Source organism: Ruegeria sp., assembly GCF_965199275.1.
GTDB lineage: Bacteria > Pseudomonadota > Alphaproteobacteria > Rhodobacterales > Rhodobacteraceae > Ruegeria.
Genome location: NZ_CBDAQX010000011.1, coordinates 1 through 56,855 on the forward strand (window position 1 = coordinate 1; position 56,855 = coordinate 56,855).

Annotated in this window: 53 protein-coding genes and 1 pseudogene (1 of these 54 running past the window's edge); 26 read left to right on the forward strand and 28 right to left on the reverse strand. The window is 62.0% G+C overall.

Features of this window, described 5'->3' with window-relative positions; all coding sequences use genetic code 11:
* Positions 1–386: 386 nt before the first annotated feature.
* From ACOERD_RS07300 to ACOERD_RS07310, 3 genes are all read left to right on the forward strand, one after another.
* Positions 387–809 (forward strand): hypothetical protein, encoded by a 423-nt coding sequence (locus tag ACOERD_RS07300; RefSeq protein ID WP_419738550.1) that lies wholly within the window; start codon positions 387–389, stop codon positions 807–809.
* A gap of 18 nt (positions 810–827) precedes the next feature.
* Positions 828–1,265: a hypothetical protein gene (locus tag ACOERD_RS07305; RefSeq protein WP_419738551.1), complete on the forward strand. Its 438-nt coding sequence runs from the start codon at positions 828–830 to the stop codon at positions 1,263–1,265.
* 329 nt (positions 1,266–1,594) lie between these two features.
* A complete protein-coding gene (locus tag ACOERD_RS07310) occupies positions 1,595–2,596 on the forward strand; it encodes an Rpn family recombination-promoting nuclease/putative transposase (RefSeq protein WP_419738552.1) in 1,002 nt (333 codons plus the stop codon).
* A gap of 80 nt (positions 2,597–2,676) precedes the next feature.
* Here the strand turns inward: ACOERD_RS07310 and ACOERD_RS07315 are convergent, their stop codons facing one another.
* Together ACOERD_RS07315 and ACOERD_RS07320 are read right to left on the reverse strand one after the other, a co-directional pair.
* A complete protein-coding gene (locus tag ACOERD_RS07315; RefSeq protein ID WP_419738553.1) occupies positions 2,677–3,291 on the reverse strand; it encodes a thermonuclease family protein in 615 nt (204 codons plus the stop codon).
* 136 nt (positions 3,292–3,427) lie between these two features.
* Positions 3,428–3,643 carry a hypothetical protein gene (locus ACOERD_RS07320; protein ID WP_419738554.1) on the reverse strand — a complete coding sequence of 72 codons (216 nt, stop codon included), beginning with the start codon at positions 3,641–3,643 and terminating at the stop codon, positions 3,428–3,430.
* A gap of 76 nt (positions 3,644–3,719) precedes the next feature.
* Here ACOERD_RS07320 and ACOERD_RS07325 point away from each other — a divergent pair, with 76 nt between their 5' ends.
* Positions 3,720–4,361, forward strand: a complete 642-nt coding sequence (locus ACOERD_RS07325; protein ID WP_419738555.1) for a hypothetical protein — start codon at positions 3,720–3,722, stop codon at positions 4,359–4,361.
* A 356-nt stretch (positions 4,362–4,717) separates the two neighbouring features.
* Here ACOERD_RS07325 and ACOERD_RS07330 read toward each other — a convergent pair whose 3' ends face one another.
* From ACOERD_RS07330 to ACOERD_RS07425, 20 genes are all read right to left on the reverse strand, one after another.
* Positions 4,718–5,275 (reverse strand): DUF2726 domain-containing protein, encoded by a 558-nt coding sequence (locus ACOERD_RS07330; protein WP_419738556.1) that lies wholly within the window; start codon positions 5,273–5,275, stop codon positions 4,718–4,720.
* Positions 5,272–5,904: a prepilin peptidase gene (locus tag ACOERD_RS07335; RefSeq protein ID WP_419738557.1), complete on the reverse strand. Its 633-nt coding sequence runs from the start codon at positions 5,902–5,904 to the stop codon at positions 5,272–5,274. The genes ACOERD_RS07330 and ACOERD_RS07335 overlap by 4 nt, the downstream gene beginning before the upstream one ends.
* Entirely contained in the window at positions 5,901–6,347 is a 447-nt protein-coding gene (locus tag ACOERD_RS07340; protein WP_419738558.1) for a hypothetical protein, read from the reverse strand. Before ACOERD_RS07340 ends, ACOERD_RS07335 begins: the two co-directional genes overlap by 4 nt.
* Complete coding sequence (locus ACOERD_RS07345) at positions 6,344–6,751, reverse strand: hypothetical protein (RefSeq protein ID WP_419738559.1); 408 nt, start codon at positions 6,749–6,751, stop codon at positions 6,344–6,346. The genes ACOERD_RS07340 and ACOERD_RS07345 overlap by 4 nt, the downstream gene beginning before the upstream one ends.
* Before the next feature lie 142 nt (positions 6,752–6,893).
* Positions 6,894–7,139: a hypothetical protein gene (locus tag ACOERD_RS07350; protein ID WP_419738560.1), complete on the reverse strand. Its 246-nt coding sequence runs from the start codon at positions 7,137–7,139 to the stop codon at positions 6,894–6,896.
* Between the two features lie 189 nt (positions 7,140–7,328).
* Positions 7,329–7,721 (reverse strand): hypothetical protein, encoded by a 393-nt coding sequence (locus ACOERD_RS07355; protein ID WP_419738561.1) that lies wholly within the window; start codon positions 7,719–7,721, stop codon positions 7,329–7,331.
* Entirely contained in the window at positions 7,721–8,824 is a 1,104-nt protein-coding gene (locus ACOERD_RS07360; protein WP_419738562.1) for a hypothetical protein, read from the reverse strand. The genes ACOERD_RS07355 and ACOERD_RS07360 overlap by 1 nt, the downstream gene beginning before the upstream one ends.
* Before the next feature lie 8 nt (positions 8,825–8,832).
* Positions 8,833–10,119, reverse strand: coding sequence for a hypothetical protein (locus tag ACOERD_RS07365; RefSeq protein WP_419738563.1), 1,287 nt, complete (start codon positions 10,117–10,119; stop codon positions 8,833–8,835).
* Positions 10,116–10,745, reverse strand: a complete 630-nt coding sequence (locus ACOERD_RS07370; protein WP_419738564.1) for a type 4 pilus major pilin — start codon at positions 10,743–10,745, stop codon at positions 10,116–10,118. The genes ACOERD_RS07365 and ACOERD_RS07370 overlap by 4 nt, the downstream gene beginning before the upstream one ends.
* Positions 10,746–10,769: 24 nt before the next feature.
* Entirely contained in the window at positions 10,770–11,906 is a 1,137-nt protein-coding gene (locus ACOERD_RS07375) for a hypothetical protein (protein WP_419738565.1), read from the reverse strand.
* Positions 11,893–13,623 (reverse strand): ATPase, T2SS/T4P/T4SS family, encoded by a 1,731-nt coding sequence (locus ACOERD_RS07380; protein ID WP_419738566.1) that lies wholly within the window; start codon positions 13,621–13,623, stop codon positions 11,893–11,895. Before ACOERD_RS07380 ends, ACOERD_RS07375 begins: the two co-directional genes overlap by 14 nt.
* Positions 13,620–14,693, reverse strand: a complete 1,074-nt coding sequence (locus ACOERD_RS07385; protein WP_419738567.1) for a hypothetical protein — start codon at positions 14,691–14,693, stop codon at positions 13,620–13,622. The genes ACOERD_RS07380 and ACOERD_RS07385 overlap by 4 nt, the downstream gene beginning before the upstream one ends.
* The gene (locus ACOERD_RS07390) at positions 14,690–15,337 is read right to left on the reverse strand and encodes a hypothetical protein (protein ID WP_419738568.1); all 648 of its coding nucleotides are present in this window, start codon (positions 15,335–15,337) and stop codon (positions 14,690–14,692) included. Before ACOERD_RS07390 ends, ACOERD_RS07385 begins: the two co-directional genes overlap by 4 nt.
* Positions 15,337–16,149: a class I SAM-dependent methyltransferase gene (locus ACOERD_RS07395; RefSeq protein WP_419738569.1), complete on the reverse strand. Its 813-nt coding sequence runs from the start codon at positions 16,147–16,149 to the stop codon at positions 15,337–15,339. Before ACOERD_RS07395 ends, ACOERD_RS07390 begins: the two co-directional genes overlap by 1 nt.
* Positions 16,146–16,874, reverse strand: a complete 729-nt coding sequence (locus tag ACOERD_RS07400; protein ID WP_419738570.1) for a hypothetical protein — start codon at positions 16,872–16,874, stop codon at positions 16,146–16,148. The genes ACOERD_RS07395 and ACOERD_RS07400 overlap by 4 nt, the downstream gene beginning before the upstream one ends.
* 26 nt (positions 16,875–16,900) lie before the next feature.
* Positions 16,901–17,932, reverse strand: a complete 1,032-nt coding sequence (locus ACOERD_RS07405; RefSeq protein WP_419737929.1) for an IS110 family transposase — start codon at positions 17,930–17,932, stop codon at positions 16,901–16,903.
* A 233-nt stretch (positions 17,933–18,165) separates the two neighbouring features.
* Positions 18,166–20,529 carry a CFI-box-CTERM domain-containing protein gene (locus ACOERD_RS07410; protein WP_419738571.1) on the reverse strand — a complete coding sequence of 788 codons (2,364 nt, stop codon included), beginning with the start codon at positions 20,527–20,529 and terminating at the stop codon, positions 18,166–18,168.
* Entirely contained in the window at positions 20,526–21,665 is a 1,140-nt protein-coding gene (locus ACOERD_RS07415) for a hypothetical protein (RefSeq protein WP_419738572.1), read from the reverse strand. Before ACOERD_RS07415 ends, ACOERD_RS07410 begins: the two co-directional genes overlap by 4 nt.
* 236 nt (positions 21,666–21,901) lie before the next feature.
* A complete protein-coding gene (locus ACOERD_RS07420) occupies positions 21,902–23,428 on the reverse strand; it encodes a secretion protein (RefSeq protein ID WP_419738573.1) in 1,527 nt (508 codons plus the stop codon).
* The gene (locus ACOERD_RS07425) at positions 23,428–24,360 is read right to left on the reverse strand and encodes a TcpQ domain-containing protein (RefSeq protein ID WP_419737622.1); all 933 of its coding nucleotides are present in this window, start codon (positions 24,358–24,360) and stop codon (positions 23,428–23,430) included. The genes ACOERD_RS07420 and ACOERD_RS07425 overlap by 1 nt, the downstream gene beginning before the upstream one ends.
* Before the next feature lie 871 nt (positions 24,361–25,231).
* Between ACOERD_RS07425 and repC the strand changes: the two genes are divergently transcribed.
* From repC to ACOERD_RS07475, 10 genes and pseudogenes are all read left to right on the forward strand, one after another.
* The gene (gene repC / locus ACOERD_RS07430; RefSeq protein ID WP_419738574.1) at positions 25,232–26,950 is read left to right on the forward strand and encodes a replication initiation protein RepC; all 1,719 of its coding nucleotides are present in this window, start codon (positions 25,232–25,234) and stop codon (positions 26,948–26,950) included.
* A 218-nt stretch (positions 26,951–27,168) separates the two neighbouring features.
* Positions 27,169–28,665 carry a S8 family serine peptidase gene (locus ACOERD_RS07435; protein ID WP_419738575.1) on the forward strand — a complete coding sequence of 499 codons (1,497 nt, stop codon included), beginning with the start codon at positions 27,169–27,171 and terminating at the stop codon, positions 28,663–28,665.
* 211 nt (positions 28,666–28,876) lie between these two features.
* Positions 28,877–29,305, forward strand: coding sequence for a hypothetical protein (locus ACOERD_RS07440; RefSeq protein WP_419738576.1), 429 nt, complete (start codon positions 28,877–28,879; stop codon positions 29,303–29,305).
* A gap of 9 nt (positions 29,306–29,314) precedes the next feature.
* The gene (locus tag ACOERD_RS07445; RefSeq protein WP_419738577.1) at positions 29,315–29,824 is read left to right on the forward strand and encodes an ImmA/IrrE family metallo-endopeptidase; all 510 of its coding nucleotides are present in this window, start codon (positions 29,315–29,317) and stop codon (positions 29,822–29,824) included.
* Positions 29,825–29,838: 14 nt separating this feature from the next.
* Positions 29,839–30,921, forward strand: a complete 1,083-nt coding sequence (locus ACOERD_RS07450; protein ID WP_419738578.1) for a beta family protein — start codon at positions 29,839–29,841, stop codon at positions 30,919–30,921.
* Between the two features lie 249 nt (positions 30,922–31,170).
* Positions 31,171–31,780: pseudogene (locus tag ACOERD_RS07455) on the forward strand (IS256 family transposase); the annotation flags it as partial.
* Positions 31,781–31,948: 168 nt separating this feature from the next.
* Complete coding sequence (locus ACOERD_RS07460) at positions 31,949–32,644, forward strand: AAA family ATPase (protein ID WP_419738579.1); 696 nt, start codon at positions 31,949–31,951, stop codon at positions 32,642–32,644.
* 17 nt (positions 32,645–32,661) lie between these two features.
* Complete coding sequence (locus ACOERD_RS07465; RefSeq protein WP_419738580.1) at positions 32,662–32,931, forward strand: hypothetical protein; 270 nt, start codon at positions 32,662–32,664, stop codon at positions 32,929–32,931.
* A gap of 113 nt (positions 32,932–33,044) precedes the next feature.
* A complete protein-coding gene (locus ACOERD_RS07470; protein WP_419738581.1) occupies positions 33,045–33,860 on the forward strand; it encodes a hypothetical protein in 816 nt (271 codons plus the stop codon).
* 11 nt (positions 33,861–33,871) lie between these two features.
* The gene (locus tag ACOERD_RS07475) at positions 33,872–34,498 is read left to right on the forward strand and encodes an RES family NAD+ phosphorylase (RefSeq protein WP_419738582.1); all 627 of its coding nucleotides are present in this window, start codon (positions 33,872–33,874) and stop codon (positions 34,496–34,498) included.
* 288 nt (positions 34,499–34,786) lie between these two features.
* On the opposite strand, the gene ACOERD_RS07480 is transcribed toward ACOERD_RS07475, so the two are convergent.
* A complete protein-coding gene (locus ACOERD_RS07480; protein ID WP_419737880.1) occupies positions 34,787–35,767 on the reverse strand; it encodes an Rpn family recombination-promoting nuclease/putative transposase in 981 nt (326 codons plus the stop codon).
* A 136-nt stretch (positions 35,768–35,903) separates the two neighbouring features.
* Positions 35,904–36,254, reverse strand: coding sequence for a hypothetical protein (locus tag ACOERD_RS07485; RefSeq protein ID WP_419737881.1), 351 nt, complete (start codon positions 36,252–36,254; stop codon positions 35,904–35,906).
* Positions 36,255–36,524: 270 nt separating this feature from the next.
* On the opposite strand from ACOERD_RS07485, the gene ACOERD_RS07490 reads away from it, so the two are divergent.
* Positions 36,525–36,812, forward strand: a complete 288-nt coding sequence (locus ACOERD_RS07490) for a hypothetical protein (RefSeq protein WP_419737882.1) — start codon at positions 36,525–36,527, stop codon at positions 36,810–36,812.
* 367 nt (positions 36,813–37,179) lie between these two features.
* Here ACOERD_RS07490 and ACOERD_RS07495 read toward each other — a convergent pair whose 3' ends face one another.
* Entirely contained in the window at positions 37,180–37,329 is a 150-nt protein-coding gene (locus ACOERD_RS07495) for a hypothetical protein (RefSeq protein ID WP_419737963.1), read from the reverse strand.
* On the opposite strand from ACOERD_RS07495, the gene ACOERD_RS07500 reads away from it, so the two are divergent.
* The 5 genes from ACOERD_RS07500 (at position 37,322) to ACOERD_RS07520 (ending at position 43,420) form a co-directional block, all read left to right on the forward strand.
* A complete protein-coding gene (locus ACOERD_RS07500; RefSeq protein ID WP_419737624.1) occupies positions 37,322–39,064 on the forward strand; it encodes an IS1634 family transposase in 1,743 nt (580 codons plus the stop codon). The two genes, ACOERD_RS07495 and ACOERD_RS07500, sit on opposite strands and share 8 nt — an antisense overlap.
* A gap of 746 nt (positions 39,065–39,810) precedes the next feature.
* Positions 39,811–40,122: a hypothetical protein gene (locus ACOERD_RS07505; protein ID WP_419737883.1), complete on the forward strand. Its 312-nt coding sequence runs from the start codon at positions 39,811–39,813 to the stop codon at positions 40,120–40,122.
* A gap of 459 nt (positions 40,123–40,581) precedes the next feature.
* Positions 40,582–42,090 carry an IS21 family transposase gene (gene istA, locus ACOERD_RS07510; RefSeq protein WP_419737605.1) on the forward strand — a complete coding sequence of 503 codons (1,509 nt, stop codon included), beginning with the start codon at positions 40,582–40,584 and terminating at the stop codon, positions 42,088–42,090.
* A complete protein-coding gene (gene istB / locus ACOERD_RS07515) occupies positions 42,077–42,808 on the forward strand; it encodes an IS21-like element helper ATPase IstB (protein ID WP_419737606.1) in 732 nt (243 codons plus the stop codon). The genes istA and istB overlap by 14 nt, the downstream gene beginning before the upstream one ends.
* A 345-nt stretch (positions 42,809–43,153) precedes the next feature.
* The gene (locus tag ACOERD_RS07520) at positions 43,154–43,420 is read left to right on the forward strand and encodes a hypothetical protein (RefSeq protein WP_419738583.1); all 267 of its coding nucleotides are present in this window, start codon (positions 43,154–43,156) and stop codon (positions 43,418–43,420) included.
* Positions 43,421–44,077: 657 nt separating this feature from the next.
* On the opposite strand, the gene ACOERD_RS07525 is transcribed toward ACOERD_RS07520, so the two are convergent.
* Entirely contained in the window at positions 44,078–45,439 is a 1,362-nt protein-coding gene (locus ACOERD_RS07525; protein WP_419737885.1) for an ISNCY family transposase, read from the reverse strand.
* A gap of 367 nt (positions 45,440–45,806) precedes the next feature.
* Here ACOERD_RS07525 and ACOERD_RS07530 point away from each other — a divergent pair, with 367 nt between their 5' ends.
* Together ACOERD_RS07530 and ACOERD_RS07535 are read left to right on the forward strand one after the other, a co-directional pair.
* On the forward strand, positions 45,807–46,847 hold the full coding sequence (locus ACOERD_RS07530) for an IS110 family transposase (protein WP_419738393.1): 1,041 nt from the start codon (positions 45,807–45,809) through the stop codon (positions 46,845–46,847).
* 8 nt (positions 46,848–46,855) lie between these two features.
* Complete coding sequence (locus ACOERD_RS07535) at positions 46,856–47,290, forward strand: hypothetical protein (protein WP_419738584.1); 435 nt, start codon at positions 46,856–46,858, stop codon at positions 47,288–47,290.
* A 239-nt stretch (positions 47,291–47,529) separates the two neighbouring features.
* Here the strand turns inward: ACOERD_RS07535 and ACOERD_RS07540 are convergent, their stop codons facing one another.
* Complete coding sequence (locus ACOERD_RS07540; RefSeq protein WP_419737631.1) at positions 47,530–48,711, reverse strand: ISNCY family transposase; 1,182 nt, start codon at positions 48,709–48,711, stop codon at positions 47,530–47,532.
* Between the two features lie 152 nt (positions 48,712–48,863).
* On the opposite strand from ACOERD_RS07540, the gene ACOERD_RS07545 reads away from it, so the two are divergent.
* On the forward strand, positions 48,864–49,259 hold the full coding sequence (locus ACOERD_RS07545; protein ID WP_419738585.1) for a hypothetical protein: 396 nt from the start codon (positions 48,864–48,866) through the stop codon (positions 49,257–49,259).
* A 102-nt stretch (positions 49,260–49,361) separates the two neighbouring features.
* On the opposite strand, the gene ACOERD_RS07550 is transcribed toward ACOERD_RS07545, so the two are convergent.
* On the reverse strand, positions 49,362–49,568 hold the full coding sequence (locus tag ACOERD_RS07550; RefSeq protein WP_419738586.1) for a hypothetical protein: 207 nt from the start codon (positions 49,566–49,568) through the stop codon (positions 49,362–49,364).
* On the opposite strand from ACOERD_RS07550, the gene ACOERD_RS07555 reads away from it, so the two are divergent.
* The 3 genes from ACOERD_RS07555 to ACOERD_RS07565 form a co-directional block, all read left to right on the forward strand.
* Complete coding sequence (locus tag ACOERD_RS07555) at positions 49,561–51,303, forward strand: IS1634 family transposase (protein WP_419737624.1); 1,743 nt, start codon at positions 49,561–49,563, stop codon at positions 51,301–51,303. The two genes, ACOERD_RS07550 and ACOERD_RS07555, sit on opposite strands and share 8 nt — an antisense overlap.
* Positions 51,304–51,729: 426 nt before the next feature.
* Complete coding sequence (locus tag ACOERD_RS07560; RefSeq protein WP_419738587.1) at positions 51,730–52,449, forward strand: helix-turn-helix domain-containing protein; 720 nt, start codon at positions 51,730–51,732, stop codon at positions 52,447–52,449.
* 580 nt (positions 52,450–53,029) lie between these two features.
* Positions 53,030–56,855: the start of an AAA family ATPase gene (locus ACOERD_RS07565; RefSeq protein ID WP_419738588.1), read on the forward strand. It continues 7,967 nt past the right edge of the window; the window shows 3,826 of its 11,793 coding nt (coding positions 1–3,826); it begins with the start codon at positions 53,030–53,032; its stop codon lies beyond the right edge, outside the window.

Here is a 56,855-nt window from a genome sequence, read left to right on the forward strand (position 1 = left end):
TTTCCGGTCGCATGGAAATTCGGTTGGCTGAGGGCGCGTTCGCGTCCCACCCGGCAGGGGCTTGTGAAGACAAGCGCCCGAGAGGGCCGAAGGTGAGAGATAGCGAAGGACGCCTCAATTGAACCGGAACGCGCTTCAGGCGACCGGGTCAGTCGCAGGGCCGGGCTGCACAGGGTGCACAGGGTGTCGTGAGGCACGGCCCGGCGGTTCTGTTTGGCCTGGTGATCCGTGCTCTTGTCCATCTGTGACGGGCTGTCATGCGGATGGCCTGTCCTGTCCGCTCCGGGGGCTGCGTCAGGAGGTGCGGCAGGGGTGTCGTCAGGATATGCGTCAGGGGCTGCCCGGCGCGGCGATATGCTGTATACCGGGGCCGGGGAGGTCAGCCCGTGAGCGATGACAGGACAGACCGGCACGATCCGCAAACCGCCGCCGATGCCAGTGAAGCGGGCCCGTTCGAGCAGAGCCGTGAGCCCGCAACGCGCGGCGATGTCGCGGCGGCGACCCGCTGGCTGGATGGGCGCGTGGCGGGCGCACTGGAGCAGAGGCGCGAACAGCTGGACCGGCATATCGGCGCGCAGCGGGTTACCAATGATCATCTCGTCATGATCCGCTCCGAGACGGCAAAGCTGGGCGCGGAGATGTCGAAGGGGTTTGACATGATATGCGACCAGACGCAGATGCTGCAGCGCGACATTCATGACCGGCGCGGGCGTATTCGCTGGCTGCTGGCCGTGTTGCTGGGGTTTGTGCTCGGGCTGGCCACGCCGCTTGAGCGGGTCTGGTCGCTGATCCAGGGCACAGGCGGTTGAGGGGGAGCGTGCAGAGCAATGCAAGAGGATGATGGCCTGCCTGCCCGGCCGAAGGAGGCGGGCCGGACCGCGGAGCTGCTGGATGCGGGCCTCCGGCTCGAAGAGACTATCGAAGCCCTGCGCGCGGGGTTTGACACGCTGCAGGCGGACAGTGGCGAGATCACGGAAAAGATCATGGGGGACCTGGCCGGCATTCGCGCCGAACAGATGTATCTGGCCCGGCGCATCGACAGGCTCGGCGCGGAACTGCGCGTGGAGATCCGCAAGGAACTGGCCCGCACGACCGGGGCCGGGACGCAAAGCGGGCCGGACCCGTCGCGGCGTCCCTTGCGCGGCATATTGGGGCGCGCGCTCCTCGCGCTGCTTCTGGTGTCCGGGCTCGCCTTTGCCTGGCTTGCCGGGGTGCCGGCCAGCCTCGATCTGCCGGAGGGCCTGCTGGAGTGGCTGCCGGAGTGACGGGTGGAGTGGGCACCGCATCTCAGACCCCCGGCGGTGCCCTGAGACGCACAGACGATGCCGCGCGGCCCGGACGGGCAGGCCATCCGCCCCCGCGCCGCGCCTGTGTTCGCCCCAAAGCGCACCCGAGAGAGCGCCCCGCCCCGGCCTCCGTGAGAGGGCTGTGCGCGCCCTCATGTTCAGCTGTGTTGCTTCGTGCATCGGCTCGCTCCGTTCAGGGGTTTGGGTTTGCGGGTAGGGGGGTGAGGGTCTTCCAGGTGGCAATCGGGCCTTGCGCCGCGCGGTCTCTGCGCATAGCAGGGGCAAAAGACGCGCCTGCCGGAGGACAGATGGCCGAGCTTTCCAACGCCCATGACGCGCTCATTCGCGCCGCGTTCGAGGACCCGAAGCTGGTCCGCGCCTTCCTGCGCGATCACCTGCCCAACGCAATTGCCGCGCGTCTCGACGTGTCGCGCCCGCAGAAGGTGGACGGGACGTTTGTGGATGAGGCCCTGGCCGGCAGCCAGAGTGACGCGCTCTTCCGGGTGCGCACCCGGTCCGGCCGCGCGGCCTGGTGCTATCTGCTGGTCGAGCACAAGAGCACTCCCGACACGGACCTGCCGCTGCAACTGGCCGGCTACATGATCCGGATCTGGCGCCGGCTGAGGAAGGAATACGGCCCGGCCCTGAAGGGCAGGCTCCCGGCCATCGTGCCGCTGGTGCTTTATAACGGCGAACGGCGCTGGCGCGTGCCGGACGGGCTGGGCGCGATGATCGACGCGCCGCCGGAACTGGTGTTTTTGCCCGGCGCGGCCTATATTCTGAGAAATATCGGCGAGATACCCACCGCCGCGCTGTCGCAGGACCCGGCGCTCAAAGCTGTGCTGATCGCGATGAAGCGCGAGGCGGTGCGCTATCTTGAGGATGTGGTGAACGACCTGCCAATGGGCAGTGATCTGCGCAGGCAGGTCTTCACCTATATCAGCGAGGTCTACCAGGATGTGGACCGCGACGATATCATGGCGGAACTGCGGCGCCTGGGCGCCCATGACATGGAGGCGCATATGGGAACGATCGCACAGACGATGCATGCCGAGGGCAAGGCGGTGGGCCTGGCCGAGGGCCTGGCGGTTGGCAAGGCGGAGGGGCTGGCGGTTGGTGAGGCGAAAGGCCTGGCGGTTGGCAAGGCCGAAACCCTGCTGCGCCTGCTTGAGCGCCGGTTCGGCCATGTGCCCCAAGCAATGCGTGACCGGGTTGCTGCCGCTGATGTCGATCAGCTTGATACCTGGTTCGATGCGGCGATCGATGCGCCGTCCTTGTCGGCTGTGTTTGACCCGAACACCCCGCATTGAGGTGGGTCCCGCGCGCGAGATCAGGTCAGGCTTGCTGATACATTTGCCATAAACTTCATTATGCCGCTCAAGCGTGACTCTCATCGCTGCGCCCTCCTCTCACAGCCCTCGGGCGCGGGTGAGGGCTGCGGGGCAGCCTCCCTCTCCAGCCGTGCGCCCTTGCGCCAGTCCCAGGGCGCGACAAACCGCCCGGCCCAGATCCCGCGCTGCGCGGCCTGCGCGATCTCTTCGGCCTTGACGTAATCCGGACTGTACCGACGGTAAGCCAGCGCCTGGCCGGTCTCGACCAGCCAGCGGTTCAGGTCGACCCCGTTCTGAGAGCACACCGCCACGACCCGCGTGTAGCGATGGTCGATATCCGTTTGCTCGCAGCGCACCACCCCGTCTCCGATCCGGTCTGCCAGGGCCCGCGCCGCGCAGTGCCCGCAGCGATAGAGCGCACCCTTTGCATCCGCGCAGCTCTGCCCGCTCTCGGGCGCGTCGATGCCGTGCAGCCGGATCCGCTGGCCATGTATCTCCAGCGTGTCGCCATCTGTGACCGTGGCCACGCCCTGAAGACCTGTGCCCCGCAAACCTGTCCCCTGTGCCGGGGTCGGGGCAACAAGGGCCCGCATGATCTGATCGAGCCTCTCATGTGAGGCAAACAGACCCGCGGCCATCAGGATGGCCAGGGCCAGCACAAGCCAGTCCCTCACGGTGCGCCGCCCGGTCATCGGCGGCCCCCGGGCTCTGACAGGCGGGCGTGCAAAGCAAACGCCCCCTGCCGGGTCATTGGACTGTCTGCGCCCCTGCCCCTCATCCTGCCCCCGCCCCGGCGGCGGGGTCGGGTGGTCATGGCCCGTGCCTGTTTGCGGGGACCTCCGGGGTGTGCGTGGGTGTGCGTTGGCAGATGCTTCGGTCGGGAAAGATGAACGGATCGCCGCACTGGATGGTGTTGCGCGTGAACGTGAGCGCCAGCAGCAGGAGGGTGCCGATGATGACGCCCATCCCGAATCTGGAGATGAAAATCCACAACAGCTTCAGGAGCGGTGTTCCAACGGGTTGCATAAAGGTGCCCTTTTGTGTTTGGGGTGTGTGCCTGTTTTGCCCGCACTGGCCGGGCAGCCGGGGCACATGCACATGAATGTGGGAGGGGGTATGTCTGACCCGCCCCGGCAATGTTCTGGACGAGGCACGGGGTTTTGCCCCGCGCCCCGCATTCCTTCATATTGTGATCGTCCAAAATACAAATATGAAAGGAATCACTCTGCTCTCTGGCGTTGGATTCGTCCGTTTCGCATTCAACTGGCCGCAGGACCGGGGAATGCGAAATCACCTGATCGTTTTGTGCGCAATGGAGATTGAGCACTTCGAAACGTCTGGCCGCGCCATCGGGTCCCGCTCTCTTGCCCGTGCTCTTGATTGTGAGGGTGTCACGAACAGCTTGCAGGATGCGCGATTCACACTTCGGGTCGCGCGATATATGCCATTTCTTGGTTTTAGACTGTTGGGTTTGAAGCAACTCTGGCTGGAACTCATGGGATGCAGAATTGCACTCAATGGCCGATTTCCAATGACTGGCCTTGATACGTTGCGCACCGTTGCTGGTGATCGCCTCAACATGGACCCCGTCAGGGCGGGTAAAATGACGGTTGACGACCTGTATAGAGCGTACTCTTCGGCACCGCTTATTGAACATTGGCAACACGAGCATAGACAGTTTCTTGAAGACTGCGCGCGTTCCGGAAGAAACCCGGGCTTCTTGCGTATTTTTGCTCATCGGTGAGGCGGCGTTACAGCATTTCCGGTTATCAATGAGGTCAATGGGCGGTTCTGCGCGCCCAAGGTGCCGCCGACAGCCAGCACAAACCGTCTCAAGGTTAACTGGACGTGCCATAAGGGCGTTCCGGATACCGTCGAACAGGCACGCTGTTTTCTTGTGGAACCCAGGGGCGATCATGACAGCGGTGGGGGGTGTGCAGATCATGAGCCGCCGCCTGTTACCCCCTGTTGCTGCGTGCAGGGACGCGCGGGCTTTCCGGGTCATTGGACTGTCTGCGCCCGTGCCCCTCATCCTGCAGCCGTCCCTGCGGCAGAGGTCATATGCGCCTGTCACGCTGCGGGCGGTTTTGCGCGGGCGGCTCATGGGCGTGCCTCCCGTTTGGGCAGGATCAGGTCCATGGCGCGCTCGATCGTGCGTGTGTCATACTCTGCCGGGATCGCGATCAGCGTGAGGCCCGCCTCCTCCAGCGCCGCCTTCTTCCTGCGATCACCGAGGCCCGCGCGGAGGCCCGCGCGGCTGGAGCGGCTTTTTGTGGGCCCGTTATGGCCGCGCCCCTGGTATTCGATGACGGCCACCACGTTGAAGCCCGCATCCACAACCACAAGATCGGCGCGGCGCGCATTGATGGTCAAAAACCGGGACCGGTCGCGGCAGCAGAGCATTTCGCCGTAGCACACCTGCGCCATCAACCGCAGGCCCTTTGGAAGCCGTGCCTCGATGCGGCGATAAAGCTTCGCCTCCTGCCGGTTCAGGATCGCGCGGGCCACAAAGCCCGTGTGTGCGCGCGTCGCGGCCCGCGCGGCAACCCGGCGCCGGTGCGCGAGAGCGATCCAACCTGCGCCTGAGGCGAGCAAGGCCATAAATCCCGGCAGCAGACCGGCGGGCAGGCTGTCCAGCATGTCGACCAATCCCGTCATTGCCCCCCTCCGCGCGCGGATTTACCGCGCCGCTCAAATGCCAGGCCGACCAGGACGGTAGAGGCGAGTATCGTGACGGGGAGAGCCACATCCACAAGGGCGTCCAGCACCGGTGCAAAGAGCCGTATGTCCTGCTCTGCCGGAGCCGCAAGGCGCAGCCCCAGACCCAGCGCCGCCGCAGGCATTGCGGGCAGGGCGGCGGGAAACATCGAGCGAAACAGCCGCTTGCCGCGCGCGATGCTGTAGAGGGCGGCGGTGAGGGCAGAGAAGAGACAGAGCGCGGCAAGCACCGGGACGGCCCCCTCCCGTCCCGCCACAAAGCCCAGGAAAGCCATCAGGGCAATATCCCCCCGCCCGAGCCGGGCAGGGTGCAGCCGCCGGGCTATCCATGTGGCGCCCCCGAACAGACCGGCACCCAACAGCGCGTCGGGCACTGCGGAGCGCCCGCCCGCCACAAGAAGGACCGGCACAAGGGCCAGCGTGGCAAGGCCCAGCCCTTCGAAGTGGATCTCGAAGCGCCGGCAATCGTGCCAGGCGATGCAGGCCATGGCCAAAAGCGCCACGCCCGTGCAGCAGAGCGCCATCAGCAGAACCGGGCCTTCGGCGGTATCAAGGATCGGGAGCGTCATGTCATGGGGTCCCCTTGATTGTTGCGGCGGAGGGGTTTCGGGCCGGGTGCCATGTCGGGTTTTGGGTCGGGTTTTGGGTCGGGTTTCGGGGCATCGCGCCGCGCGGCCTCAAAGCCCTGCACGCGCAGCGTGAGCGCGGTGCTGATCTGTGTGCTCTTGCAGCCCAGCCGGTCCGCGGCCACCTTGCGGCGCGCGCGCGGGGCCAGGCGCATGAGGTCGGAGAGCGCGCGATGGACCCGGGCCGGATCAAGCCCGGCCATCTGGCAGACCGTGCGGAAATCCCGCCCCGGCCAGGCCCCCACCCATCGCTCGGCCTCTTGCCGCGCGCGGGCGCGGGCGTCAGAGGCGCAAAGATCGCGCACCACCGCAAAGAGCACCGCCACCCACACCATCCGGCAGGAGGTCTCTTCGATATGGGGCAAGGATATGCGCGTGTGGATCATGGCGTCTCTCCCGGTCCATCCGGTGCGGTGTCTTCGGCGGCCCGCAACCGGTTTGCCAGTTCCGCCGACCATGCGGGCGGGCGGATCAGCTCGTCCAGCAGCAGGCCCAGAATCGATGCGGGTTTCTCTGCGCCGGTGCGCAGATCGAACGCGCGGCTCATCGAGCGGGCGAGGCTTGCTGCCGTCACGCCCTCATGCTGGAGCATGACCGACAGCGCGATACACAGATCCGAGACCAGCGCCTCCATATCCGAGCCCGAGCGGTAGCCGCTATCGTAGAAGATCTCGAGTGGCGTCATGTGATCGGCCCCATAACCGATGGTGACGAAAATCGTCTTTCCCGCCCATGTCAGCTTGCGGGTCTCGCCGGGGCGGCGGTCTGGCAGGGGAATGCGGTCCGTCATGGCTGCCTCCCGCGTCGAATTGTGGCGCGGCCAAACCACCGTCGTGGCCTGACCGCGCTGTCCTCCATACTGAAGTTTCCAACAAACAGGAGGAGGAAACTGCTATGGCGTGTGGTCCTGCGCGCCGCGCCGGGGGCGGTCTTCAGCGCCGCGCGAACCCGAGCACCAGCCTCTGGAAGTGGCGCGTGACATCGCGGCGGCTGGCCGTGGTGCGCAGGATGAACCCCTGCACCGGGTCCGTGTCGCGCCGCCAGGTGCAGAGCGCACGATCGCCATCCCGGCCGTCGCCGCCATCCCATGTGATCGAGACGTGCCAGACATGGCCGCCGATCTTGCGGGTCTGCCGCCATGTGGGTGCGTCGGGGGCGTGTTGTGCTGTCCGTGCCATCCTGTCCTGCGGCCCGTGCCGGGGAAATCTCTGCACTGCGACCATAGCACAGAACCGCCGCGCGCGGATCCACCGTCAGGCCGGGCTGTGCCCTGGTCTCCGCCCGTGTCTCTGCCATGCTCCTGCCCATCCTCTTCTGCCCGCGCCTGACGGGGCGTGCAAAGCGGGCCTGGTGCTGCACGGTGCTCATCATTGCACACCCCCGTTGGTGTCGCGGTTGTCGTTGGTCTCTCCTGCGCTCTCGTCGCTTTGCTCCGGCACAAACAGGGCCGTCATCCTGTCGCAGACGGGGGCCATCACGCTGGCGCGGCAGTCGGAGAGGGGCAGGCGCTGGCGCAGGGCTTCGGCAGGGTCGGTGCGGGCGATGCGGATGAGGGTTTCCGCCCGGCGGTTGAAGCGCTCGAGGGTTTCGATGTCCTGCCGGAGGGTCTCGGTTGCGGCACCAATCAGAGTCTGCAGACGCAGGGGCGCAGGGGTGTCATGGCCTTGCCCGTCCGGCGTTTGCGGGCCCTGTGCCGCCAGGCCGGAGGCCAGGACTAGACCGGGCAGTGCGGCGCAGGGATATGCCAGGGACCACCGCATTACTGGCACCCGGTACATGTGCTGACCGTTACGTCATTTGCGGAGAGCGTGCCGAACTGTTCCCATGTGCCGCCCGAAAGCCGTTCGACAGTAAGGGCGCGTGCGGTGATCTCATCCGCGCGCGCAGCCCCGAACCGCGCGGTCCCGGACACAACCAGGTCCCCATCGAAGGTGAGGTCGCCCCCGGCCAGTTCCCCCACGACCCGCAAATCCCCCTCGACGGTCAGATCATCTCCGATCGTCACGGTTTTGCTGAATGTGCTGGCCTCAAGGACAGTGAGGTCTTCGAGTTCGGTGTCCCCGGTCACGTCCATTTTGCCGGAAACCACCAGCTTTTCTGCGCCCTCAACGGTGATGGGCGCGCCCGGAGCGCGCGCCTGGAGCGTTTCAAGCCGTATTGTGCCGGCCCTGATCTCATCGGCTCCGGTGATGTCATTGCCGCCCATATCCAGATCGACCGCCATGGTGTTGGCATCGGGGCACCCGCTCACCGCTTCACGGTAGAGGTAGCTCTGGCAGGGGGCGTTGAGCCAGATCTGATCCAGCGCGAAGAGATCCCCGTTTTGCGCATAGCCCGGGGGCAGGGTGACATGCGCGAAGTCGAAGGCCAGGCCGGGGCCCTTGAGATCGGTTTCGTCATCAAGCAGGACGCCCACACCGGGCACGCCGGTTGCCGCAAAGGGCACGCGGTCGGGGCGATGTGTCTGCGCCCGTGCCCGGACCAGCACGAGGACGCGGTCATTCGCCTGGCGCAAAAGCCGTATGTCGATCTGGCGGCGCGCGGGTGTGGCCGTGTTTGCCGCCCGGGACCACAGATCGGCATCGATCAGGGTGCGGAATGTGACGGGTTGCAACGTATCGACCGGTGCGCTGCGGATCGCATGGCTCACATCCTCTTCCACGAGGCGCCGAGCCGCCTGCGCCACGCCGGCCAGCATGCGGACCTCGCCCGTCATGACCCTGTCATCCACCCAGCGGGTGGTGGCCTGGCTGCCCCAGAGCGCGAGCACGCAGAGAAGGGCCACGGCCAGCATGGTGTCGACAAGACCGAGACCCCGGCGCGCGCGGCGCGCCCTGGCGGGACAGGTGCATTGAGCTGTCATTGGTGCTGTCATTGGTAGAGCCACCTGCATGTTGCGCATCTGAACCGGCCGCGTGGTGTCGGTGTCACCACCAGCCGGCCGCGATCTGCGTCGGTGAGCGTGTCGAAGACGGCGGTGCCGGTGATCCTCCCGGGGCCCGTGAGATCGAGCGCGCCCGCGCGCCCGTCCCCGAAGATGGTCAGCCCGCCTGACCAGTCGGGCACACCCTGCCCGCCTGTGAGATCGAGCGTGCCGGCCGCATCGGTGCCGCTCTCCCCGCAGCCCGCGTCGCGGGGATTTTTGCAGACCAGTATTTTCGGCCGTGTCGGTGCCGTGACACTGGTTGCACCTTTGCGCACATCCATCGTTTTTGCCTCAACCTTCACACCGGATGCAAGGCCCGGGCCTTGCGCGAATATGGCCTCTTCATGGACACGCAGCGCCGAGCGGCTTGTGAACAGCCCATCGACCAGAAGCGCCGCTGCCACCCGGATATCCCCGGCAACGGTCACATCACCCCCGTCCGGGAACGGGCCCAGATGATCGGCCGCAAGCGTGTCCGCCCGGATCGCGGCACCGGGCGCAAGGGTCATGGTGCAACCCGGCATGCCGGGGCACCCGCCCATATCGAGATCATGTGCCATGACAGGGGGCGCAAAGCCCGCGCGGCGCGTCCGCAGCACGCCACCGCGATCGATGCGCGCGAAGTGGAACGCATCCATCTCCATCGCGCAGCTCCCGGGTGATGATGTGCAATCCGCACCCGCCGGGAATGTGCCGGGCAGCCGCCCTTCGAGCGCGTCGCGCAGGGCGGGCCACCAGGGTGCAGCGCGCATCGCCTGATCCGGGACCAGTCGCAGAACCGCCCGGCCCGGTATCCTGTCCTGTGAGGACGGGGCCAGGTGATGGGAGATGGTCCATCCCCGCAAGGGCGTGACCGGGCCTGTGCCCGCATGGCGCCAGCCCTGCACCGCCCCATGCGCTGCGAGCGCGGCCCGCTCGGCCCCGCTCAGGGCGCGGGCGGTATGGATCACAACATCTTCGAAACCCGCGCTCCGAAGCCGGGCGTGCCATGCCCCGTGCCACCAATGATGCAGCGCATAGCCTTCCGCCTCCACGGCAACGGAGAGCGTCCGGGCATAGCCGTCGATCCGGTCCCGGGCCCCGGCGATCTGCCAGGACAGGATCGTCGCGGTCAGGCCGGCCGCAAGCATCATGACCATCGACAGGGCGGCAAAGCCCCGGCGGGACCGCCCCGAACAGACCCGCACAGGACAGGCCCGCACCGGACCCGGATATGCAGCGCCCTGCCTCATCCCCGGAAGACGATCCCGACGCCATCATTGTCACCGCCGTCGCAGTTGGTCTCGATTGCCTCGCGGTTTTCGACCGCCGTGCCCGGTGCCGTGTCCCCCACATGCACCGAGACCACGGATGAGCGGTTGAGAAAGGATTCCGCGAGGGTGATGCAGGTGTCCCGCGGCAGCTCCGCAACATGTATCCAGAACCGGTTGGGGCTGTCTTCGGCGGTCCCGACTGTTGTGCCACCACCCGCTTCGATCTCCCCGCCCCAGGGTGTGATGATCTCTTCATCGCCGTCGTCCCCGCGCTGCAGGTTTTCCGGCATGCGCGGTGCCAGGAAGTCGTGGTAGGCCTCATCGCTGTATTCCGGCGCATTGGCAAAGGAGCGGCGGATTTCCGATTCCAGGCTTGTCAGGCCGGTCTGCACGGTCTGGGTGCGGATGGAGCTGTTTATCGAGGTGTAGATGCCGATCAGGAAGACCAGCGCAATCGCAACGATGGCCACCGTGAGCAGGACGTTCGCCAGCCCGCGCCGGGCCCTGCGCGGCCAGGGACGTCCTGAGCCCTGCCGCGCGCCCTGACGCGGCCCCTGTTTGTCCGCCCCGGACCTGAACGGTGCCTGCATGTCCACTTGTGTCATTGCTGTAATCCTTTTGATGCGGGGCTAGACGCCGCCGATTTGCTGGTTGATCTGATCGACGATGGGCAGGGCGATGGACATGAGGCCCAGAAGCGTGGCGGCCACGGCGATCATCAGGATCACGTTCAGCGCCGCCATGCGGGCCTTGACGGTGGCTTCGATGCGCAGGAGCCGCCGTTCCACGAACGCCCCGGCCATCTCGATGCCGTTCTCGCGGTTCCACAGCGCATTCAGCACCACCGAGACGTCGTCGCCCGGAAACCCCAGCCCCGCCAGAAGCGCTGCCTCGCCCAGGTTGCCATCGCGCGCGCGGGTGAGATGGGCAGAGACCGCGCGGATGCGGGAGGCCTCGTAGGGGCCTGTTGCCTGCGCCATGCGCTCCAGCAACCCGGTGGTCACAGGCTCGCCCATGCGCGCATATTCGATGACGGCGAACAGAAATCCCGTTCCCGCCTGAAGCCGCAGGATCGAAAACGGCGGCACCCGGTCGAGCCAGACCCGGCCCGGGCCCGTCCAGTAGCGCAGCGCCAGCGCGATGGCGACAGCGCCCAGAGCGCCCCAGAGCGCCAGCAGGGCCGGGTTGGACGAAAACGCCAGCGTGGCCCGCATGATCCAGGCCTGCACGCCCCCGATCCTGCCCGGGTCGATCACCTCTTCCAGCGCGGGCAGCAGTTCCAGCCCGAAAAACAGCACGATGCCGATCAGGCCGAAGCCGAGCAGCACCGGCAGGGCAATCGCGTCGGTGAAGGCCTTGCGCAAGGCCATCCGGTTGCGCATCAGGCGCGCGGCCGCGCCGAAGACGGCGCCTGCCTCGAGCCGCCCCAGCCCCTCAAGGATCAACCGCTCCGGGCCGCTGACATAAAAGGCCAGCCGCGCGGCGGTATCGGCGGTGAACTCCCCGGCGCGCATCTCCTCCAGAACACCGGCCAGGGCAGGCTGGCGCGTGCGCCGCATCCCCTCGCGCACGGTGTCCAGCGCCTCGGTGAGCGGCAGGCCGCTGCCCAGGATATCGGACAGCAACTGCCAGAGCTCGGCCCGTGTGCCCATGCCCATCGCCAGCCTGCGCCGGAGCCTCACCAGCGGGCCCGCCAGATGACCCGCCAGATGACCCGGATGACGGCCCGTAAAGGGCGCTGTGGAAAACAGGTTACGCCGCCGCATCCGAGCCGCCTCCGTCCTGATCGAAGGTCAGTTCAAGAGGGCTGTCCGGCAGGCGGTCATTGGTGACCCATTCATAATCCGCAATCCCCTGGGCCACGAGACGCCGGAGCCGGATCTCGAGGGGAATGCCGCCCATGCCGCCCTGCGCTTTCGGACACAGCCAGTGCGCCCGGGCGCCCAACGGGTCCTGCGCGTCGACGAAGCGGCGATATGTATCATCGAGATGGATGAACTCCGCGGTGGCGCGGCGCCCGCGATACCCGGCCCAGGCTTTGCGCGCGGTCTCCCGCGCCGCAGATGTCAGATGGTCCCGGCCCACATCGCACTGCGCACAGCCCTTGAGGTTGCGGCGCAGCAGGGTTGTGCCCTCCCCTGTGCTTTCCCCTGTGTCCGTCCCTGTGCTTTCCCATGCGGTCCCGGGCCGGTCCAGCGCCCCGAGCCAGTCCCTGACCTTCGCAAGCGCGGGCCCTGTCAGGGGTGTGGCGCAGGCGCGGCACAGCGTGGGGACGAGCTTCTGGCGCAGGACGAGATTGACCACGTCCGGGCCGGACAGCTCACCGGGCGTCACCCCGAGGCTGATCAGGCGGAACAGCACCGCATTGGCGGAGGCGGCATGCACCGAGGTATAGATCTTGTGCCCCGATATGACGAATTGCAGCACCTCCTCCACATCGTCCTTGCTGCGGATCTCCGAGACCATGCCGATATCGGGATTGATGCGCACGAAGGTCAGCAGCATTTTGGTGAACTCCGCCCTGCGGCTCTCCGGGGTCTTGCCGCCGCTTGTGGGGAACTGGGCGATGCCTTTCTGGTCCATCGGGTATTCGATGGGGTCTTCGATCGTATAGATGGAAACCTGACCATCGCGTTCGGCGTAAAGCCGTTCGAGATTGCGCATGAGCGTGGTGGATTTGCCATCGCCGGTGGACCCGCCCACGATGACCAGCCCGTTTTCCGAGCGGCGTTCGTCTTCCAGCACGTCGAGCACATCCTGTTCCAGCCCGAGCGCCCCGATATCGCCGAAGGTCTCGGGGCCCTGCCGGTAGATCAGGCGCAGGGTGAGGAAGATCTGTGTGTCCCCGTGCCAGCCGATCTGCCCGCGCAGCGCCACCAGCCCCTCCGGCAGCGCCAGCCTGCCGCTCTGTCCGATCGAGAAGGCCGCCGGTGCGCCCTTGACCAGGGAGGGATCACTGCTGCCGGTGTCGCGGTAATTGTAGATCCATGTGATGGCATCGCCCAGATCCCGCGCGGTCCATTCGGGCCCATGGGTGAACTCCCCCGCGCCGAGTTTCAGGCGCAGATCGCCATGGGTGATCCGGTCGATCAGCTTGATATCGGACGCCCCCAGGGCCACGGCATCCACAATGGTCCGGCGCAACCGGGCGGCCCCGCCCGTATCCTCATAGCGGGCTGTCTCTTGTCCGTCCTGCCCGTAGAGCGCGGCAATCTCCGCGAGCGACGCGGGACGTGTGCCCGTCTCGGGCGGCAGGTCATGGCGGCGGCGCAGATCGGCCAGTTCGGCGCTGATCGCGGCGGTGTTATAGGTCTTTACCAGGCAGACGGTTCCGTCTTCGAGAAGCGCGCAGGCCTTGCGGAACCCCTCCGAGCCGATGTCAAACGCGCCGCCGGGGGTCAGGTCGGGCGTGATCTGCGGCCAGAACCAGCCATCGATCACCGACCGCACCCGGGTTGCAAAATTCCGCGGATATGTCGTCATGGGGTGTTCACCTCAATTCGTGTGATCGTGAACTCCCATGCCAATGTGCCGGGCGCGCTCACATCGCCGCTGCGGGACCAGTCCAGGGCCTTCGGGGCGCCGGGGCGTGCGGGCTCCGTGATCGTCACAGCGTCGCTGCTGATGCTGTGGATGCGCGCGCCATCGGAAAGCGTATCCCCGACCCCGACGGTGAAAGGCCCGTCCCGGCTGGTCTGCCATTTGATGCGCGGCGGATCGTCGGGTCCGTCGCCGGGCAGGGTGACGGCAAACCGGGTCTCGCCGGTGATCTGCGCCCGCCAGGGCCCCTCCGCGGCGCGCGCCACATAGTCCACGGCCCAGGCGGTGGTCGCCTCCGCGCCTGCCGTTATGTCCGGATCCCCCCGGTCTTTGTCCGGCGCGGGTGCGGCGCTGTCGATGTTCTGCCCGGCGGGTGGTGTCGCGGCATCCGGGTCCGCGCCTGCCGTTATGTCCGGGTCGGCTTGTGGTGTCGCGGCAGGGTCTGGCCGGGCGCGGATCGAGGGACCGGGGGGGCCGGCCTCTGCGGCCTCCAGCCGGGCCTGAAGCTGTTCCTCTTCCGCCAGCCGGGTTCTGGCCGCCTCTGCCGCGGCGCTGAGCTGGTCGCGCAGCGCCTCATTGTCCGGGCTTTCGGCCAGCCGGGCCAGCCGCTCTTCCAGCATCTCCACCCGCCGGCGCAGTTCGGCCAGGCGCGGGGTGTCGTTCGGAAGGTCGTTCGGGGCCGGGCCGGAGGCGGGCGGCGCCTCTGCCGGGTCGGGGGGGTCGAGGATCGCAAGATGCGCCCCCACCTGCGCGCGCAATGTCATGAGCCGGTCGATCCGTTCCAGCCGGTCGGTGCACAGATCGAGGACTTCCTGCTCGATCGCCACCGCCGTTCCCGCATCCAGTTCCCCCCAGGCCGCACGCAGGAGCTCCACCGGACATTCGCCCAGCACGGCCTGCGGGCTGGCCGGCTCATGCGCCCCGAGCGGGCCCGATTGCGCCAGCACCGGCGGGCTCAGAAGCAGGGAGGCAAGGGCCAGTATTGGCCGGGTGATATGGCGTCTGTCGATCATGACGGGTCTCCGAGCGCGTCCCGTATCTCCTGCCAGAAGAGGGTACTGGCCTGGCCGTCGGGATGGATGAGCGTGATGTGATCGCCGAGGCTTTCCCACAGGATCTGTTCCCCCTCCGGCGCGTCCGGCACCCTGACGACACCGGCGGGTCTGCCGGGCAGGAACCGCGCCCCTGCCGGCAGGCCACCAACCGGCCGATGCAGGGGCCGGGACAGCAACCGGTCATGAAACCTGGCAAGCGGATGCGGCCGCTCCTGCACCTCAAGGACCGGCAGGGGCGCGGGCGCAACCCATGTCGCGATCCCGCCATCCTCCCAGCGCAGCGCGATGAGCGCCCCGCCGCCGGCCAGCGTGCGGCTGATCAGACCGGTGCGCAGGACCTCCGCATCCGCCTCCGGCCCGTCCAGGTGCCAGACCTGCCCCAGCGGGGTGTAGAAGATGACCCAGGCCGGGTCATCGCCCGTGTGGATTTCCATCACATGACCGCTCTGGCCCACCAGCCTGCGTTCGATCGCCTCGAGCCAGGCCTGCGGCGTTCCCGGACCCGGTGGCGGGTCTGCGCGCGCCGCGCCGGAGAGGCCAGGCACAAGGGTCAGGCCAGGCGCAAGGGTCAGACAGGTCGCGACGGATAGGGCCCGCATCATCAGGCCTCCCCCGCGATGGCGTCTTTACGGCCCGAGACCGCGCAGCCCGAAACCCTGCGCCCCGTGAACAGGAGCGCCTTGCGGTTCCAGTTCGCCCGCCGGTGGCCCGGTGGCGGGTAATGCAGCGTGGTGCAGTCGGTGAAGGCGGCGCTGAGCCGGTCCCTGATCAAGTCTGCATGGGGCGCGATGCAGTTTGCAAACCGCGCCCCGCTCCAGGGTTCCGTGTAGCTCCAGATGAGGGCATCGATATCGAGATCACCGCCCATGAGGACGGGCGTGTGGCGGGCCTGTCTGTCGAAGAGATCGAGCGGGTCGCAGAGGCCCAGCAGCAGCGTTCCGCCCGGCGCGACCTGGTTAACCGCGGCAAAGAGAAACCGGAACACCTCCTCCAGGCTGTCCTGGTGGATGTAGCCATACCAGAAAGACGTCACCAGATCATGGGCGGGTTGCGGCGGCAGGTCGCGCACATCCTGTTCGATCAACCGCACCCGCGCCGGCCCTGCCCGCTGCCGTGCCACATCCAGCATGGCCCCGGCGCGATCCACGCCGACCCGCAGGATCGGTCTGTGCGTCCGCACGGCGCGCAGATGCGGCGCCGTCCCGCAGGCCAGATCACACCACCCGCTCACAGCCCGGTCCCGGATGATCCGCTCCACGGTCCCGCATTCGAAGCGGAAATGCGGCTGACTGATCTGCGACAGATTGTAATGGCGGTCGTGACCCTGCGCATAGGCGCGCTCGTCATAGGGCCAGCGCCCTGTGTTCGCCCGCCCCGGTGCCGCGCCCCCCGCTCTCTGCTCTCCTGCGGTCATTCGATCGGTTCCACCGGGTTCGGGGTGATCAGGTCGGGCCGCAGGATGCGCTGGCCGCGATCCTGGGCAATCAACTCGGGGTACGTGATCGCCGTCTGCTTTTCGTTCACGCCGGTGCCAAGCGCGGCGGCGGAGGGGAAAGCGGGGCAAAGCGTGTAGACCATGCGCGGCAGGTTTTTCTGGACATGCCCGACATTCCAGGCCCACCAATGGCGCTTCCAGTTCGTATACCAGATGATCTCGCCGGTTGCACCGTCATAGAGCGGGCTGAGGCCCCAGCCTTTGGTGCCAAAAGCAGGGTCCAACAAGGGCGTCAGTCCGCCGCTGGCCTTTACCTTGGTAGCGGCCCATGGTTGATCGGTGCCGTCCTCCGATGGACCTCCTTGTTGCTTGCCGCCGCGTGCGCACCAGATGTAGCGCCCGTTTGCACCGATCCAGATGATTTTTATCGCATGATGGGGCGCGCCTTTCTTCCAATTTGCAACAGGGGCCCGGCCTTGATCGACGACTATAACGGTGTTGCCGAAGAGCGCGTGGTAGTCTTCTGCCCGCACATTGCCCGGTGGGGTCTTGTACTTGGGTGGACGGCCATTGTTGCGGAAAAACCACGGATCGAGCTGCGCGCGCGCCTCAACCACCGTCGTGGGGATTTTATCCCGTGCAAAAGCGGGCTGGACCAGCAGCAAGGCCAGTCCCAGGCCGATCATGCTCACGATCTGTGTCATAGGGTTTCCTCCTCCTATGATGATTGTCAAGCAGGGCATTGATTTTGTTTGATTTTAAATTCGGCAAAATCGTCGAAGACCCAGCCGTTCTTGAGCGTGTCATAGATGATCTTGAGCAGCTTGCGGGCCGTGGCTATGATCGCCTTGCCCGCGCCACGGCGTTCCTTGATGCGCCGATAATAACTGTTGAGATATCCCGAATAGCGGATCGCGATGAGCGTACATTGCACCAGCGTGGTGCGCATGAGCTTGTTGCCGCGCTTCGTGATCCGCCCGTGATGTTCGGTTTCGTTCGAGTTACTCACCTTGGGCACGATGCCGACATAGGCGGCCAGCTTGTCCGCGTCGGAGAAGTCTTCAACCCTGCCGATCCCCGCCAGCAGGACCGCGGCAGATCGCGCACCGATCCCCTTGATGCTGGTGAGCCACTCAAAGCCTTTCATGGCCGAGGCGGCCTCCTCGATGGCCTTGTCGATACGGTTCAGGGTCTCGGTCAGGCCGAGCGCCTGGTCCCGCAATGCCGCCAGTTCGACCTGCTCAAGCGGTGTGAAGCGGCTGAGATCCAGGTCGCGCAGGCGCTTCTTGCTGGACAACCCTTCCTTCTTCAGCTTCATGCCGTGACGGACAAACATCGCGTGGATGCCGTTCAGCAGCATGGTGCGCTGTTTGACCAGCATGTCACGCGTCCGGGTCAGCGAGGCCAGTTCGCTTTCCTGAGTGGACTTGAGCCGGGTTTCCGGCAGCATGTCCTTCGACAGGAAGAAGGCCAAAGCGCGCGCATCGTTCTTGTCGGTCTTTTTCACCGATGTGCGGATCACTTTAAACTGGCGCGGGTTGACCACAACGATCCGGCCGACACAGGGTTCCACCTCACCGCAGAACCAGGCCGTGTTGCCGGTGGCCTCGACCGCCAGTTCGTCATCCGCATCAAGGCTCTGACAGAACCGCTCAAGCGCCTGCGCGGACAGATGAAAGGTTTGGAATGTTTCCGATCCGTCCGTCTCACGCCGACAGATCGTGAAGGAATTCGTATGAAGATCGACACCTATGTAAGCCATGGCTATACTCCCTGCTCAAGGAGGCGGAGCCCCCAATGGGGCGTGAACGGCCAAACCAAGCTCCTATGCAGGATCACCGGCCAAAACCGGGCCCTATGGGGGCTGTTCGGAAACAGGCGAAAGCTAAGCTCCTCAACAGGGTCACAATGCCCTAAGACACAATTCAGCCTGAGACCTATCCGCCTCCCCGAATCCTCTAACAGATTCAGGGCGTTTGGCCGATCACAAATCATTCATACCCCCTCCTCACCCGGTTCAAACTTGTGTCCTGCATCGCTGCGCCCCGGGGGCACCCAGTCCTGCATCAGGCGCCGGACCATGGCGCAATAGGTGGCAAAGGCGCCCGCATCGTCGCCGGCGCGGATCTGCGCCACGGCGCGGTCCACCCGGGTCCCGATCCAGTGCCAGTCGTCGTGGTCCTGCGGGATCGCCGCGACAATCTGCGGGGCGATCGCGTAATAGTGCCGGATCAGATCCGTCCCGTCGGGATGGGCTGCCAGCCAGCCGTCGCGAAAGGCGCGCAGGGTGCTCAGGGTCGGCCCGTCATCGGCCTCACCCCGGCGCGCGACAATTGCGGTGGTCAGGAAGCAGCCGCCATCGCCATCGCCACTGCTGCCGCCTTTGTCGTTACCGGCGGGATCAGCTCTACCCCCGCTTGGGCTTGAGCATTTGCAGCCGCCTGATCCCACGCTCACCGTGCCGATGGACCCGCCATATTGGTCGGTGTAGCCCCTAGCTTCTTTGTAGCTGTCAAAATCAGCAATCCGATCTCCATCGACATCAAAGGCCTCTTCGCCATGTGCTCTTTCGCCGCGGGATCCGGACCCGCGGGAGGGTCGCGGTGGCGGGGGTGGCGTGCAGGTGTTGGAGGTGACGGACCAGTCGGAGAGGAGCACGACCCGGTCATACCATGGGCGCGCGCTTTGTGCCGGATCTGCGGTATAGGCGGCAATGGCTTGCGTGCGCGTGCGATCGCCTTCGCTTTGGGTGTGGTTTGAGCGCGCCGGCCAGTCCCGGTTCCACCAGCGCAACCGCCGGGTTTCGGTGATGGCACCGCGCCAGGTCGCGGGACATTGCAGTGTTCTTGTCTGCGCGCCGCTCTGCGCCACGGGCCGGAAACAATGATCCTCGAGCGACCTGACGATGATCGGGTTTGGACCCGGCCAGCCCTCGGGATAGTCATAGCGCTGCATATAGCCGCGGCGCTCCCCTTCGTTGAAGCGCCCGCCATGGGTCGTGGCGCAATCATCCGGCGTCCATCTGGTGACGGCCGGGTCATTGTCTTCCCGCTTCGGGGTCCCGGGATGCGCACTCACAGGCCGGGTGTCGCAGAATACCCCGCTCTCCCGGAGAGGATGCGGCACCCCGCCGTTCATGTCATCGGGATGCGGCCTGACGCCGATCGGTGGAATTTTTTGCCGCGCGCCCGCCGCCGGCTCTTCCCAGGGCAGCTGGTATTCCTGAAGCCGCCAGGTTTCGATCCAGGCCCCCTTGACCGTCTTGCCACCCAGCGTGCCGGTACAGTCCCTGATCAGCAGATAGTCCTGTTCCCCGGGGGGCCGGCAGTGATCGCCATGGCTGGGGTCCACATACCAGGCGTCGTCTTCCGCACCCGCATGGACGTCATAGCGCGCAACATGCCCCTCCGCATCGTAAACGGGCCTGACAAGGACGCCGTTGATCCTGAGACGTTCGCGCCTTATGTGGCCGATCCGGCCGTCTTCGGTGCAGGGTCCCGGTTGCTGTTGCGCCTTTTGGTGCGGGCTGTGCAACACCTGCATGGCAAGGGCACCGTCCGGGAGCGGTGTGAAGGGGGAGGTGGCGGTGCGATTGCAAGAGGCTCTCGCGTCCAGGCCGTCGCCCTTCTTGACAAAACACGCATCGAGGACCCGTGCCGCCCCGTCCGCGCGGATCAATGCGGGGCCTCCCGCCTCTGAATGCACCCGGTCCGGGACATGATCGATCACGGACCCCGCGCGGTCATCGGCCTCGATCCAGGCTTTTGTCGTGCGCTGCACCATCCGCGGGGTCCAGCGGTCGCGCAGGATGGCCGGATCGAGCCAGACGATGACGTCGCGTCCGCGGTTTTGCGCGCTGCGCGCGGGCAGGGCCATGGCGTGCAGATGGCCCTGCCAGGCGCTCAAGGTCTCCGCGCTGTCCAGCCCGAAGAGATCGAACAGGTCATTGCCGGCTCCGAAGAGGCCATTGTCCTGCCAGTATTTTGCAAGTTTCTGCGACCGGGGGTCCCCCGGCACGCCCTCAAGGCTTGTGATCTTCCACGCCCCGAGCGGCTTTTGCTCTTCCAGATGCGCGATGAACTCAAAAAGCAGGGGCGGCGGCAAGGTTCGCAAGGCCTGCGCAATCCGGTCGCGCGTTGTTGCCACAAGCCGGGAATAGGTCAGCGCCGTTTCGCGGTCGGCTTCACAGATCCTCTTTCGCGCGCCATTATCCGCCTCAAGGATCAGCCTGCCCTGCGCCGCAGAGCGGGGACGGTCGCAGTCGATCCCGAGATCCCTGGCCCCATCCGGGCCCTGTGCCAGGGCCGGGTTGGCGAACACCAGCGCCAGAATGGAGGTCGCGGATACCAAACGGATCATGGGGTCTCTCGCTTCTGAACAGGGGGAGCGGAGAGCGTGATCCTGCGCGGCGCGCGTAATGTCAGCTCCCCGCCCCGCCCGGGTTTGCGGATGAGCCGCACAGGGGCCAGCTCGCTCACCTGTGCCGCGCGGGTGAGGAGATCGGAGAGGCGCCCGGAGGCGGTGACGATGAAATCCCCGCCTGCGCGCGTCACGGCGTCGGGCTGGTCGGCCCAGGCGCGCTGCAGGCCGGACAGGGTTGTGCCATCGGGCCGGATGCTGTCACCCGGGGCGGCGACCAGGGGGAGCGGCACCACCTGAAACAGCACCAGCGCGGGACCGATCCGCGCGTGATGATGCGGCCAGTCCGCGATCATTCTGTCCCCGGCCTCTTCGGCCAGAACCCGATTGCGGGTCTTGTCGGGATGATAGCTGCGCCAGATCACCAGTGGACGGCCGGGCGGGCTGCCCGTGCGCGGCAGCGACAGGGCCATCCCGTCTGCCATCCCGTCTGCCATCTCCAGGGCACAGCCGGCCTCGGTCTGGTTCCAGCCGATCCTGCGCGGCCACCAGCCCTGCTGCCCGGAGATGCAGGCTTCGGTGAAGCTGCCGGGCTCTATCATGGCCTCGACGGTGGCGGCCGGTGGCGGCGGCGGAAAGAGATGGGCCATCACAGGCGGCAGGGCAAGGGAGGCCGCCAGGAGCGCCGCCGTACCCGCAGCAAGCGCACGCAGGGCCCCGGGCGGGATGCGCCGCCCGGGCTGAAACCCCGGGTCGCTCCCGACAACCCGTGGATGCAGAACCTCCACCGGTACCCCGAGCCCCGCGACCAAAGATGTATCCAGACCGGGCCCCAGGACCACGCCCGCGATGTCGGTGACCAGCATGCGGTCCTCGAGCGCGGCGCGCGCCGTGCCGTCCGCAGCGCTTAAAAGCGCTTCGGGTTCCGGGCGCGGGCTGATCCGGGTGTGATCCCGCGCATCGGGGAGAAGATCAGCCCGAAGATCAGCCCGAAGATCCGCCATGGCAAGCCAGAGGCGGCCGTCATCCAGGGCGCAGAGAAACACCCAGGTGCCCGTCACCCCGGGGCGTGCGTCGATCAGGGACCGCGCCAGGGCGACCAGCAGCGAGGCGGGCCGGGCTTCGCCCCCGGTCATTGCAGTGTCCGAAATCGAGGCGCACCGCCCGCCGATGTGAAGCGTGGAGGTGGCGGACAAAGAGCGGGACAGCGACAGGGACAAGAGCGCCGGTCTGGCACATGTCCAGGTCAGTCCCGCGATCAGCGGGGTGCCGTCCGCGGCCTGCCGCGCGGGCAGGGCCGCATCCGTCCGCACCGGGGCTGTCGCGCAGAGCGGGTCCGGGGGGGTCATGGAGAGCGTGGCGTGCAACCTCATCAGCGCCCCCGTTGCGGGATGATGGAGGGGCGCACGAGGATGACCATGCGGATCTTGCGGCTGCGGGCGTTGACATTGCCGCCCAGGCCGATGGCCTTGAACAGCCCGATGCCGCGTTTTCCGCTGGCCGCTACGTTGCGTTCATAGCCCGAAAGAACCAGGACCTCACCGGTCTCCAGGATCGACTGGTTCTGGATGATGCGCTTGTCGATGACGGGCGCGCCGATTGTGTTCTCCCCGCCGATTTCGGCGACGTCATCGCCCACCAGATCGCTTTGAAGCACGTTCAGGAAGAGCTGGATTCTGCGCGCGTCCAGTATTCTGGGCAGGGCGTGGATCGATATGCCAAACTCGACCTCTCCGGGACTGATTGTCACCTTCTGGCCCGGCACCCCGCCATTGTCGGTATTGACGGTCTCGATGGTGCGGCTTTTGACATAGGTTGCGGATCGGGTGACGGCCAATGGCGAGACAACACCCGACTGCCCGATTGTTGATGCAATGCGAAAATCGAGCACGGAGCGATCCTCGGCCAGGGCCTGCAGGTCAATGGATGACCCGTCCTGCCCGCGCAGGCTGACCGCGCCGCCCCGGTCAGCCCCGCCCAGGATGATCGCGCTGCCGCTGCGCGCGATGGTGCGGCCAATCCTGAACCCGGTGGTGCTGAGCCCGAAATTCTCCGCCGCCGCGCTATCCAGGAAATAGACGCCGATTTCCAGGCCGACGCGTTGCCCGAAGGTCTCTTCCAGATCGTCCATGACGGCCCGGACCTTGTGGTGGACGGACGGGGGCCCGAAAACCTCAACGCGCCCGCTGCCCGCCAGCAGCGTCAGGCGGGCCGGGCGCGGTGTCAGCGGCGCCAGGCGTCTTTCCAGTTCCGCCCATTGGTCGGTGGTCTGGGTGGTTTCGAGTTTGAGTTTCGTCGAGCCGGTTTCGGTGCCGCCTGCGCCGCCGATCTCGGATGTGAAACTGCCGCGCGTCGTCGGCAGGGGCACCCGGTAGGTTTTGCTGACCATGCGATCGATGGTGAGGCTGCCCTTCTCATGGGTCCAGGCCACATCCATGCGCGCCGCAACCTGATCGAGCAGGCGCGACAGCGGCCCTTCGTAATCGATCCGCATCCGGGAGCCGATGGGCACTTCGACCACATCGCCACCCGTGAGGATGTAGCGCGTGCGGATATTGACCGGCAGGCCGCTGGCCGATGTGATCGCGGCGGCAATGGTGCGGATGTCAGCCTGCCCGGGAAGCCTGAGGCTCACGCCGCGCGCGGCCTCGAGCTGTCGGGGCAGCGGATCACCCTGTCTCGAGCCGCGCGTGACTTTGAGCGCGCCGCCGTAATAGGGGCGGTCAACGCGCAGGACTTCCCCACGCTGTGCCGCGCGCTGTGCATCAAGCTGTTCACGGGTCAGCCGTGTTCCATCCTCGATATCGCGCCCGGCCTGCTCGCTGACATCGCAGGCGCAAAGCGCAAGCAGAAGGAGCGGCCCCAGCCGGATCGGACCGGATGATCTGCGCCGCCCCATCACAGACCTCCCAGCCGGATTGTCCTGTTGGAGTAAATCCGCACCGGGGGTGCGGTGCCGTCAGAGCCCAGGCCCTGCACGAGCTGGTTCAACGCGGCCTCAAACTCGGCCTGCAGCCGGACCGGCACCGCCAGGATCCAGGCATCACTGGTGCTGACAACCACCCGGTATCCCGCCGCCCTGCCCCAGCGCCTGAGCACCGCCTCGAAATCCTCGCCAGCCCGCGCGCTCCAGATGGGCAGCGGCGCGGGCGGCGGTGTGGCGTCTTTGGCGGGTTTTGCAGCTTTAGTCCCTTTTGCAGGCTTTGACACCTGTGCCCCATCTGCCGGGGATGCGACCCGCCCTGCCTTGCCCGGACCTGTCTGTAGTTCTGTCGGCGGTTCTGTCTGTGGGCGCTTCTCTGCGCCTGTCTGTGTCGCTGCGGTGGAGGGCGCGGGCGCTTTGGTGCCAAAAAGGGCGGCCAGGAACCCGGTGCCGCTGAGCGGTGCGCCGGGCGTGCTGGCGGGTATTGCGCTGGACTTCTCCTGTCCCACTGATGCCCCCTGCCCGGCCCCGGCCTCACAGGGCAATCGGATGGGGGCCCCGATGCGCAGGCGCTTGGGATCGAGCCCGGGATTGGCGCGGGCGATCTCGGGCCAGCGACGTGAGCTGCCCAGGCTGCGCGCCGCGATCCGGCCCAGCGTGTCGCCGGCGCGGATGGTATGGGTGCAGGCGGACGGTAATGGGACCGCCCGCCTGCGGCCTGCCCCGTCCCGCTGATCTGCGAGATCTGGCGACGGGGCGGCAGTCCGGCCCGGGCGCGTGAGCTTTGCCTCAAACGCGCCGGGCGCGACCCGCTCGGTGCTGGCGCGCAGCGCGACCGGTCTGACCAGCGACTGCCAGTCCGGGCAGCGGATGATGTCTTGCGCCCGGCCCTCTTGTGGGGCGAGCATAGATATAGCGGCAATTGCGCCCGCGGCGCATAGCAGTAGACGCCGCGCGTGGTTTTGGAGTAGGACAAAAAGAACGGGACAAGACTTGAGCAGGCTCAGATATGCAGGGATTTGCACGCAACAGCCGCTATATACGCGCGTCAGTGCCGGGCGCGGTGACGGTGTTACGTGATTCGGGAGCGGACCGGGGCATTCCGGGACACCGATTCGCGAGACATCCTGACGCGAGTGATTCTGACGTGAGTGATTCTGACGTGAGAGGTCGTGAAGATTTTTACGGAAAAACCGGGAGAAATCGCTTGACTTTCGTCTCAAACCCTGAGGGGGGGGGATTTCTTGGCAAATATGTCCAGACGAATCATTACAGCGGTCTCGCAGATCATGTGTGACGCGCTCAAGCCTACCCCTATTGGCGCAGATTGTAAATGCGCGCCGGAGGGCTGCGGCTCTATACTATATGGAGCGTCCGCACGATTCGGGCGGTACAGATATTGCGCCAGACAGTACGCGAGGCTGCGCGCCAGATATTGCGACGGTGCCGATATACCGGCCGGTTGCGATCAGAGGCCCACCAGCACAGGAGGAGACGGGATCCGGAACGCGATGATGTAAGGCCAAAAAAGAGTTGAGGCCAAAAAAGCAAAACGCGCAGGTCTCCCCGCGCGCCTCATTCTCGTGAGCTATCAGAAAACAGTCACCTTCTGATTAGCTCACGGGACAGAAAGAGGCAACCCGAAAATGCATTTTCGGGATCGGGAGAGCTGTATCTGTCCCCTGGATCGGGTGTGCGGTCGGATCTGCGACGCGCCTCACCCGGGCTGATTGGGTATATGCGGCGATGACCTGCGCTCTGAACATATGGAGAGCAGAGATGCGAGATTTTACATGCGACAGCGCACCGGGGGTTTATGATCCCGCGCGTGCGCATCAGATCCAGGCGTTTATACCGGGGGCGGAGGAACATTTTGTCTTGCCGGGGGATGTGACCAAGGCCACGGCGATCAATATTGCTGTTGCGGTTCTGATCCTGATGGGGGGCAATGCGACGGATGTGCAGGCCTATCGCGAGATTGCCGACCGCACCGAACGGGTGGCCTGGCACAGCGGCACCCATGCGCCGGTGAACTGGCGGCGGCAATGTGACATGGCGCGGGCGCTGGGATTGAGCGAGCGGCAGTTTCGGCGCATCGAAGAGCGGCTGGTGCGCTTTGGCCTGATTGCGCGGACCACGGCGGAGAATGGCTATCGCGGCTACCGGGCCTCTCGGGGCTCCGCAGAGGGCGTGCGCTTTGGCCTGTCACTGGAGCCGACGATTGCCAATTACCAGGCCTTCACCTTTCTTGTGGCGCAGGCCGAGGAGGAGGAAGCGCAGCGCCGGCAGGTGGTGGGTTATGTGCGCACAGGCAAGCAGCGGGTCCGTTTGCTGATCAGGGGCATTGCGGATGCGGAAACCCGGGCCTGGGCGGAAGAGGCTTACGAGGGGTTGCGCGTGTTCAGTGCCCGGACCCGGCTGCGCGCTCTGGACGCGGAGGCATTGGATCTGCTTCACGCACAGGTGATCGCGCTTGAGGACCACATTCGCGACGCCCTGACACCGCTCGCCCCCGAAGAGCAGACAGGGCCACAGACAGGGCCACAGACTGACATCCAGGCAGAAGACCGGACAGAAGACCACTCTGAAGCGCAGGCAGGCCCCCGGCCCGAACTGCAGACTGAACCGCAGACTGAACCCCTCGCGCAGGCCCCCTGCCCCCCGGAACCAGCGCCTGAGCTTGAGTCTGACCCAACGCCCGAAGCAGAGGGTGCCGCATCACCGGATCACGTGCTGGCGCCCGAAGGGGTATCCCCGGCAAGTAAATCCGCAGACCCTGGTCTTTCTCGGCAGGACGCAGAGCGTGACGTCCGTCAGGACGTAGCCGCAATCGCCCCCGAAAACACACATGGAAACACCCATGCAAGCACGGATACAGACCAGCCCGTAACCTCTGTGGATAACAGGCATTATGGCACAAATATGTCCGGTGCGGCGGTCTCCCATGTCCGGCCCCATATACAACCTGAACCCAAACCTTTTGAGTCCTGTAACGACCTGCAGTCGAAAATGATGACGCCAGCATACGCTGGCGACAGGGTTAGCTTGGCATTGCACCCTGACGGGCGCAATGATTGCTTTAGAAAAAATGATCGCAAGGCCAGCCTGTGGATCAACCCCGAAATCCTGCAAAAACTCAACCAGAATACACTCAAAGATCTCGCATCCGAAGACGCAGCCATGTATCTTGAGGTCCTGGAAGACTGGCGCGACTGCCTGCCCTACCTGCTGCGCGACCTCGGCATCAATATATCCGCATGGCTCGAGGCCACAGATGTCATGGGTGACGAAATCGCCTTCATCGCCCTGCTCGTCATCGACAGAAACAGGTTCCATCCCGTCACACCCGTCATAAACCCGGGCGGTACACTGCGCGCATGTACACGGCGCGCCATAACAGGTGAGCTCAACCTCACACGCGCTATCCTCGGTATCTGGGAACGCGACAGACAAGGAAAACAGCCTAAAGCACATCCCCAAGGCAGAACTCTGCAGTGAGGATGGGACGAAACGGGGCGCGATGATGCGCGGGACGACAAGGGGCGAAACAGGGCGCAGTGCGGACAGGCCCAAGTGTGTGTCGTGCCCCGTGACAGCGACACATTAAGCGACAAAGGGGTAGAATTAACCTTTGATTTTTGCTATTCTTTTCTGAGTTTAGTTCCTGTTTAAGGCGCGGCAAGGAAGAGTAAACCTAGTTTTTGCGAGGGCTTACCATGGCAAGATTCTTTTATACTATCTTTTTGCTATCCATAGGCATTAGTCCGCATATTGCCGATGCTCAGGAGCTTTCGCTGCCGGAAATTGGTGACAAAAATGCGCTCATTGATTCCTTCAATGCTAGGAATGATTTAGCATCCTCGATAATTGCAGATTACTCTCCTATCGACTATCTTGATCTCGGAAACTATGATTCGATTGTTGTCTCGTACTTTGAGCCCAGTGAAAATCCTTTCTCCGACGGTCAAAACCAAGCCGCCGCAGCAAGTCTGGGTGTAACTACGACACAAATAACACCCAACTCATTCGAACTCCAAATATCTTCACAACCCATTGCCGCTTCTGAGTTCGGTGTTGCTGCGCCTGAGCTGTTTCAAAAACGTGCAGCAGCTCTAGCGGGCATGCTAGATGCTGACGAAACAGTGCAAGATTGGTTTCCCAATTACCATATCAATACGCAAGATGTTACTGATCCACTTTACCCTCATCAATGGCACTATTTTCCATATAGCGAAAATTTGGAAAACGGGAAGTTCCCCGGTGGTACAGATCTGTCTTTGCTTTGGGATTTTAGCCCTGGGAATGAAGACGTCGTAGTTGCCGTGTTAGATACTGGATTCTTGTATGATCACGAAGACGCGGCCAATGTACTTTCAGGCTATGATTTTGTATCAGATATTACTGCAGCAAATGATGGAGACGGGTGGGACAATGACGCGCAGGACCCAGGTGACGCTTGTGGCCCTTCGGCCAGTAATTCGTGGCACGGTTCACATGTTGCAGGGACGATTGGCGCATTAGCCCACAACGGAGTTGGTGCTGTAGGAATTAACAAAAATGTGAGTATCATTCCAGTACGAGTTCTCGGGAAATGTGGGGGCGAAGTCAATGACCTAATGACGGCTGTTTTGTGGTCAGCTGATTTGCTTGACACCCAAACGCTTTCAGACTTGAGATTGCCCCGCGTACACAAGAAAGCAAACGTCATTAATATGAGCCTAGGTGGCCTTGGTCTTTGTAAACCGGAGTGGGCGCGAAACTTTCAAAGAATTGCTGATAGCGGAACACTGGTTGTAGTTGCCGCAGGCAATGATGCGAGAGACGCGAGAGACTTCATACCTGCGTCTTGCCCTGGGGTGCTTGTCGTCGCTGCAAGTGATATGTCAGGCTCACTGGTGCGTCGCTATTCAAACTTTGGTCCGTTGGTCTCGATTATGGCGCCAGGCGGCGATATTGAAGCCGACTTTGATGAAAATGGGCTGCCAGATGGCATTTTAAGCATGGTTGCCAATGATTATGCATTTTATAACGGGACATCTATGGCAGTTCCGCACGTTGCGGGTTTGGCGGCTCATATTTTTGCCCTTGATACTAATATATCGCCGGCCGACGCGGCAAACCTGATGATAAACTTTGGGAAAAATCGAACCTTAGAACAATGCCCTGAAAATTGTGGAACCTTGCTTAACGCAGGCTTCTTGCTTCCAAATTAGTGGATAGTATTTGTTATTCTTCCGCACATAAAATCTACTTTAAAGCTGGGATAAGGGCGAGTCGATTGGATGTAATGATCGGAGTTTACTTTGATGTAGGCTATTATTGTAAAGCTGTGGAGAATTACATTTTTTATCGTGTTATCTTGATTTGGGAGCACGGAAAAAACATGGGCGGCAGAGCCACCTCAACTTGTGAGCAGTTAGTGGGATGAAAAGTGTTTTCTTTATCGCTAGCCTGATCGGCGGTGCAGTGTTTTGCTACATCCTGTTTTCCCTTGGGGTTGTCGACAAGATCGACGGCATTCCGGGAGTCGACCAAGAGCCGGTATTTGCGATCCCAACGTACCTGAGTTTTATCTCTGCGATGATGACCGCGGTCACTGTTGTACTAGCGGCAGTGGCAATCGGAATAGGTGTCGTCGCTGCATACACATTCCGCGAAATCAAAGACGAAGCTCAGCGCGTTGCCAGAACTACTGCGCAAAAAATAGCGCAGCACGTTGCTGACGAGCGCCTTTCGGAAGTGAAAGTCAAAGGCATGGTTCTAGACTTGTATGCGAAGGCCGAAGAGGAGCGGCAACAGGACGTGAAGTGGGGCGAAGACCCATCAGAAGAAGATGAAAAATATGAGAGATAGGAGGCCAATATGACTACTGGGGAGTTGAAAAAAGTCAGAGCCGAACAGGGGGCTACTCTTGACAGATACATGTCATCATACCCAGTGAAACTAGGCGCGCTGGCGCGAGAACTAGGGGTCGCGGGTATCAAAGTTTCGAGTATGCCGACCGGCGTATCTGGTCAAATCACCAAAGAGGGCGGCGACTATATCATTCGCGTCAATCGAAATGAGGCACGCGAGCGCCAGCGGTTCACTATTGCTCACGAACTCGCTCATTTCCTGCTGCATCGGGATGTCATCGACAGTTCGCCGGACGGGATAACAGACAACGTGTTGTATCGATCGGGCGAACCGGAGCAAATCGAATTCGAAGCAAATCGGCTTGCCGCCGATCTGGTTATGCCGAAGGCGTTGATAGAGCAGAAACTGGACGATGACTTTGGTAGAGTGGTAACCGACGCAACCATAGAAAGCCTTGCAGCCAGCTTCCAAGTATCTAAAGCTGCTATGGAAATCAGGTTATCCACTCTTTCATAAGCACGAGGTGACCCATGGTCCTAGAGAACAAAGCCTACGTCCCAACTCTGGCAATACGAGCCAGCGAAATGAATGGGCTTGAGTTCTTACCGGGGGCGGCGAAGGACAGGATGGCTCCATGCTTCCTACTCGCCCCATGGGCCAGCTCAAACAGTCTAGAGCGCACAATCACCCGAATAGAGCGAGCGTTCCCTAATCGTGACTATTTTCTGGATATCGACCGATACTACCAGATCACGAACATGGACAGTGTTCCACAACAGGAATTGACCCGTCTGATGGACCCGGCGGACTGCTTCGCGAATTGGGTTAGCTTTGTTAGAGATCACGAACGTGTCTGGCCATGTGTACAAACACGCGGCCAAACCGAAGACCAAATACGGACCCAGATCGAAGAATTTCAGAATCTAGGACGCCCGTATTGCATGCGGATCGTTTATGATCGATACCCTTACAACATGGAAGAGATCGCCGGGGCGTTTGCTGCTGGGGGTGCTGCCGACTTTGCGATCATTCTCGAAGGCGGGTGGACACGTGATCCATTGTCTCTAGCGGTATGGTTCGAAGGAATAATATCAGGCAGTCTTGATCCAATCAATGCGACCGTGCCAGTAGTCTTGTCCTGTACATCGATTCCAAAGATGTTCAGCAACTACAACGCAGAAAACCCAACGGCTGTTCCATTCTCAAATCGTCAGCTTCTGGATCAAGTTGCTCGGCAATCAAACCGAGCAAGAGTGATTTATGGTGATTGGGGTAGCACACGCCCGCGTGAGCCGGGGGGATTTGCGAATCGGCCCTTGGACCGTGTGGATTACCCAACCGAGAATGCGTGGTACATTGCACGCAACAGGGATGATGAATGGGATTTTCGAGATGCAGCTCTAGCAATTGTTGGTTTGCCGCAATGGGATGCTGGTCTGGGAATCTGGGGCGAAGAGATGATCCAGAACACGACTATCAATGAAGAGTTGGGTATCGATTCCGCTCAGAAGAATGTCGCTGCACGTGTAAATATTCACCTTCATCGGCAAGCATTTTATGGATTACCTTCAATTGATCCGGCTACTTTCGATGAGGATTGGCAGGACGATTGAGTGTCTAGCAGAATCATTTATGAAACTACCGATGAAACTAAGGCTCTATTTATGAAGACCCGTGGGATTAGGCTAAATTTAGTACCGTATGGTAAGGTAGCAAAAGGTACCCAATGGTATAGTTTGCTATCCTATGTTACAGTACGGTGATAACGTACAAAATCTTTCGCACATTTAGCGGTGATGGTGGTTTCTTTCAGACAGACTGAGAGGAGCAAGAGAATGGAAGAAGAAGGAAAGCTCAAAGCGATGGGGCAAGTGATCCAGATCGACGAGGGTCGTATCCGTGATCATCTGGGCGAAGATGGTGCGGGGCACAGTTGAGGAGGCGCTGAACGCGATGCTGGAGGCGGAGGCGGATCAGTTGTGCGGTGCTAGCAAATATGAACGGACGGAGGGCCGCAAGGACACGCGGGCGGGCAGGGCGAGCAGCTATGAACGGTCGCTCGACACCAAGGCCGGGCCGGTGAAACTGAAGATGCCGAAGCTCAGGAAGCAGACATTTGAGACGGCCATCATCGAACGCTATCAGCGCCGGGAAAGCTCGGTCGAAGAGGCTCTGATCGAGATGTATCTTGCGGGTGTTTCGGTGCGCCGGGTCGAGGACATAACGGAGGCGCTCTGGGGGATGCGTGTCAGTCCCGGCACGGTGAGCAATCTCAACAAGAAGATCTATGCCAAGATCGTCGATTGGCGGCATCGGAAGATCGAAGGCGATCATCCTTACGTTTTTCTCGATGGGATCGTCATGAAGCGCAGCTGGGCGGGTGAGGTTCGGAATGTTTCGCTCTTGGTGGCCATTGGCGTGACCGCAGAGGGCTGCCGGGAGATTCTGGGCATCATGGAAGGCCGTCGGCAATCAACTGAAGCGGACAATTGGCATGTTACCTACACCGGACAATTCAGAATGTTCTCGAAAGATCATCTATGACACGCTCAGAAACGGCTGGGTCTTCGACGATTTTGCCGAATTCAAAATCAACAAAACCAATGCTCTGCTTGACAATCACCATAAGAGGAGAATTCAATGCCCACTATTGCTTTCGCTAATTCCAAAGGAGGTAGCGGCAAGACGACTAGCGCACTCTTGCTGGCTTGCGCGCTTGCTGAAACCAAGCCAACTACCATAATTGATGCCGACCCCCGCCATCCGATTTCAACGTGGGCCGATATGCCTGGGAAACCGCCCGCGCTTACAATTTTAAAAAACGCGTCTGAAAGAACAATACTCGATGAAATAGAAGAGGCCGCCGCCCGGGACCCTTTTGTGGTCATTGATTTGGAGGGAACTGCCTCCCGTCTGATGAGCTATGCAATCAGCCAGGCTGATCTGGTAATCATTCCGCTCAAAGAACAGCAGCAAGATGCCGTTGCAGCACTTGATGTGATCCAAGAAATTCATCGCGACATGAAAGCTACCAGACGCAAAATCCCTTATGTAACGCTTTTCACGCAAAGCAAAGCTGCAGTAAAGTCTCGTACTGCGCGCCACATATCATCTCAGTTCCGTGATAATCCAGCCATAGATTGCTTCACTTGCGAGATTCACGAGCGTGACGCTTTTGCCGCTGTATTCTCGATTGGCGGCACGGTTGCCACAATGGACCCTGCAAAAGTCAACGGGCTTTCAAAGGCGCTGGCAAACATTGAGGATTTCAAAAATGAAGTAATACATAAGTTGCGCGCGATTAGAAAAGTTGAAACAGGAGAGGCAGTCGCATGAGCGGACCAGGAAACCGTATGAAGCTGGCGATCCCGGCATTGGACGCACATGATGAACTAGAAGATTTTGTGCCCCGCGCCTCCAGCCCGATTACGCCGGCAGAAGCCAAGCGCGTCGTGGACCGGGGTGCATCTTTCCCAAGTCGTGAGATTAGTCCCGACGCGCAACTCAATCTGAAAGGCCCGCGACATATTCTGGAACGCTTCAAGGCAATATGTAAAAATGACCGGCGTGCTTACTACGACATGCTCGAAATACTGATGGACTGTTATGACGCACAATCGTAATTGCGCTTCTTACACCATCTTTCGTCCTTTATTGATAATCATATATTGTATATGAGAACTATTACTGTATGTAATATATGAAATGCTCGTAAGCATTGAGTTGGAGAAAATGCATGAAAAGTGACTTGCAGGTTGCGGTGATGGATGCTGGCAAGATGCGTATCCTGCCGAAATTTACGTATGATAACGTCCTTCGGGGGGTCCTAATTGATGCCATAGAAGAGGAGCGGCATGTCACTGAGAGCGAACAGATGCATCGACCTTGGGATGAGGCGGATCCACAATATGTCATTATCCCCATGCATGAAATGAAGGATCATATGCTGCTGATAACCGAAGGAAACGTTAGGACATACGCTTTGCATGACCGCTATTCTCATGAAAGCGTCGTTGAACAATGCATGTATTTCTTGCGGTTGATGCCGGATTTACCAATGAAGCTTTCGGAGCGGGCGGCTAAGTTAAGCGAAGATCGTATCCTGTCGCTAATGGATGTGATGCTACACTTTGATTGCTTTGAGCCAATCGAAGCGCGGATTGACGGTAAAAATGCGGAAATGCGCACAGAGTTTTTGAACGAATTCCCGGTTCTTGACAGTGCGGGTGTTCACAAACGGGCGGGGCTCAAGGGCACGAACACATCTCAGACGGTCAATGCATGGCGGCAAAGGGGACGGATCTTGGGGTTGCCCGTCCAAGGTAAAAACGCCTATCCGGTGTTTCAGTTCGATGCCGATGGTCAGCCATTGGCATTGATGGAGCCGGTTTTGGCAGCTTTGCCAAAGTCTTTTTCGGCATGGCAGAGTGCCTTTTGGCTAGTCAGCCCGAAAGAATCTCTTGATGGAAATTCCCCGGCAGAAGCGGTTCGGTTGAAAGATGAACGGGTTATCGAGACAGCACGTAACGCCTGCGAGCGTGTGGCAGGATAACGAAAGTCTGCATGATTATGGAACTGCCCGCGACTGCGACTGCCGCTAAGCTGCAAATTTGCCAAGTCGGAACACATCTCTACAGGGTTCACGATGAGCGATTCAATGGGAACAGCTTCAATCCTTGCAGGGGTGATAAGACCCGGTTCACCCATCTTTTCGATGAAGATGGGGCCTGCATTCCGACTTTTTACGCAGCGACGACGCTGGACGGAGCAGCCTATGAGACGGTGTTCCGGGGGATCCCAGACAAATTCCAAGCTGTGCCACGCCAATTTCTGGATGATCGAAAGATCTCCATTGTTCAGCCAAACCGAAGGCTTCAATTGGTGCCACTGTTTACCCCAGAGTTGAAAGCCTGGGGCCTAGATCAGGAGAAGTTATTCGCAGCCCGGGCGGAGGTCTACAATGTTTGTCGCGTGCTGGCCTTTCGATGTTGGCGTGACAATCCTGAAGCGCAAGGATTAGTTTGGTCGTCCGTCCGAGACAGTAGTGCTCATGCTATGCTGCTTTTTGGAGATCGATTAGATAGCAATGAACTAAAGATAGTGTCGTCTCGGTGTGTTGGCAAAGATGCCACTGCGCTGAACGATCTGGAAAGGGTAGGTGTCCGAGGGGGCTGGTTTATTTCAAAATAATCACATCTGACGAAAAGCTTTTGGAATATAGCGGTCCGGTTGAGAAGATTTGAGGGCCGGTGATCACCCATGATAAGCGATACTTATCAAAGGTAAAGCAAGCCCTGTGACAGACCTGCCGGTAACAGCCACAATCCCCCCTTTTTGCGCATCCCAAACAGAAAACCCCAGAAAACAAAGGGCCCCGAAAACAAAGGGGGATGACCCGGATCCGGCGCGGCCCCGATAACAGGCACCGCAGGGAGGCCTTGCGATGCGGGGGCGCGCGTGGTTTCAGGGGGTGCGGCTTCAGTGTTCGCGGGGCGCAAACACCGCCTCCAGCGTCGGCGCCTCCAGCAGGCGGTCGGTCCACAGATCGAGATCGGCCACAGAGCCCGCCGCAATCCGCGCACGCGTCGCCTCCTCCAACACCCCGAAGCGGCGCGTCAGAAGCCGCGTCAGCGCTTTGGCTTTGCCCGTGGCCTGGCCTTTTGCCTCGCCTTCGGCCAAGCCTTTTGCCTCGCCGGCGGCCAGTCCTTCGGCCAGGCCGCGGGCCTTGCCTTCGGCGATCAATGTCTCTGCAATGGTTCCCACGTAAGCCTCCAGTTCCGCCGCCTTGCCGCGCCGCAGCGCCGCCCGTATTCCGTCCAGTTCCACATCGTCATAGACGCGCATGATGTAGTGCAGCACCTGTCGCCGCAACTCGTCCGGCAGGCTTTCCAGCACCTCTGCAAGGTTTTGCATCGCCTCGCGCTTGAGGGTGAGCAGCACTGCTTTTAGGGCCGCGTCCCGCGCCAGCGCGTCGCCTGGGATCTCGCCGATGTTGCGCAGAATATAAGATGCGCCGGGCAGAAAGGAAAGGGCCGCATCGCCCGCGATCATCGGGGCGAGCCCGTCCGGCACTGTCCAGCGTCTCTGGCCGGTATAGAGCACCATCGGGATGATCGGGGGCAGGGCGGCGGGTCCGTGCTCTTTTGCGTGCCGCTTCCAGATGCGCACCATGTAGGAGGCCAGTTGCAGCGGCAGGCCGGGGTCCGGAGTGCTTTTATGTTCGAGCAGGAACAGGTAGGCGGGATCGCCGGTCCTTGTGCGCACCCTGAACAGGGCATCGCTCTGGCTTCCGGCCAGGGCCTCGTCGATGAAACTGCCGTCGATCCGTTCCGGTGTGATCTCGCCGAGATGCGCGGCGATCCGGTTGGGCAGGTGTTCCCGGAAGAACGCCGCGGCCAGGTGCGGGTCTTCGAAGGCGGCCCGGAACAAGGCGTCATGGGGGGTGTTCAGATCGGGCATCGGGCCTCCGGACAGTCGTGCGTTCGCTGCTGCTACTGCACCTGACGCGCCGCCGCAAGATGGCACAGAGAGGCCCGGAGATGCTTTGTACGGATGCGCCCGGATTTTGCGGGCTGCGCCCTCAGCCCTGCATCCCTCAGCCGGCGCTGCGTGATCCCGGGCCGCCTGGTCCTGAAGGCGGGTCTGGTGTCTTGCCCGGGCCGCGCTGTCGCAGGCTCCAGTGTCCGGCCACGAGGCGCGCCCCGGCCCCGGCTTCGAACAGCTGCATCTCAGGAGGGCTGGCCGGTCTCCAGGCATAGGCCGCGCCCTGCGCGCCCGTGACACGGGCCAGTACAAACCAACCATCAGGCTCCAGGCGCACGGCTGCAAGCCCCAGGCGCGCGGCACAGGCTGCGATATCGGGCGATTGATGCTGCCCTGCCGGTTTGGGGCCTGGTCCCGGCTTTGCCCTGCGGCGGGCGTGCCGGCGCGGTTTGCTGGCCTTCACCGGTCCGCTCCCATACCGTCCGGCCCCGTGCCGGGGATGGCGCTCCGGTTGGAGATCGGCTTGAAGATTGCCTGGCCTGTCCTGTTGTTCCCGGTATCTGCCATGGGCGGGAATGCTACACTCTGCTCCGGGGAAGGGGAAGTGCCACATTTGGCCTTTGTGCCGCATGGCGCGCCGGCGGAGACCGGGTCCGGGCGCACCCGCCTGCATCGATCCTGTTGCGCTTGCCCGGTTGCGGGGCCATCATGCAGGGTGTGTGTGATCCGGGGGTTGAGCATGGCACCGTTCCGACGTTCAAAGCCGCGCGAGACGGCCCCGCTTCCGGCTGTGAAGACCGGATCCGGGGCCCTGGCGCTTGATATTGGGGGTCGCCGCCTGGAAACGCTGGGGCTGTCGTGGCTGACCGTCACCTGCGCCTGCGGCCATGAAGGCAAGGTATCGGTGGCCGATCTCGCGGATCGCCACGGCTCGAGGACCCGGGTGCGGGAGGCGCTCGCGCTGCTGCGCTGCTCGCAATGCGGCGCGGCGCGGGTGCGCAGGACAACCCTTGTGAGATGAGCCAGATATGGCGCGTATGGCGCGTGTGTGAACGAAGATCACGACCCCCGCCATATGTGTCCCTCAGTGTGCCCCTCATGTGTGCCCCTGTCGGGCCTGTTCCGAGCCCGAGGACAGGATCGGGGCCCGTGCTCTGGTCCCGATGAGGCTCAGAGATTGGCGCAGCACCCGGCGCAGCACCTGACACACACACACACCATGCTCCGGTATAGAGATTGACCCGGTCTGTTTACCGCGCCGCCGCTGGTGCAGCGGCGCGGGACCGGGGCTTGTTGCGGGCGCTTTGTGCCAGATGCTGCGCCGGGTTCCGGGTATCCGTCCTGATCAGGCGTTCAACTGAAACGGAGCCGCGCGGGGCGCGGCGCTCTCATTCCTGACTTCCGACCTTTTTGTTGATCTGACTGGGTTTTTGGTTTGTTTTCAGGTGTGGTTGCTCAGAGGCGCGTTGTAGTGCCCCATTATTATAAAAAGTATTGACATGGGCCTTCAGATGGCTAACCTCTTCGCCCATGTTCATCCGCACCAAACATGACGCAAAGCTCAACCGCACACGGATCCAGATCGTTGAATCCGTCCGCACCGGCTCCAAGGTACGCCAGAAGATCCTGCGCCATGTGGGTGTGGCCCATAACGACAGCGAGATTGAGGATATCAAGCGTCTGGCGGGCCGCTTGATGGAGCAATTACGCATTGATCGCTCGCCGCAAATGGAACTGTTCACGCCCACGGAATATGCCGATCTGCAGGCGCTGGTGCGCCGCGCTCCGCGGCCGGACAAGCTTGGCGTTGATCTTGCCGAGTGCCGTGAGGAGGCGCGGGTCTCTCTGGGTCTGCGGGATGTCATGGGGACGATGTATGACCAACTGGGTTGGGGGGCCCTTCTGGGGGCGGCGCGTAAAAGTGCCAATCGCATTGTGAAAGAGCTGGTTATGGCGCGGATCGCACAGCCCGAGAGCAAGCGCGCGACCGTGGAGGCGTTGGAGAACCAGGCAGGCATCACGCTCAATCTGGACGTGGTCTATCGGAGCATGGATTACATCAATACGCCGGTGATAGACGGGATTTGCAAAACCTCTCACGCGGCGGCAGAGAAGTTGCTGGGCGGGCCAGTGACCGTGCTGTTCTACGATTGCACGACCCTGGCCTTTGACACCGAGCGCGAGGACCCGGCCGAGGATGCGGACGGGGTCGAGCAGGATCATCTTCTGGCCAAGGGCTTCAGCAAGGATGGCAAGCATCACCGCGCTCAGGTCATGCTGGCGCTGATCGTCACCTCCGATGGGCTGCCTGTGGGCTATGAACTCTTCCCGGGAAACACCTGGGAAGGTCATACGCTGGAAGCTGCGCTGAAGGCGTTGGAGGGACGCTTCGACGTGGCCAGGGTCACGTTCGTGGCCGATGCCGCCATGCTCAGCAAGGACAACCAGCAGATGTTGCAGAACAAGGGTCTGCCCTACATCCTCGGCTATCGCATGAAGTCCGCCCCGGCCGCCGTGAAGGCGAACATTTTGAGCCCGGAGGGACGCCAGCCTTGGGCTGGACACGGTTCTGAAGAGGCAACCGAGAAGGGCTGGTACAAGGTGATCGACCAGGAGGGAGCGCGGGTCATTGTGACCTGGTCACCCACCCGGGCACGCAATGATGCCCACAAGCGCGACAAGGCAATCGAAAAGCTGCACAAGAAGCTCAAGCGCTCTCGCAAACCCGGCAGCTTCAGCAGCCGGGGATATGGCCGCTTCCTGGCCTTCCCCGACAGCGGGGACGTCACGCTGGATGATGCAAAGATCAAGGCAGCGGCACAATGGGACGGGCTGCATGCCATTGTTGTTCATGGTGCGGACGAACTGGAGGCACAGGACGTCATTGCCCGCTATCACCAGTTGTGGGAGATCGAAGCCTGCTTCCGCACCAACAAGCACGATCTGAAAATCCGGCCCATCTATCACTGGTCGCCGCGTCGGGTCCGGGCCCATATCGCCATCTGCTACATGGCCTTCTGCTGCCTGCAGCACCTGCGCAAGCATCTGGACCTGCTCGGACACCCGATGAGCCCGGCTCGTATCCGCAACGAGTTGAACGCATTGCAGCTCTCGATCCTGCGCCACAAAGGCACCCCTGACCGCTACGGCATGCCAAGCCATGCCACGGTCGATGCCAGACGCATCCTCACCTGCGTCGGCCTGACCTGGAACGAAGCCCCTTTCAAGATACCCCCCGGGCGCACCCGAAAAACTGGCCAGACCAAAGCCTGAGCTCCCTCAACACTCCGAAACAATCGCTGGCGAAAAAAGTCCGTGTAGTGCCTTTTGGCAACCAAGGCATAATAATATCAATGACTTATACGAAAAAATGTCGGAAGTCAGGAGATTGACCCGGTCTGTTTACCGCGCCGCCGCTGGTGCAGCGGCGCGGGACCGGGGCTTGTTGCGGGCGCTTTGTGCCAGATGCTGCGCCGGGTTCCGGGTATCCGTCCTGATCAGGCGTTCAACTGAAACGGAGCCGCGCGGGGCGCGGCGCTCTCATTCTGCGCACCCGCCCCGCTTGCGCGCGCGCGCCGCGCGGTGGTGCCGTTCCTGGTCAATACGGGCCCGCCTCGATCGCTGTGGCACCCCTGGTCACATCCGGTCTTTTGGGGGTTTCTTTTGGATTTTTGTCACGCGCCGCGTGGGGCCACTCTGGCAGGCGGGACGGCGGTGGCCAAGGATCGAAAAATCCGCAAATGCGCTGGGGTCTGAGGGCCGCGCATGGCCCCCGGCCGCCGCTTGACAGAGACAAAGCCCGCGCGCGCCGACCCATTCAGGGATCGCTCGCGCGCGGGCTTTGCCTCTGCGCGCCCGGCCTGGCGTTTGCATCTGTGGGCGGGTCGGTTTTCCGGTCTGCGGATTTTTCGCCCGGGTCGGCGCCTTCGGCGTCCCTGTCCACCGCCGTCCCGCCTGCCGCCATGTCCCCACGCGTCCCACCGTCGGGACGTGTGGCAGAGGACAGGAGGAAAAGACCTATGCCCACAGCACCCATTATCCGCAACAAGCCTTCGGGCACGTTTCTGACGCATCTGTTCGGCTCCGGCCTTGAAGCTGACACCCGCTATGTCGTGGAGCGCTTCCGATCCATGAGCAAGACCGGAGAGATTCGCCCCGTTGAGGCAGGGCAGAAAAAGCGCGAGACCCTCACCCGCGCCGCCATTCACAAACTGCGCCCTGCGCGCAATGAAATCATCATCTGCACCGCCCGCGCCGACAGCAAGAGCGGCTGCCAGCTTTGGGGTTCTATCGCCTCGGGCCTGTTCTTTGCCGCGGCCCGCAAGGCCTGACCCGCCCGCCCGGCGGGTCAGGCCGCCGGGGTTCTCTTTCCACCCCGCCCCCGAAAGGTTCACCCAATGACGACACCCCCCGAATTGACAGCGCCCGCGCTCTGCGCCTCTTGCAACAGGCAGCACCCCGCGCCCGGTCGCAAAACCTGTTCTGTTTGCCTCAACACCGCGCGCAGGACGGCCGCCGAAAAACACGCCGCGCGCAAGGCGCAAGGCCTGTGCACCAATTGCGGCAGGCGAGCGCCGCGCGCGGGTCGCGTTGAGTGTCAAGCTTGCGTGGACAAAAGAAAGGCCCGCCCCGGCTACCACAAGAAATGGCGCGAGAAGGTGAAAAAGCGCTACTTGTAGAAAAGCGTGCAATTTTGACCCCCTAAGCGGGGAAATCGGCGTCCAAATTTGACCCCTCCCTATGGTTGTAGACATCCTTTTCATTGAGCAGTCGATGGAGAGGCAAGCGGGATGATTTGCGTGGAAACTATTAGAAAAGTGCGTCGCTTACACCTGATCGAAAAAAAGAGCATCAAGGAAATTTGCCGTTCGCTCAATTTGAGCCGTGCAACGGTTCGAAAGATAATCCGATCGGGAGTGACGGAGTTCAAATATGAGCGCAAATCGCAGCCATACCCGGTGCTCGGGCCTTGGCGCGCGCGTCTGGATGAAACGCTTGAGGAGAACGAGGCGCTTCCGAAGAAACACCGCAAGCGGATGACCAAAATCTGGAAGGAACTCTCCGATGATGGTTTTGGCGGCGGGTATGACAGTGTTCGACGCTACACAAAGAATTGGCGCATTGCGCACGGCCGACAACAGGCGCAGGCGTTCATCCCGCTGATCTTTGATCCTGGGGAGGCGTACCAGTTCGACTGGAGTGTGGAGACGGTTTTGATGGACGGTGCACTCACGACCGTGAAGGTTGCCCATTTCAAACTTTGCCATAGCCGCATGCCATTCTCCATTGCCTATCCGCGCGAGACGCAGGAGATGGTCTTTGATGCCCACGACGAGGCCTTCAAATTCTTTGGTGGAGGCTGCATCAACGGGATCTACGATAACATGACGACCGCCGTCGATGCGATCCTGTCGGGCAAGGAAAGAAAGTTCAACAAGGCATTCTCCCGGATGTGTTCTCATCATCTGGTGAACCCGATCGCCTGTACGCGCGCGGCCGGTTGGGAGAAGGGTCAGGTTGAGAATCTGGTCAAGGAGAGCCGCGCCTATAGTTTTACACCGCGTCTGGAGGTGGCCGACTTCGATGAATTGAATGCCCGGCTGCAAAAAGACGCGATCAAACGCGCAAAAGAACTGCGGCATCCGGAAAACCTGGAGGTGACGGTCTGGGAGGAGTTCCAGCAGGAAAAGCCGCTGCTGACGCATCTGCAGAAGCCCTTCGTCGGGTTCCGTGAAAAGACGGTCGCCGTGAGCCGAACCTGCCTGATCAACTTCGAAAGAAACAAATACAGCGTTGAGGCAAGAGCTGTTGGACGTCAGGTCCAGTTGCAGGTCTACGCCACGCGGATTGTCCTGCGCCAAGACGGTGAGATTGTCGGAGAGCACGAACGGTGCTTCGGCCGAGGAAAAACGATCTTCAACCCTTGGCACTATGTGCCCGTCCTCAAGCGCAAGCCTGGCGCTCTGCGCAATGGAGCACCGTTCCGTGACTGGGACCTACCACCGGCAATGACGCAGATCTGGACCCATCTGCGGGGCACATCCGACGGAGACCGGCAACTTGCCGATATTCTTTTCGCTGCTTACCAGCACGACATTGATGTGGTCGAGGCTGCCTGCGAAGAAGCTCTAAAATCTGGCCTGCGCAAGGCCGATGCGATCCTGAACATTGTCTCTCGGCGCACCAATCCCCCGCCGCCAAAGGCGATTGAGCCGCCTGCCCACCTGCAGCTGAAAATGGCACCGATCGCGGATTGCGCTCGCTATGACAGGCTTGGAGGCTCCCATGCAACTGCGTAAGGAAATTCTCGAACTTGCCCGTCAACTGAAGTTGCCAGGCATCGTCAACTGCTTTGACGAAGTGATGCAGGCCGCAGCCAAAAACAACTGGCGGCCCCAACAGGTCGTGGCCGAACTCCTCACGGCCGAACTGGCCGAAAAGACTGCGCGCTCGATCCGGTATCAGATGGGTGCCGCAAAGTTCCCGGTCTGCAAGTCCTTACCTGAGTTCGACTTCACGGTCAGCCCCGTCAACGAGGAAGTCGTGCGCAATCTTCATGACGGCGATTTTATGGACCAGGCCAGGAATGGCGTGCTGGTCGGTGGAACCGGATCGGGCAAAACGCATCTCGCAACAGCGATCGGGGGCCACGCGGTCAATAACCGCCGGCGGGTCAGGTTCTTCAGCGCTGTGGATCTCGCGAACAAGCTGGAGGCTGAACATCGCGAAGGCAACGCCGGGCGGCTCAGCGAGCAGCTGATCCGCGTCGACCTCGTGATTATAGACGAACTCGGTTATCTGCCGTTCGCAGAGTCTGGTGGACGATTACTCTTCCATCTCATCAGCAAACTGTACGAGCGAACGTCTATTCTGCTAACAACCAACCTCGCATTTGCTGAATGGCCGAGTGTGTTCACAGATGCCAAAATGACCACTGCTCTCCTGGATCGACTGACACACCATTGCGATATCATCGAAACCGGGAACGAAAGCTGGCGAATTAACCACCGCGACTAACCTCGAAATCGGGGAATAAATTCAAAACAGACAGCAGGTCAAACCTTCAGTCGAGCTACGCTCTCTTTTCGGTTTGACCTGCTGTCCACCCCCTCCTGAATCAACCTAAACACGACCCCCTCAACGCCCCTCTTAGCTCCAAGGGGGGTCAAATTTGGACGCCGATGGGGGGTCATTATTCAATGCCGATTGACACGCTACTGGGGCCGCGTGGCCGCCGGTCTCTGCGCCAAATGCGGGAAAACCCCGCCCGACCCCAACCGCCGCGAATGCGCCTCTTGCAACGCCAGGGCGCGCGCGAGAGAGCGGGCCAGAAAGAAAACCCGCAAGGCGCAGGGCCTGTGCGTGGATTGTGGCAGGCCCTCGGCGCCCGGGTTTGCGACCTGCGCGCCCTGCCGCGAGAACAAGCGCCATTATGATGCAAAGCGCAGCGGTCATGCCGTTTATCCCGCAACCTATACAGTTTACTTGCGCGACAGTGACGACCCGCTCGGTCGGTTTGAAACACGCGAAGATGTCGCCCTGTTTCTGGCCTTTGGCAGGCTGGACCGGGACGCTGTGGAGGTCATCACCGACGCGCCGCCGATCCTGGCCTATACCGGATGCAACTGAGGCACAGGATACCCGCGCAAGACAGCGGGCAGGGGGACACCCTGCCCGGGACGCCGCCAAAGGACGGGCAGCGCTGCCGGGACTGCGGCTGTGCCGCGCCCCGCCACCGCCGCCCGGCTCGATGTCGCGCACAAGCGCGCGAGGGTGCCGCGCCGCCGTTCGGGACCGGGTGCGGGGTCCGCGACAGTGGGCCCCGCGCAGGGTGAGGCGCGCCCGCGCCGGGGCGGGTCCGTCACAGGGGTTGACAGCCTGCTGTCAACGGCGCAAGCCGCCTGCCCCTTGACGCAAGATCCCGCGCCGGCGCGGGCGGGGTGAACCCTCAACCGCATAGGGCGGTTGACCCGGTCCCGGGCGGCGGCGCTTGTGGCTGTCAGTTTGGCTCTGATCGAAGGATCGAGACTATTGAAGGCCCTGTCAGGGGGGCTGCCGCCCCCAGCCCGGTCAAGCCCTGCGCCCCGCTGCGCGGGACTTGCGCGCAAGCGCGCGCCTTCGGCGTGCTTGACCGGGCTTCCCCCGCGTTCATCAGAGAAAGATGCCGTAATGGGCCTGACGGTGGTTTTGCTGGAATGTTGCAACCAAGTAGAAATGTCACTGGTTTTGCAAAGCAGAAATGTCACCTGTGTTGGGGCAAAAGTGCAGCCAGCCAGGGCTGAGACCTCAGATATCGCAGCCCTGGCTGGCTGCACTGCGTGCCTTGGCACGCTTTGCCAGCTTGGAATTCCAACCATCGTTTCTGCGGCCTGTTGGCTGGTAGCGTGTTCTCTGCTTTCCCGCCCGCCGCGGTTTGGGAGCCGCTTTCTCCTGTTCTTCCTTCACGAATTCCAGAACCGTACTCAGGCGCTTGTTCTCGGTGATGGCGGCATGTGTCACGCGCTGGTCCTTGTCGAAGGCAGAGTAAGGGAGCAGAAGACCCTTCCATCGGAACTCCAACCGACCGTCTGCGAACTCGTAGCTATCGACATATTTGCCAACCAGTCCGCGCGTAACCTCGTTCTCCTCAAGAATGATGCGCTTGCGGTCATAGCGCAGCACCAGTTGGCGATCAACGTAGCGTTCATCTCGCTTGCACAGGATTTCCCGCAGCCGATCCGGCTCGACATTCAGCGCCCGGTGCAGGTTGTCAGATCGGCGTGGCACCTTGGCGAACTTTACGTTGTAGCGCCCCATGAACCCCGGAAGAAAAGCATTCGCGGCCTCGATATCCGATATGTCAGCCAGCCGAAGTTCCTTGACCAGACGGTCCTGAAGCGTCCGGTTTGCGCGCTCGACACGACCCTTGGCCTGAGAACTGTTCGCGCAGAGGATCTCGATGTTCAACTCGTTCAAGGCCCGGCCAAACTGGGTCGTGCCGTGACCGGACTTTGCGGCCTGGTTCGGCACCCTGAAAACCGAATGCTTGTCCGAATAGAAAGCCACAGGACGACCGTGCTCCGCCAAACACCCCTCCAGCGCTTCGAAATAGCTGAACGTACTTTCAGATTCGACAAACCGCAGATGCATCAGAGTGCTCGTCGCATCATCAATGAAAACCAGGAGAGTGCAGCGCGGTCCCCGATCCTCGAACCACTGGTGATCGGACCCGTCGATCTGGACCAGCTCGCCCAGACACTCCCGACGCAATCTGGGCTGATGAAACGTCTTCCGCTGCTGGCGCGACAGCCAGAGACCGTCCTCGATCATCCAACTGCGAACCGTTTCGCGCGAAACTTTGAACTCATGCCGCTCCGCCAAAGCTTCCGCTGCCAGCGTCGGGCCAAAATCCGCATAATTCTCGCGGATCAGATCAAGACCATAAGTCCGTTTGGCATCGTGAATGCGATTGTTCGCGGTTTTGCCGCGCGATCGGTGCCGGAGGCCGGATGGCCCACCTTCTCGAAACCGGCGCAGCAATCGGAAAACCTGTCGTCTTGTCAGATCCAGAAGATGTGCCGCCGCCGACACACTCAATCGGCCATCTTCGACCTGCGACAACACTTCGATCCGGTTCAACTCGCGCTCGCTCATCATCACCCATCCCATATCCGCTCATCCTCAAGCTATTTTTTGAAGAGAGTGACATTTCTGTTTTGCTCATGGGTGACATTTTACCTTTGCGGCTACACTGGAAGGACCACCGAAAAGATCATATGTTGAGCGAAAGGAGATGGGATGAATGTGCTGTGAACGGTCAAAATTCCTGATTCTGTTATTGAGTTGGGAGAGGCGGATAGGTTTCAGGATGTATGAGCAATCTAGGGCGTTTGACCCTGTAAAGGAGATTACCCTTCACCTGTTTCCGAACGACCATCCTGAGGCGTGGGCTGTTGCCCTGACCTCGAATAGGAGTTTGGTTTGGCCGTTCACGCCCCATCCGGGGTTCCGCCTCCCAACGATGGGAGTATAGCACATGGCCTTTATTGGTGTCGATTTACATACGAATTCCTTCACGATCTGCCGCATTGGTGGGGATGGCTCAGAGGCGTTTGAGACGTTTCAACTCGCGGCGGCTGATCTTGAGCGGTTCTGCCTGAGCGTGGATGCGGAGGATGAAGTGGCGGTAGAAGCGACCGGCAACTCGGCATGGTTCTGCCGAGAAATTCGCCCCTGCGTGGGCCGGATCGTCGTGGTGAACCCACGCCAGTTCCAGGTGATCCGCAAATCGGTGAAGAAAACCGACCGCAACGATGCGCGCGCTCTGGCGACGTTCCTGTCTAAAGACATGCTCCCCGAGACACGCCTGAAACGTGCAGGTGAAACCGAACTGGCCTCTCTGGCACAGACTCGAGACATGTTGGTGAAATCGCGTACCAGGGTACTCAACAAGATCCATGGCATGTTCAATCGGCACGGGATCAAACTCAAGAAGGCGGGTTTCTCGGACAAACGGTTGCGCGCTTTGGAGATTGAACGCTTCAGCGACGTCGAACGGATCGAACTGACGGAGCTGCGGGATCAGGCGTTGCAGTTGAGTGCCGCGATCCGCAGGCTGGATAAGGCGCTGGAAGAGACCGCTGCAGCGCTTGATGGGTTTGAGGAAATCACCTCAATCAAGGGCATTGGAGCGCGGGCCGCTGCGATTTTCCTGTCCGGGATTGGCGATGTGAACGACTTTGCCACCGCCGACAAACTGGCCGCTTATGTGGGGATCGTGCCGCGTGTTGCCGCCTCAAACGGCGTTGAAATACACGGCAGGATTACGAAGCAGGGCAACAAGCTGGTGCGTACGACGCTGGTGCAATGCACGCTCAGCGCCATCCGATATTCCGGCTATCTCAACACGTTCTACCGCCGCATCAAGGAGCGGCGCGGGTCGGGAAAAGCCATCATCGCCACCGCTCGAAAGCTCCTGACCATCATCTACAACACATTGAAAAACAATTGGATATTCGAGGACTTCCCAGCCTTCAAGATCAAAAATACCAGACAAACCGCTGGACAAACATCATAGGAGAGCTTATGTCTCACGCATTGCAAATCGATACGCTGGCGTTTTCAAAGCGGCTAAAGGAAGCCGGAGCCGATGAGGCTCTGGCCGACGCGATCGTCGAGGGCCTCACTGCGGCCGATACGTCCGAACTCGCCACAAAGGCAGATCTGGCTGAGGTACAAGCGGCTATGAAAGCCGATGTTGCTGCGGTCGAGAGCGCATTGAAAGCCGATGTTGCTGCGGTCGAGAGCGCATTGAAAGCCGATGTTGCTGTGGTCGAGAGCAAACTGGCTGAGGTCAAGAATGAACTGAAAGGCGATATCGCTGAGGTCAAGATCGAATTGGCTGAGGTCAAGGCAGAGATTGCACATGCAACCAATCGGGCGATCTATACCCTGGGCGGTCTTGTCGGTGTGCTGTTCATCATTGATCGGATCATTCCGCTGATGGGGATCGGCAACTGACAGGCATAAAGACAGTGAAATGAGCGCCGCCTTTCGGGGCGGCGTTTTTCTGCAAGCTGCGGACAGGCGATCTGAGCCGAACATGATGTTTTTCCGGGAGTGTCGAGAACATTCTGAATTGTCCGGTGTAGGTAACATGCCAATTGTCCGCTTCAGTTGATTGCGCGGTGGCCCAATTCGGAGGGAGCCGTAGGCGACCGTAGATTTGGGCCACCGCGTTCGCGCCACGTCGAAGCGGGTCACGCGACTTTGTGTTTGCTATCCTCCTGTGTGATGGGTGATCCGTCAGGCTGGTAGCGGCCAATGCATCTCGGGCCGTGGAAGATGACCAGTTGACCATCGGGGTATTCGTGGACCCTGACCTTCGCCTTGACGAAATGATGACGGTGCCTGTCTGCCGCGATCTGCATGACCAGGCCCTTGTAGCGCACCGTATTGTCGTTGCCGACGACGCGGTCTTCCTGCACACACAGGGTGTCGCGCACATTGCCTGTAAACGGCACGAAGGCCGAGGTCGTATCCTCCGGCTCCTTTGCAAACAGGGCATTGTGTTCGGGAAGATAGACCTCTTTCAGGAACTGATTGGCCTCTTCAATGGTTGTGATCCCATGGGACCGCAGTTCCTGCGGCAATCGGTTCTGGAACGTGCCAAACATGCGTTCAGACCGTCCACGGGCCTGCGGTGAATAGGCCGGGATCAGCTCAATGCCGAGTTGCTGCAAGGCGCGCCCGACCTGGGTCAGATTGTCCTTGTCCACTTTGCCGCCCGCTTCGGGCGTATGCCAGTAATGAGAGCCCCGATCGGCATAGAGCGAGCAAAACAGACCTTGCGCCTCGATCACCTCTGTCAGCCCCTGAAAACTGCTCATCGTCCCTTCTTCCTCGACAAAGAATGCCGAATAAACCCGGTTGGTGGCATCGTCCATGGTGACGATCAGATCCCACCACTGACCCGGAACCCATTCATGGCTGGAGCCGTCCTGATGCAACATCATGCCAACCATCGGACGGCGGGGCCGCTTGCGCCGATGGGCACCTCGTCGGGGTGCTGCCTGAACCCGGCCGTGGCGCTGCAGTGTAAGCCGCACCCAGTTGTAGCTCTGTGTGAAACCATGGTGGGCCACCAGCTTCTCGTGGAAATGCTTCGGCGTGTAATCCCAGTACTTGGTATCAAACAGTTCAAGCATCTCCATGACCTTATCCGTGGCAACACGATTGTTGGCCAGTTTGCCAAGCCGACGGTCGTACAGACCTTCTGCACCATCCGCCTCAAATCGATCCTCCCAACGCCTGACGGTGCGCACGGATACACCCAGTATCTCAGCCGCCTGTTCTTGCGTCAGCTTGTTCGCGCTTCGCCGCGAATACACATCTTCAAACTTCATCAGTCGAACTTCCTGTAACACTTCTGCTCGGTTCATAACGCCTCCTCTCAGAGACAGAATAGAACCGGACAGATCGCATGTTACATACACCGGACATATCGCGTGTTAGCGACAGATGTTTTTCCGGGAGTGAGGTTGCCTGGGATCGTGTGATAGAGTTTCGCCCGGTGCGCGAACAGGGGGCAGATATGGCGACAGATAGACGGGATGCGGCCTGGCATTTTGAGGGGGAGTTCGGGCGGTCGCGTCTCATCCTGCGCATGGCCGGGCAGGGCGGTCAGGTGCGCATCAAGCTCCGGCTTGATGCCGACGGGCAAGAGACCAGGATCGTCTCTTTAACGCCCGAGCAAGCCGGGTTTCTGGCGGATACGCTGCCTGCGCTTTTGGGGATATTGCAGCGATGGCAAGAGCAGCAGCGGTATGGGATCGAAGCATTCGATCCCTTCGCGGAGTTCATTGAACAGGATGAGGCGGTGGCGGCATCCGGGGACGTCGTAGCGGCGGTTAAGCCCGCGCCGGGCCCGACCGATCCCGACCGATCCCGAAGCGGCTGTTTCGGAAGACTCTGCGCGCAGGGCAGATGACGATATCGCGGCCAAGGCGACGCCAAAGCGCCGCGGTCAATCCTGGACGAGCGAAGAAGAGGCGCAGATCGTCGACGCTCACGCGCGGGGCCAGAGCGTCGATCAGATGGCGGCTCTGTTGCAGCGCAGCCCGCTGGCGATCCGCAAGCGGCTGGAGAAGCTTGCCTGACTTCCGACCTTTTTGTTGATCTGACTGGGTTTTTGGTTTGTTTTCAGGTGTGGTTGCTCAGAGGCGCGTTGTAGTGCCCCATTATTATAAAAAGTATTGACATGGGCCTTCAGATGGCTAACCTCTTCGCCCATGTTCATCCGCACCAAACATGACGCAAAGCTCAACCGCACACGGATCCAGATCGTTGAATCCGTCCGCACCGGCTCCAAGGTACGCCAGAAGATCCTGCGCCATGTGGGTGTGGCCCATAACGACAGCGAGATTGAGGATATCAAGCGTCTGGCGGGCCGCTTGATGGAGCAATTACGCATTGATCGCTCGCCGCAAATGGAACTGTTCACGCCCACGGAATATGCCGATCTGCAGGCGCTGGTGCGCCGCGCTCCGCGGCCGGACAAGCTTGGCGTTGATCTTGCCGAGTGCCGTGAGGAGGCGCGGGTCTCTCTGGGTCTGCGGGATGTCATGGGGACGATGTATGACCAACTGGGTTGGGGGGCCCTTCTGGGGGCGGCGCGTAAAAGTGCCAATCGCATTGTGAAAGAGCTGGTTATGGCGCGGATCGCACAGCCCGAGAGCAAGCGCGCGACCGTGGAGGCGTTGGAGAACCAGGCAGGCATCACGCTCAATCTGGACGTGGTCTATCGGAGCATGGATTACATCAATACGCCGGTGATAGACGGGATTTGCAAAACCTCTCACGCGGCGGCAGAGAAGTTGCTGGGCGGGCCAGTGACCGTGCTGTTCTACGATTGCACGACCCTGGCCTTTGACACCGAGCGCGAGGACCCGGCCGAGGATGCGGACGGGGTCGAGCAGGATCATCTTCTGGCCAAGGGCTTCAGCAAGGATGGCAAGCATCACCGCGCTCAGGTCATGCTGGCGCTGATCGTCACCTCCGATGGGCTGCCTGTGGGCTATGAACTCTTCCCGGGAAACACCTGGGAAGGTCATACGCTGGAAGCTGCGCTGAAGGCGTTGGAGGGACGCTTCGACGTGGCCAGGGTCACGTTCGTGGCCGATGCCGCCATGCTCAGCAAGGACAACCAGCAGATGTTGCAGAACAAGGGTCTGCCCTACATCCTCGGCTATCGCATGAAGTCCGCCCCGGCCGCCGTGAAGGCGAACATTTTGAGCCCGGAGGGACGCCAGCCTTGGGCTGGACACGGTTCTGAAGAGGCAACCGAGAAGGGCTGGTACAAGGTGATCGACCAGGAGGGAGCGCGGGTCATTGTGACCTGGTCACCCACCCGGGCACGCAATGATGCCCACAAGCGCGACAAGGCAATCGAAAAGCTGCACAAGAAGCTCAAGCGCTCTCGCAAACCCGGCAGCTTCAGCAGCCGGGGATATGGCCGCTTCCTGGCCTTCCCCGACAGCGGGGACGTCACGCTGGATGATGCAAAGATCAAGGCAGCGGCACAATGGGACGGGCTGCATGCCATTGTTGTTCATGGTGCGGACGAACTGGAGGCACAGGACGTCATTGCCCGCTATCACCAGTTGTGGGAGATCGAAGCCTGCTTCCGCACCAACAAGCACGATCTGAAAATCCGGCCCATCTATCACTGGTCGCCGCGTCGGGTCCGGGCCCATATCGCCATCTGCTACATGGCCTTCTGCTGCCTGCAGCACCTGCGCAAGCATCTGGACCTGCTCGGACACCCGATGAGCCCGGCTCGTATCCGCAACGAGTTGAACGCATTGCAGCTCTCGATCCTGCGCCACAAAGGCACCCCTGACCGCTACGGCATGCCAAGCCATGCCACGGTCGATGCCAGACGCATCCTCACCTGCGTCGGCCTGACCTGGAACGAAGCCCCTTTCAAGATACCCCCCGGGCGCACCCGAAAAACTGGCCAGACCAAAGCCTGAGCTCCCTCAACACTCCGAAACAATCGCTGGCGAAAAAAGTCCGTGTAGTGCCTTTTGGCAACCAAGGCATAATAATATCAATGACTTATACGAAAAAATGTCGGAAGTCAGGGGGCCCGACCGATCCCGACCGATCCCGAAGCGGCTGTTTCGGAAGACTCTGCGCGCAGGGCAGATGACGATATCGCGGCCAAGGCGACGCCAAAGCGCCGCGGTCAATCCTGGACGAGCGAAGAAGAGGCGCAGATCGTCGACGCTCACGCGCGGGGCCAGAGCGTCGATCAGATGGCGGCTCTGTTGCAGCGCAGCCCGCTGGCGATCCGCAAGCGGCTGGAGAAGCTTGGAGTGATGAATGTCACGACATGAGCAAGCGGATCTGCGCGTTGGTTGCGACCATAGGAACACAGAAATGATGGAAGGTAGGGCATGGCCAGGATCGATCTGAAAGAAGCTGCGTTCCGCGCAGGCGTAAGCCGCTCAACATTGAATCGGCATATCAGGAATAACAAGATTCCGTACACCATTGATGAGAAGAACAAGCGTTACGTTGATCCTGAAGACATCGAACGCTTTTTTGGTGACCGGGCAAACAGGACGGCAGGTCCTGCACCAGTTGACCCGGCAGGTGATCCGATGCGCGCTGCACCGGTGCATGGTGCACCGGTTGACGCAGGCGCGCGCAGTGGATCATGTGCTGCACCGGTTGACCCGGCAGGTGATCCGATGCGCGACGCACCGGTGCACGGTGCCCCGGTTGACGCAGGCGCGCGCAGTGGATCATGCGCTGCACCGGTTGATCCGGCAGGTGATCCGATGCGCGATGCACCGGTGCATGGTGCCCCGACTGACGCAGGCGCGCGCAGTGGATCATGTGGATCAGGGCTGTCAGAGGGCGCTCTTCTGGCCAAACTGGACCAGATGCACGAGACCCTGCGCTATTCCATCGCGTGCATTCACGCCTTGAATACGAAGCGTCCCGGCTTGATCACACGGGTGGTGATGGCGGTTCCGATTGCCTGGTGCGTGATGTCCGGCGTCTATGTGGCAGGGTTCTGGGCCAAATACGGGCTGTCGGAAACACTCCGCTATGGAGAGATCAGCTACACGGCCTTGCTCAACCAGATTCCTGGCTTGTGGCCATTCTGATCTGCGCAGGGGCGTTTGGACCGGATTTTGCCAATTTCTAAAAATCTCTGAAACCACCCAATTCCAACACTCTCACAAATATCTTGCAGGTCTCGGAGATGCGGCGCTGTCGCAGGGCGCGTTTTACCCCGTCTCACACCCTGACAAGAGTGTGTCACGTTGGTGAGACACTCTTGTCACCCGTTGTAAAGCGCTGTTATTGTTGCGCCTTTTTCGCGGTGACATGGTTTTCTGACAGGGTATGACACAGGGGATGACAAGGTTTGCCGCTGCACCGCGCCGGGTGGCGGTGGCCTGATGGGGTTCTGAGGGTCTGGTCATTTCCCTTCGTGACGCAGCGTGCCCGGCGGCTTTAGCGCATCCCTTCAAGCTTCTGCATTCCTTGCAGAAATCCGCCAGTGGCGGCAGCCCCGGACCGCCGCGTCCGGGGCTTTTGATCCCTCAACGCGCCGCCGATCCGGGCGCTGGGACGGAGGTGTTTTTGCGGCAGATCATCTGACACACAAAACGCAGGTTTTGGGTTAAGCACGTTTCCGCATTCAAATTGCATTGAATGCGCAACGGCGCTACACTGGCCCCCATGGCCGTCTATTACTTCAACTGGAGCATCGTCAGTCGCGGCAAGGCACAGAGCCCCGTTGCGGCCGCAGCCTACAGGCATGGCGCGAAGATGAAGAGCGACCTGGACGGCCAAACCTACAGCTACCTGGACAAAACGGATGTTGTTCATACGGAGCTGACACTGCCGGACGATCCGCCTGATTGGGTTGTTGAGGCCTATGGCGCGGCCGCACTGGGCCGGGTGCTGGATGGGCGTGAAGCGACGGAGGCGAACAGGCGAGAGGCCATTGCACAGCTGTCGGCGAAGCTCTGGAATGATGTGGAGCAGTTCGAGCTTGCCTCCAATCGCAGGGCCAGAACTGCGCGCATGGCCGGGAAGATTATCTTTGCATTGCCGGTCGAGCTGGACAGGGACGCACATGTCGGGCTTGCCCGTGCGTTCGTGCAAAACAGCCTCGCATCTCGCGGCGCGGTCGTGGACTGGGTGTTGCACGAACCGGAGGTCAATGACGAAGGGGAGGCCAACCCGCATATCCATGCGATGGTGACATTGCGTCACTGTGATGGGGAACACTGGGGGCTGAAGAACCGGGTCTGGGACCAGGGATCCCTGATGCGCACGTTGCGCGCGGAATGGGCGCGGGAGGCCAATATCGCGCTTGAGCAGGCGGGTCGCCCCGAGCGGATCGATCACCGCAAGCTGGTGAACCAGGGTATCGAGCTTGAAGCCACCAGCTATGACCGCACATTGGCTGATGCGCTTGAGGCGCGCGGCGAGGAATTGCGCCGCAAGGTCACGGCCTCAGAGGCGCTCGAACATAATCGCGACTACCTGCAATCCGACCCCGAACATGCGCTCGTGGTGGTCTCATCCGAGCGCACGGTGTTCACGGCGGAGGATGTCGCGGACGTGTTTCGCCGCAATGGATTTGGACAGGATACAACCGATGATTTGACGCAGCGGGCCATGGGCTCAATGGACCTGATCGGGGTGGTGCAGGAGACGCCTGCGGGTGCCCCTCTGTTCACGACACGGGCACAAATTGACGTTGAGTCCAATGTCATGGTCGAAGCGCTGGCCCTGGCCGGGTCGGAGGTTTCGATTGAGGTGACAGGTCGCCTTGAACAGGGTGCTGAAACGACATCGGCGCAGCCTGTTGATCTGGCTGCCAGCCGCCCTGAACAGGTCACCATCGGCTCAGAAATTGCCCCCGAACAGACCTGTGAACACCCCCTCGTGCAGACCTCTGGGCCGCCGCTCGAACACCCGTCTGCGCTTGCCTCTGACAGTGCCGCTCAACAGGCGCCGACGCCGCCCGCGGCCCCTCTCACCGCGGCCCCTGATGAAGCAACCGCCCTTCAGGCGATCATCCGGTCTGCCGGTCTTGATGAAGCGCAGCAGGCGGCGCTTGAAGAGATGGTCTCGCCCCGGCGTCTGGCTCTGGTGAGCGGTGTGGCCGGGGCCGGAAAGACGCGGGTGATTGGCGCTGCAGCGCAGATCTGGAAGGCGCGGGGCTTTGAGGTTCTGGGCGGCGCGATCAGCGGCAAGGCCAGCCAGTCACTGGCGCAAATCGAGGGGATGCGGGTGGCGTCGCTTGCGGCCTGGGAGGCCCGTTGGGCGCGGGGCGAACAGCCCACCCATGGCAGGTTTGTTCTCTTCGTGGATGAGGCGGGGATGGTGGGCACGGCCACATGGGACCGGGTGCAGCACCAGGTGTCGCGGATGGGGGGTGTGCTGCGCCCCGTGGGCGATCCGGAGCAATTGCAACCGGTGCTCGACACGAATGTCTTCGGGCGGCTCAATGACCGGATCGGCGGCGTGGTGATCGACACGGTTCGGCGGATGCAGGACGCCGGGGACCGCAAGGCGACACAGCTTTTTGCGCAAGGCGCGGAAGGGGTCGATGCCGCACTGGCCTATTATCGCGACAAAGGCGCGATCAAGGATGCCGATACGGTGACCGCCGCGATTCAGGCGCTGGCCGAGGCCTATTACCCATCCCCGTCTGAGCCTGAACTGTTCCCACCCCGATCGATTGATCCGATCGAAGCGGGTGCGGGTCCGATTGTTCTGGCCTTGCCGGAAGAGCCTGCACCCGCGGCTGACACAGCCCGGCCGCCGGTGGCCTGGACAGGGAAGCCGCGCGCGACAGGACCCTCGGTTGCCGTGGTGCGTGAGGCTTTGATCGAGCGGGCCGAGGATCTGTTCCACCAGGTTTTTGGAGAGCCGGTGCGTGTGTCGGCCAGGGAATGGCAGGCGCGCTCAAGGCCGGCGCAGGTCATGCGGATGCAAGGGCCCAAACGGGGCTTGTGGCATGATTATTCCGCCGGGGAGGGCGGTGATCTGCTCGATCTCGTGGCCTGCGCCTGGTGCGGGTTGGGGTCTGCGAAGGATGACTTCCCCCGGGTGATGAAAGACGCCGCGCGCTATTGCGGGATCACACCCGACCAGCCGGTTGATGAGACGGCGCTGAGAGAGCGCAAGCGCCTCCGGCAGCGCGCGGCGGAGCAGGCCGAACGGCAAGAGGCCGCCCGCCGGGCCGCGCTTGTGCACGCCCTTGAGCAACACGCGCAGCCGGTGATGGGCACCGCCGCCGGCACGTATCTGCTGTCCCGGGGTCTGGGCTTTGTCCCGAATATGAGCGCCGGGTGGTTGCCGCCGGTCCCGGGCGAAGCGGTGCGGTCGCCGGACCGGGGATCGCTGGTGATCTGGGCGCGGAATGCCAAAGGCGCGATCACCGGTGGTCAGCGCATTCTGGTCAATCCGGATGGGTCCAGAGTTGAGGCAGGGGTTCGCAAGCCTTCCTTCGGTTCGATCCGGGGGTCCTGTGCGCGGTTCCCGGCGCAGGCGGGGCCGGCATCTATGAGTGCGGCTCCGCTGGAGCCGGTCCCGCTGCGCGGGGATGCTGAGAAGGGGGAGGAGATGGCGGGTCAGGCTGGCGCGGACGGGTCTGTGCCGCCTGCGTTGCAGGCAGAACCGCCCCTGGTGATTGCCGAAGGTCCGGAGAGCGCGCTGTCAATCTGGCAGGCGACGGGCTATGAGACCTGGGCCGTGTTCGGGGCGTCGAACTGGCAGTGTATCGATTTGCCGAAGGACCGCCCGGTCATTCTGGCCCCGGACCGGGATGCGCCGGACAGCCCGGCAGGGCAGGCGTTCCGCAAGGCTGTCCTGCATCATCTGGGGCGGGGGGTGACGCGTCTGCGGATCGCGGTTGCGCCGGAACCTGCGGGCAGCAAGGCGGATCTGAACGATACGCTGCAACGGGCCGGGCCGGAGGCGGTGCGCAAGGCGATTGAGGCGGCGCGTCCGGTCATGGTGCAAGGGGAGGCGCCGTCTGCAGTCCCGCTGGTGCAGCCGGAGCCAACACGTGTGGCGCTGGGGTATTCGGGGCGGGATGTGGATGCGCTGAACGCGGCGCTGCGGGCCCGGGCCGTTGAGACGGGCCGGGTCGATGCGGAGCAGGAAATACAGTATGGCGATATCGTCCGGGTGGACCGGCGCGGACTTGTTCCCAAACGCTATAGCGTGCCGATGCGCTTTGCGCCGGGGGACCGGGTGATCTTCACCCAGGCGCATCGCGATCTGGATATTCCCAAGTCCAGCTTCGCTTTGATCGAGGCCACGCGCCCGCATGAGATCGATCTTGTGCTGGACGGGGAGGCGGGTCGTCGCGTGACCATCGACATGAGTGCGTTCGATCATTTTGATTACGGCTATGCGGCCACCAGCCACAAGCTGCAGGGCGTGACAGTGGATCACGCCTATGCGCTGGCCCATCCGCGCATGAGCCGTCCCATCAGCTATGTGATGATGTCGCGGCACCGGGAGAGCGTGGAGATGTATG

Excerpts from the sequence above, each read along its gene's own strand:
- ACOERD_RS07470 (WP_419738581.1), top strand. The coding sequence starts at position 33,045 with ATGAAAAGTGACTTGCAGGTTGCGGTGATGGATGCTGGCAAGATGCGT.
- ACOERD_RS07530 (WP_419738393.1), top strand. The coding sequence starts at position 45,807 with ATGGCCTTTATTGGTGTCGATTTACATACGAATTCCTTCACGATCTGC.
- ACOERD_RS07350 (WP_419738560.1), bottom strand. The coding sequence starts at position 7,139 with ATGGCACGGACAGCACAACACGCCCCCGACGCACCCACATGGCGGCAG.
- ACOERD_RS07335 (WP_419738557.1), bottom strand. The coding sequence starts at position 5,904 with ATGACGCTCCCGATCCTTGATACCGCCGAAGGCCCGGTTCTGCTGATG.
- ACOERD_RS07380 (WP_419738566.1), bottom strand. The coding sequence starts at position 13,623 with ATGACGACATATCCGCGGAATTTTGCAACCCGGGTGCGGTCGGTGATC.
- istB (WP_419737606.1), top strand. The coding sequence starts at position 42,077 with ATGCAACTGCGTAAGGAAATTCTCGAACTTGCCCGTCAACTGAAGTTG.
- ACOERD_RS07420 (WP_419738573.1), bottom strand. The coding sequence starts at position 23,428 with ATGGGGCGGCGCAGATCATCCGGTCCGATCCGGCTGGGGCCGCTCCTT.
- ACOERD_RS07435 (WP_419738575.1), top strand. The coding sequence starts at position 27,169 with ATGGCAAGATTCTTTTATACTATCTTTTTGCTATCCATAGGCATTAGT.
- istA (WP_419737605.1), top strand. The coding sequence starts at position 40,582 with ATGATTTGCGTGGAAACTATTAGAAAAGTGCGTCGCTTACACCTGATC.
- ACOERD_RS07305 (WP_419738551.1), top strand. The coding sequence starts at position 828 with ATGCAAGAGGATGATGGCCTGCCTGCCCGGCCGAAGGAGGCGGGCCGG.
- ACOERD_RS07560 (WP_419738587.1), top strand. The coding sequence starts at position 51,730 with ATGGCCAGGATCGATCTGAAAGAAGCTGCGTTCCGCGCAGGCGTAAGC.
- ACOERD_RS07340 (WP_419738558.1), bottom strand. The coding sequence starts at position 6,347 with ATGATCCACACGCGCATATCCTTGCCCCATATCGAAGAGACCTCCTGC.
- ACOERD_RS07385 (WP_419738567.1), bottom strand. The coding sequence starts at position 14,693 with ATGATCGACAGACGCCATATCACCCGGCCAATACTGGCCCTTGCCTCC.
- ACOERD_RS07325 (WP_419738555.1), top strand. The coding sequence starts at position 3,720 with ATGTGGGAGGGGGTATGTCTGACCCGCCCCGGCAATGTTCTGGACGAG.
- ACOERD_RS07550 (WP_419738586.1), bottom strand. The coding sequence starts at position 49,568 with ATGAACATGGGCGAAGAGGTTAGCCATCTGAAGGCCCATGTCAATACT.
- ACOERD_RS07425 (WP_419737622.1), bottom strand. The coding sequence starts at position 24,360 with ATGCTCGCCCCACAAGAGGGCCGGGCGCAAGACATCATCCGCTGCCCG.
- ACOERD_RS07390 (WP_419738568.1), bottom strand. The coding sequence starts at position 15,337 with ATGATGCGGGCCCTATCCGTCGCGACCTGTCTGACCCTTGCGCCTGGC.
- ACOERD_RS07410 (WP_419738571.1), bottom strand. The coding sequence starts at position 20,529 with ATGATCCGTTTGGTATCCGCGACCTCCATTCTGGCGCTGGTGTTCGCC.
- ACOERD_RS07365 (WP_419738563.1), bottom strand. The coding sequence starts at position 10,119 with ATGAGGCAGGGCGCTGCATATCCGGGTCCGGTGCGGGCCTGTCCTGTG.
- ACOERD_RS07540 (WP_419737631.1), bottom strand. The coding sequence starts at position 48,711 with ATGAACCGAGCAGAAGTGTTACAGGAAGTTCGACTGATGAAGTTTGAA.
- ACOERD_RS07535 (WP_419738584.1), top strand. The coding sequence starts at position 46,856 with ATGTCTCACGCATTGCAAATCGATACGCTGGCGTTTTCAAAGCGGCTA.
- ACOERD_RS07445 (WP_419738577.1), top strand. The coding sequence starts at position 29,315 with ATGACTACTGGGGAGTTGAAAAAAGTCAGAGCCGAACAGGGGGCTACT.
- ACOERD_RS07495 (WP_419737963.1), bottom strand. The coding sequence starts at position 37,329 with ATGAACATGGGCGAAGAGGTTAGCCATCTGAAGGCCCATGTCAATACT.
- ACOERD_RS07375 (WP_419738565.1), bottom strand. The coding sequence starts at position 11,906 with ATGCGGCGGCGTAACCTGTTTTCCACAGCGCCCTTTACGGGCCGTCAT.
- ACOERD_RS07525 (WP_419737885.1), bottom strand. The coding sequence starts at position 45,439 with ATGGGATGGGTGATGATGAGCGAGCGCGAGTTGAACCGGATCGAAGTG.
- ACOERD_RS07345 (WP_419738559.1), bottom strand. The coding sequence starts at position 6,751 with ATGACGGACCGCATTCCCCTGCCAGACCGCCGCCCCGGCGAGACCCGC.
- ACOERD_RS07480 (WP_419737880.1), bottom strand. The coding sequence starts at position 35,767 with ATGCCCGATCTGAACACCCCCCATGACGCCTTGTTCCGGGCCGCCTTC.
- ACOERD_RS07320 (WP_419738554.1), bottom strand. The coding sequence starts at position 3,643 with ATGCAACCCGTTGGAACACCGCTCCTGAAGCTGTTGTGGATTTTCATC.
- ACOERD_RS07310 (WP_419738552.1), top strand. The coding sequence starts at position 1,595 with ATGGCCGAGCTTTCCAACGCCCATGACGCGCTCATTCGCGCCGCGTTC.
- ACOERD_RS07555 (WP_419737624.1), top strand. The coding sequence starts at position 49,561 with ATGTTCATCCGCACCAAACATGACGCAAAGCTCAACCGCACACGGATC.
- ACOERD_RS07405 (WP_419737929.1), bottom strand. The coding sequence starts at position 17,932 with ATGGCTTACATAGGTGTCGATCTTCATACGAATTCCTTCACGATCTGT.
- ACOERD_RS07330 (WP_419738556.1), bottom strand. The coding sequence starts at position 5,275 with ATGACGGGATTGGTCGACATGCTGGACAGCCTGCCCGCCGGTCTGCTG.
- ACOERD_RS07440 (WP_419738576.1), top strand. The coding sequence starts at position 28,877 with ATGAAAAGTGTTTTCTTTATCGCTAGCCTGATCGGCGGTGCAGTGTTT.
- ACOERD_RS07360 (WP_419738562.1), bottom strand. The coding sequence starts at position 8,824 with ATGACAGCTCAATGCACCTGTCCCGCCAGGGCGCGCCGCGCGCGCCGG.
- ACOERD_RS07450 (WP_419738578.1), top strand. The coding sequence starts at position 29,839 with ATGGTCCTAGAGAACAAAGCCTACGTCCCAACTCTGGCAATACGAGCC.
- ACOERD_RS07545 (WP_419738585.1), top strand. The coding sequence starts at position 48,864 with ATGGCGACAGATAGACGGGATGCGGCCTGGCATTTTGAGGGGGAGTTC.
- ACOERD_RS07355 (WP_419738561.1), bottom strand. The coding sequence starts at position 7,721 with ATGCGGTGGTCCCTGGCATATCCCTGCGCCGCACTGCCCGGTCTAGTC.
- ACOERD_RS07415 (WP_419738572.1), bottom strand. The coding sequence starts at position 21,665 with ATGACCGGGGGCGAAGCCCGGCCCGCCTCGCTGCTGGTCGCCCTGGCG.
- ACOERD_RS07465 (WP_419738580.1), top strand. The coding sequence starts at position 32,662 with ATGAAGCTGGCGATCCCGGCATTGGACGCACATGATGAACTAGAAGAT.
- ACOERD_RS07475 (WP_419738582.1), top strand. The coding sequence starts at position 33,872 with ATGATTATGGAACTGCCCGCGACTGCGACTGCCGCTAAGCTGCAAATT.
- ACOERD_RS07395 (WP_419738569.1), bottom strand. The coding sequence starts at position 16,149 with ATGACCGCAGGAGAGCAGAGAGCGGGGGGCGCGGCACCGGGGCGGGCG.
- ACOERD_RS07505 (WP_419737883.1), top strand. The coding sequence starts at position 39,811 with ATGCCCACAGCACCCATTATCCGCAACAAGCCTTCGGGCACGTTTCTG.
- repC (WP_419738574.1), top strand. The coding sequence starts at position 25,232 with ATGCGAGATTTTACATGCGACAGCGCACCGGGGGTTTATGATCCCGCG.
- ACOERD_RS07460 (WP_419738579.1), top strand. The coding sequence starts at position 31,949 with ATGCCCACTATTGCTTTCGCTAATTCCAAAGGAGGTAGCGGCAAGACG.
- ACOERD_RS07370 (WP_419738564.1), bottom strand. The coding sequence starts at position 10,745 with ATGACACAAGTGGACATGCAGGCACCGTTCAGGTCCGGGGCGGACAAA.
- ACOERD_RS07400 (WP_419738570.1), bottom strand. The coding sequence starts at position 16,874 with ATGACACAGATCGTGAGCATGATCGGCCTGGGACTGGCCTTGCTGCTG.
- ACOERD_RS07500 (WP_419737624.1), top strand. The coding sequence starts at position 37,322 with ATGTTCATCCGCACCAAACATGACGCAAAGCTCAACCGCACACGGATC.